Here is a 57,671-nt window from a genome sequence, read left to right on the forward strand (position 1 = left end):
ACCAGCTGCGATTTTCTGCCGACCGGGGTCGGTCGTGAATTGATGGCACGTCATTGAAGCGCCCCCGGCGTTCATTTATGGTGCCTTTGATTTTGCGCGTCTTGCCTCGGTGTCGAAGCAGCCTTGGTAGCCCGCGAGCACCATGGCTCTTCAATGGAACACCGAGATTATCTAGGTAGATACCTCTGTAGATAGTCGAATAGCTGATGCGAATAGGACTGCCTTCTAGTGACAAGCGACCGGCAATCTGCTCAGGCGACCAATGTAGCACCGTGATATATCGAATGACAGCGTCACGAGTCCCCGGTCGATCGAGGATCCGAGGACGCCTGCTAGCCAAGCGAACCCGCCGGTAGCGGTCCTGAGCGGTGGCTGCCGAATAGTTCCGCCAGCCGCCGTTACGTGCAATTTCACGGCTGACTGTACTCTTGGAACGACCTATCTCTTTGGCGATGGTATCAAGAGTGGGTCTGTACTAGAATTTCGGACAGAAACATAAGAGAATTGATTTATCCGAAAGGAGTCCTCAAAATGACCTATTCACGCAATCGCTACGACCAAGATTTTAAGAAAAATGCGGTACATTTGAGTTTTAACTCTTCCAAACCAGTTAAAATCATTGCCTCCGAACTTGGTGTTCCTGAAAGTGCCCTGTATCGTTGGCGGAAGCTATATACCGAAGATGGAAAGCAAACACCGTTTGCTTCTTTAGAAGCTGAGAACCGTGCCTTAAAACGTGAAAATGCCGAATTAGCATTGGAGCGTGATATGTTAAAAAAAGCCGCCGCCTACTTTGCCAGTCTCCAGAAGTAACCCCCAGCGATAAGTATGCTTTTATGTTGAGGGAAACCTCTGTTTCTGTGGTAAGGTGGGCGCGTTTGTTAGACGTATCAACGAGTGGTTATTATGCTTGGCGGAGAGCTTTGCCAAAGCGAAACGCCAAAGAAAGGCAATATCGTCAACGAATCAAACACTTTTTTGATCAAGGACAGGGCACTTACGGGCCCAAACGCATCTGCGGTTTATTGCGTAAAAATGGTAATAAAGCTTCCTATCACCGAGTTGCCCGTCTGATGGCTGATGCCGGTCTGTATTCAACGCTACGTTGTCGTCATCCGAAGAGTTTGACCGATAGCCGCCTTGCTCGTCAAGGTGATTATCCCAATCTAGTGAAACACCAATCTTTTAAGCCGTTTGAAGCCTTATCAAGTGACATTACACAGACGACAACATCAGAAGGAAAAGCTTACATTTGCCAAATAAGGGATTTGAACAGCAACCTAGTGTTAGCTCATCAAATATCCAATCATATGGACACGGATTTAGTCTTAGCGACACTTAAACAAGCCCACCAAAGGTGGGCTTTGCCAGAAACGTGTATTTTTCATAGTGACCGTGGTAGCCAATACACGGCCAAAGCAGTGACAAAGTTGGTCAACCAATATCATTGGCAACGTAGCTTCTCAGCATTGGGAAAACCGGGTGATAACGCTTGGAGCGAAAGCTTCTTTGCCATCATGAAGAAAGAGCTCATTTATCAGATACAATTTAAAGATATCAATGAACTGAGAGCGCAAGTCTTCGCTTACATCGAGACCTTTTACAACCGCGTAAGGGTACAAGCACGCTTAGACTATCTTGCACCAGTAGCATGGCTTTCCTTGTATGACCAAGCTTCACAAAAAGTCGCTTAGCAAACTGTCCGAAAAAGTGTTGACTTCCCAGTTTTGCCTGTAGAGATACCAAGCAGTATCGATTCACGGTCTTTTAAGGTAAGATGGGTGTACGGACTCATAGTCGAGTTCTCCTTGTAGTTGGTCTTGTGGTGATTCCATTTTACAAGGACTCAGGCTATGAGTCTTTTCTATTTGACTAATTTGTTGCACTTGAATTGTAAATCCGTCACCTCAAAAAAGATTTCTTTAGGCTGTTGATAGGTGTCTAAAGAAGTGTAGTTTGAAGCTTGCGTATAGCCAATTTTCCCCTCCGCTTCTTTTGCCTTGAAAACATCCCCATAATTGACCGACATCGCACGGGCACTCCCCCACCGATCCAAAAAATCCTGTTTCTTTTCATCGCCGTTGGCAGTGATCACCTTTGTCGGGTTTTGATCCGCAAGGGATAAGTCGTTAACATTATTCATGCTAAACAAAGCAGTTTCAACATAAAACTTTCCAGGAAATTCTTGATGAATTTTGTCATTGTCGTTAACTGCACCGGAAGTGGCAATGATTTTAGGACTGCCATCCTCTTCAATTAGGGCAAACGCTCCTGCGGCATCTCTTATTGACTCAACCCCATTTTGAGCTTCAAACCCCCGTAGAACAACGGTATTCCCATAGCTTGAGGTGGCTTTACCAGGCGAATCTATGCGCCCGCCCGATGACTTAAAAAACAGGCCAACTGGCGAATCAATATTGGCATCTATTCTGCCATTTTTAATTCTCTTTGAAAGCTCATCTGGGATGGTCGCCCCAATCCTGCTGTCACTGTAATTAACAGGGCTACCATCGGCATCTGTCGCCGACACCATCATCCTTGAACGACTTGCTGTATTCCACTTTTCACCTAAAACATATTTAGCGTTGCGCGCTAGAAGAAAGCCAAGTGGTATTTTCATTTCCATAGATTCGCTGAATTCAGTTTCAATTGCCGGATATCCATTTGAATTCTCAGTATAATATTGAAAACTGGATATGCTTCCCATTCTCAAATCAAATTTCCAAGCTAATTTATATTTAACGGAAATACTAACTTTAGAATTAGTGCCGAAGCCTCTTTTGAGTCGTATAGTCGATTTATTCACTACCTTAGCTGATAATGTCTCCGGATCACTAGATTTTACTTCGACAATCTCTCTCGCAACCTGGCCGACTTCAATAACAAGATTGCCGCTTACTCTCTCTTCTTTAAAAGTTGGCGATGGTTTTAATGACACTTCTACTTCTTCCCCCGCTTTACTCCCAACCTTTGTCGCTTTAAGTCGCTTGATAAAATCTTTCCATTGCGCCTCGGTTTTACTTCTCACGAGATTTGGATAAGATCGGGCCGCCTCTACTGGACGCGGGAATGCCACAGAAGTTATAACAAGGGCAATGACTAGCAATAGATTCAAAATTTTCTTCATTTGCTTTACTCCTTAAAAAATCAGCGTTATACCAAATTTTTTCGATGACTGGTATGACGCTGATTCTCATATTGCTAAGGTTCGACTTTTTTGGTGGCATTGCTGGCAGTTCCCTGATTGCCATCTTCTCCTTGATATTTCCTTGTCCAGTACACAAAAATTGCACCGGAAAGGCACAGTAACCCCAACATCAAGAATACCTGCGCTTGCGCGGCATCTGCCCCCAGTTCGGGCATCTCCTGCCTTATTTTGTCATTAGGTTCCTTGCGCTGAACAATCGGACTTTTGCCGGCATCGTTTTTGTCAGTCACATCAACTGGCTGGTTGCCAATGATACCCTCCACCTCAATACTTGCATTGGTTTCCGCAAGGCCTATATGCGGTGGCATATTCATAAAGAAAAACAAGGCCATCAAGAAGAAACTAAGCTGTCCTTTCTTCATCATGATCTTTACTGTACTTCGAATTTAAGGACTAATTTATAATTTGCTTTAACTGTCTCTTTGGTGAAGTCAAAACCCTTTTTGACACTTCCAGCCAAAGTAAACTGGATTTTCCCGTTTTGGCTTGTGATCGTACCAATCTCAGTAGGAAAAGAAGGTACTTTTTGTTTGTCAGTTGAACGCAAAGCAACCTTTTTGCCGTCTGAGTTTAAATTTAGATCCAAGCGACCCTCTAATTTATTAGCATTATCGCCATCAGTAAAATCATTAATGGAAACTTTGACGCCTTTGGCTGATAGATTCTGGATTTCATAATTCGGTGAAATAATACCTTCACTGACGTCGGTTTGACTAAACAAAACTTTTGAGGGAATTTTGACATCGACCCATGCTTTATGATCTTTTTTAGGCGTTGGTTTAGCCGGATCAGGTAGTTTGGTAGGATCAAATGGTTCAAACGTTCCTTCAGCCGAAATCGTTGCACTATCTGTTTTCTTCACTTCTAGCGTGTTAGTAGCAGCATGAGGATCATTTTGGCCATTTTCGTAAGCGTACACTTGGGTTGATCCAAGCAGTGATGCCCCTATAGCTAATACACCGCATAGTGTCAGAAGTTTTGTCTTTTTCATTTTTGTTCCTCCATTAGTTTGCTTTTATTGATAACTAGCAGACTAGTTATTCACTGATAATTGACCGACAACTGCGGTTTCACCGATTTTTGTTGAAGAATCGGCAAGTTCATAATAGGTAACGGTGCTTTGTGTCTTATAAACGCCTCTTTTAAGGTTGGCTTTCAATTCACCAGCCTCAACATATTGTTTGGGCTTAATTAAACCGGAATCGTAAATGACTTTGTTCTGTCCTTCTAATCGTGTTTGCACCCGAATACCGTACTGGTTGCTCGCAGGATTCAAGATATTGACCGTCCCGACTTCATTTGCGGCATTGAAAACCATATTCGTATCAAGCTTTAAATGAAATTTGCTTTTGTCGGCTTTTTCTTGCAGATATTCTTTGAGTTCTTCATCCGTCATATTCTTCACGAAGGAAGTGTCTTCAGCACCACCTCCATTTGCAACAACATTGGGAACGCTTCTATGCAAGTACACGTAGCTTCCAATGCTGACAATGCCAACTAATAAAAGTAGTAAGCATACCAGTTTCAATTTTTTGTTTTTTCGCATGCAAATTTTCAACCTTCCCAATTGAATTCCAAATCGAAACGGTGTTATAATGCACCCAATATTAGCGATTTCTAACAATGAAAGTTAGTATAATCTAATTTACCGCCTAGTTGAAGTTCACTTTTTGCCTAACGTTAGGCAAAGAAGGAGAGTTTATGGAAGAACTTTTAGAAAGCAATTTGCTTAGACACTTTCGGATTGTTCGCTTTTTACTTGGCCGAGAATGGGTGACAATTGGCGAACTCGCTCATACATTGCGTATTCCATCCAGAACGATTCGCCAAAGCATCGGGGAAATTAATCAATACATTAATCCCGCTAAAATTGAAAGTAGTCAGAAATTTGGTATCCGATTGACCTATGACGCTCAACTTAATTCTTTTTATATCTACGCATCGATCTATAAACAATCGGCGCACTTTTTAATTATCGAAAATATTTGTATCCATCGATATGCAACGCTGGCTGTTTTAGCCGAAAAACTTTTCATTAGTCAGTCAACCTTAAAAAGGAAGATAGCGGTCATCAATCAAACTTTGGAAAAATACGGTTTTTGGATTGATACCAAGTCAGTGGACATGGTCGGCGATGAGAGAAAGATTCGCTTTTTTTATTATTGCTATTTGCTTGAAAAATATGATGTCCTTGATCTTGTCGCGCCTGAGCAGGAACTTCGGGTCATAGATGAGCTTATTTCGGAGTTTTTCGCCCAGTTCCCGTCTTTACAGAGCCCCGATCGGCAGGTCTTTTCCTACTTGAATAAACTTCGGACGATGCTGTTCATCAGTTTTAAAAGGCTTAAAAAAGGGCGCCGCTTAGCTGGTCACAATCAAATCGACGAACAGTATTCCCTTTTACTTTCAGAAAAGTTAAGTAAAAAAATAGCGGTCTGCTATCACATTGACTGCACCAAAGACGTTCTTCATCAGTTATTCTTTTTATTCTTCAACCGAAGATATGCTTGGTCCGCTAATGATCTTCAAAAAAAAGCTGAACACGATGAAGCCATCGCAAAAGTCCGTCGTACTTTGCTGGCGTTTTTCGCGAAGATCGAAAAAAGTGAACAACTGGTTCTAATTAACAAAGATGAGCTTTTGTTGCTGCTTTACAACGCAACGAGCTACACCTGGACTTCAGCTAAAATCTTGCATAACCCTAGCGAAGACTTCTTTGTCAATCTAAATCATTACCATGAAGGATTTGCCCGCCGCATCAAAAAAGAATTGGTCGCTTGTTTAAACAGAGAACAGCTCGACATCTACCTGGATGATTCGGTGATCAATCAATTACTGTTTATGCTCGTTACCGCTTGGAAAGGCTTGATGGATCAGCTAGAAGCGAGCGCCCCACGAGTAAAGGCGGGGATTTTCTTTAACACTAGTTTTGAACACAGTCAGTTTTTGCTGAACGACATTTCATATCATCTAAAATCTCGGCTTGATATGACACTGATCACTGCCAAAACGATCAGCGAGTTGCGCCAACAATGTCAACATGTTGATATGCTGATTACTAATCTATCTATGCTGCCATCACCTGACTGCCATATTGTTTCGATCCAAGCAAACCTCACGCCAAAAGATTTCGAAAACATTCTCTCCGTCTATAGCGAGATTGTGAACGCCAACGTCACAGCCTCTTGACACAGTAAGGAAAGTGACTACGATTTATCAACGTAAAAAAGTCAGAGCACGGTCCGGATTTCGGAGCGCGCTCTGGCTTTTAACATGTCTTAACCTTCTCGTCATTATATCTGCTAATAAAACCAGACATCAACAACGCCTAGCTCAATCCAGCTTCTCAACTTCTCCAATCACCAATTCAAACGCCGCCAACATCCGTGGATAAAACAGCGAAGCACGTTGGTTGAGATCGTCTAAGGGAAACTCATCCGGGACGGTCAGCGTCCAGTCGGCTATTTTAGCCAATGTGCTTTCTGGGTTGCCAGTAAACGCTACAATTGGGATCGGCAAACTGCTGACCAATCTCGCCTTATCTAAGACACTCTGCGTTTCGCCAGACTTAGAAACGACTAGGAACAAGCCGAGATCTTCCAAATAGTTTTCCAAAAGCGCTGCCGAGTCTCCTGGCGTCGAGAAAAAGCAACGCTTACCAAGAATTTGAAACTTTTTAAACATATAATTTCCAATCACACCGGAAAACCCTGCCGCATAAACGTACAGGTAACGATCTTCAACGGCGGCGATACGCTGGGCAACGGTCTTGATGGTGCTTAGATCGTTGTGACTGGTCATCGCCGTCAACAACTGATCCTGCTGGTCGCTCGCCGCTGTTCCCATGCTATCGTGCCGCAACATCGTCATAAGCTTATATTGTAACTCGACAAAGCCGCGATACCCCATTTTGTGCGCCAACCGCATGACTGTTGTCGCCGATGTATAGTTTGCTTTCGCCACACCGCGAACGCCCATGTCCAATACACGATCAATATTGGCCACCATGTAGTGCAACACTTCCTGCTCGGTCTCAGAAAGGTTTTTCCCTGAAACTAACTTATCGAATTTCATTACACTCAAAAATCCCTTCTGAAAACGACACAGCCCTTATAAAAAAGCCGCCACCTTGATTACCAGTGGTCGACCTTCTACGTTAGCCAGCATAGGTTAATGTCGTCACGGCATCGCCATGCGTCACCGGCCCTGCTTTGATGGGTGAAAAGTCCTTCACCTTGTCCATGTTGGTAAAAATCACCACAATCGCAGCATCGCGATCCGATGCCTGAATAGCAGCAACATCAACCGTCGACAGCAAATCCCCCGCCTTTACCTGATCTCCGGCGGCAACCTTAGTCTCAAACGGCGTCCCATTCATCTCTACCGTATCAAGTCCCATGTGAACTAACACTTCAAGTCCCCCATCGGATGTAATCCCAATCGCATGTTTTGTCGGGAAAACCGAACTGATCGTCCCCGCAATCGGAGCATAAACTGCTTGTTCTTCTGGCGCAATCGCGTAACCCTCGCCCATCATCTTCTCTGAAAAGACGCCATCGTTAAGCGTATCAAGCGGCATTAATTGGCCTGTCACTGGCGCTGTAAAAACATCACTTTTTTCTTTTTTAAATAGCCCGAACATTCATTGCCATCCCCTTCTGGTTACCAGTCACCATGATCAATTTTTACAGATAACCGCGGTTATTGCAAACGTTTACTTTTAATTGAGGGGTAATTGCTTATTTTGGTGGCTTGGCACGATTTTCTAGTGACAACTATAGTTAACTTGGCACACACTTTAGAATCAACGTTATTGCGATGCTTAGATTCAGCATGCTATATTAGAAACACGGAAGGGAGCTCCGGCCTGTAACGGTACCCCTGACAAAACCGTTGAAGACGGTCGACATTCAGTTGAACAATCGATTAAGACCGTTAAACTCTGTCAAAAGTTTTAGTGACGGTCTTTTTGCTGCCTCAGATTTAAAATCGATATCATTGCGACGCCTTGATCCTGCATGCTATAATGAAGACACAAAAGGGAGCACCGGCCATAACCAGTACTCCCTTGACAAGGCCGCTTAAGACGGCTGGCATTCATTTACAGCCAAAAAGACCGTTAGACTTCAGCCAGAAATCTAGAGACGGTCTTTTTTGCTGTCTAGGATTGCTACCACAATCGTGACGATGAGCGCAATCAATGATAGTATGAAACCACCAAAGACCAGCATCAGCATCAAGGCGTCAGCAACGGACAACTAGGCACCTCCCTTCGTATAGATTTTGATCATCGCGCATAGGCGATCACCTCACAATACGTTGGATTTGCCAACCGTCATTCACTTTCTTGTCTCATCCATTATGCCATACCAAATAGCAAAACGCCTAGAGTCGCAAAGATTCTAGGCGTTTTTTAATTCGTTAAAATGGTGTTTATCTAAAACTACCTGCCATCAAGCTTCACCCTGTACCAGCACATTGCAATGTCTTGTGCGGACACGATTTTGATCCCAGTCAACAAAGTAAATAGACCCAACTGATCCGGTTTGAATCTCACCATTACGAATCACAAAAGTTTCGCTTGCGCCGAACATTGAAGCTCGAATGTGGGCATCCCCATTCAAAACAGTGCCATCGTCACCTTTATAGGCCGGGTTGTCCTGAATGCTATGCAGGAAATCAATATGCTTAGGACCAGGATACTTATAATTCGTATTTTCAGTGAGTTCTCGTGGTACCAACTTATCTAGCTGGCGGCTCATGTCGACTAATAGATACTCGTCGCCATTAAAGTCCCGATCATGCGTAAACTCTTCAAAGATCACCGAACAAGTTGTATGTGGCGATTGAACGACACAAATGCCATTTTGAACACCACTGGCCTTCACAAATTGTTTCACTTGATCAGTCACATTATGAAATGTCACCCGATGGCCATTTGAAGTTAGATCCAACACTTCACTTTTAACTGTCATGCTAACTGTGCCTCCTTGTATGCTGCCATTGCACCCATCATTTCCATCAATTTTGCCCGCCAATCAGGGGCATTAATAATACCGCTTGTGCCGCCAGTTCCATCAGCGCCCAATGCCAATACCTTCTTGACATCTGCGCCAGTGCTGACACCAGCTGCTTGCATGATCAAAATATCAGGATCGACACTGCGAACGGCATCATTGGTCGCTTTAATATAGTCATCATTGCTGATACTTCCGGTCCCAATTAAACTGGTTGGTTCGCAAATCATCATGGTTGGGTGCAGACTCGCAATCGCGCGACTTTCAGAAGGCGTATCGGAACAGACAACTGTCATTAAACCGACCGCTTTAGCACGGGTAATCGTCTTATCCAAAACACCGATTTCCAGCGGATTTTCAGCATGATTCAGCACAACCGCTTCAACATCCGCAGCTTTCAGGGCTTCAGGTAAAACATGGCCCATGCCACGGCCGGGAAGCAGCGGGTCCATGTGCTGTGCCGTGATGATCAAGTGGCTCGTTGCCGCCTTGATCCGTGGCAGATCAATCAGTTGCCCCGTAAATAAACAGTCAAGATGCTTTTCGGCAGCAATCTCATCCGCAATTTTTGCCAGCTTCACGGCATCATCACCATAAAGATACGACTTAGGATTCACAATGAAAAAAGGTTTCTTAACACTTGCCATTCCAACATCACCCTTTCTTGAAAAGATTGAAACTCACAGCGCACCGAGTACCGTTTTCTCTTCAATTTGATGCAACTTAGCCGTATTGAAAACATCAACATAGTGCTCATCCAATGCTTCAACTGCTTTCTGCTCGGCTTCGATCATCTTGAGAACACTTTCATAAGGCTCTGCTTGGGCTGCATGCAAGGCAGTATTAGCCAAGTCAGTGTAGATATTGACCTTAGTGATACCCAATGCCGCGGCCTTGCTTAAATTCTCATCACCAGATGACGACCCACCGTGGAGAACCAATGGCACCGCAACTGCTTGTCGCAATTCACTGAGCCGCTCAAAATTCAGATGTGGTGTTTTGGCACTTTTATATACCCCGTGGGAGGTGCCGATTGATACGGCTAAAGAATCAACATTGGTACGCTTAACAAACTCGACTGCCGCCTCAACCTCGGTATACTGATTGGCGTCATCCGCACTCAAACCAGTGCCGACATGGCCGATTTCTGCTTCAACAACGACCCCACGTTGATGTGCATAATCAACGACATCCTTCGTCACGGCAACGTTTTTATCGAACTTTTCAGCAGAGGCGTCAATCATCACCGACGTAAAGCCATGATCAATGCCATATTTGACCAAGTCTGGTGAGAACCCATGATCTAGATGCAGGACAATCGGAACTTTGGCATGAGCGCCATAGAATTTTCCTAGGATCAAAGCTTCATCAATATCAATATCGGCTTCATGCTTCTGTGCCCATGCCAACAATATCGGCACATTTTTCTTCTCAGCAGCTGCTACATGGGCGCGAGCTGACATTTCATCCCAAAAGTTGAAGTGTGGAATCGCAAAACCACCTTCGCGCGCCGTTAACAACAAGTTTTTTGAAGAAATGAGCATTATTTTTTCTCCTTTCCTGTTTCAATATCCTGCTTGATCTTGTCGTAAACTTTGTCGGCATTAATGCCAGTCAGCAATGGTACCCCATCAATGACTTTCTCTTTAATCGAATCTGGCACCAATGTTGTGGAAACCACGATGTCATAATCATCAATATGATTGACTTCCTCAGCCACTTTGCTTTGGTACAACGTCACGTCTTTTGTAAGTCCTTGATTGTCCAACCAAGTCTTAAGCTTGCCCATGACGACAGTTGAAGTTGCAACACCGGTACCGCAGATAACTAATAACTTTTGTGTCATGATTTTTCTCCTTTTTTGTAAGCACGAGCCGGCCTAACAATCAGGCTGCCTATCACGTTTTCTAGCTACAATGAACTTAGGCTGTAACTTTTTCTTGCTTTTCCCGGACTTTGTTAAGCCAGAATAGTAAACCCAAAGCAACGATGAACAACACGCCGACGCCGAGCCACTGGAACTTTTCACCCATCATGAGATAGATAAAGTTGGTCCACAATCCGCCATCACTCAAGGCTGAGATAGAGTTGTTGCCACCCATATTGAAACTGGCAGCCTTGGCTAGTTTGGTGATCAACGGCGCCGCCCAACTCGCAACATAGAGGCTAATCGCAATATCAACGGTCCCCGCCACCACGGTTCTGAAAATATCGCCTTTAAAAACGGCGGCAAACAATGCGATGAAGAATGGAATCGTTGCTAAATCACCAAACGGTAAGACCTTGTTTCCTGGCAAAACAATGGCCAGTAGTAACGTGATCGGCACTAACAGCAGTGCTGATGACAAAACGGAACCTTGCCCAATGGCCAAAGCACTATCCATCCCGATGTATAACTTGCGACCTGGGAAATGCTTTTTGATCATGTCATTGGCGCCTTCAGAGATGGGCGTTAAGCCTTCCATCAGCAGTGAAACCATGCGCGGCATCAACATCATGACCGCCGCCATGCTGACAGCCAGATTCAGAACCTTATTCAGTGGTTGTTGGGCAAGAAAGCCGATGATTAAACCGATAATGGCGCCGATGACTGTCGTATCACCAAACACACCTAAGCGTTTTTGAATTGTTTCAGCGTCCAGATGGATCTTATTGATGCCAGGAATCCGATCAAACAACCAGTTGAATGGCAACGCGAAGACGTAACCCGGGGCTGACAAACCATGAGGGAAGGAAATGCCTTCCAAGCCGTAATACTTACCGACAGTTGGCGCACTCAGATCAGCGAAGAAGTAAGTGAACATTGTCACCACAACCATCGTGGCAAGCCCCAGCCACATGTTGCCTGTCAGTGTGTACAAAATGGAACCGGCAAACGCGACGTGCCAATAATTCCAAATATCGACATCCAGCGTTTTGGTTAGGCCAAGAATCAACAAAATAATATTCGTACCAACGCCAACAGGAATGGCCATCGCGCCTAATGCTGTGCCATATGCGATCGCTGAAGCTGCTGGCCACCCAACATCAATGCTGCTGAGATGCAAACCATAATTACTGATCATTGACTTTGTTGCTGGTCCTAAACTGGTTGTCAGTAAATTAATCACCAAGTTCAGACCAATAAACCCAATCCCAATTGTCAGTGCGGATTTAAACGCTTTGCCTGGTTTGATTCGCAATGCGAGTCCAAAAAGAAACAATAGTATTGGCAAGAAGACACTCGCCCCTAAATTGACGATCCATTGAAGTACTTGCATTGAAGTTCTCCTCCTTTAAACGCGTTTACAGTCGCAGAAATTTCCAGATAAGCGCGCTTGTTCACGCTCTCTTTAAACAACTGCCTTGCTGCAAAATTTCCCACACGTGCCGTTACAAAACACCCTGTTCCGTCATGAAATGAATGAAGTCATCTGCTGTCTTAATTTTCCTAAAAGCTGTCATTTCTGCATCATCAGCAAACAATCCCATTAATTTCTGCAACATATCCAACTGTTGATGCGCCGTTTTGAGCGCCAGAACAAATAAATAATTAACAGACACAACGTCTGTGGCACTCGCCATTTGCCGAAATTCAACTGGGGTTTTTAAAGAAACAAAACCAATCTGATCATGGATAACCTGATCGGCATCCGTATGCGGAATCGCCACGCCAATACCATCATTTAATTGCAAGCCAGTGGGATAGGTTTGTTCCCGCGCAATAATGGCCTTTTCAAAAGTCGGCACGACAGCTCCCGCCTTTAATAATTGATCCGCAACCGATTTCAATGCTGTGTTGCGATCAGAAAACGTTTGATCAAAAATAATCACGCGATCCGAGAAGAAATGATTCACGCTTGTCTTCTCCATAACATTCACTCCATTTCGAACAATTGATTAGTTGATGCTTCGTCCGCCAACTGTTGCATGATCGGCCGAAGCTTAGCGCCATCGTCGCCGTGAGCAGCAATGGCTAGTACCACGAATTTATCGACAAGATGATCCTCACCTGAGTAAGCAGATCGCCAACGCATGGGTATCGCGGATTTGATCAGCAGCACCCCTGCCTCCGAGACCGCATCAGAGATCAGGTGCAATAAGACAACACCATAGCCGATATACGTTTCTCCTTCGTGCTCCCGTTCCATGATGCGTTGGCGAACCTCTGCTGCCGTCAACTCAGGGACATCTCGCTGAATGTTGGTCGCGATGACTTGAAAAAGATGAGTCTGATCAAATGGCGCGCTCATTTTGATCAACTGCACATTACTCGATTGCTTTAATGGCATGGCGAATCTTCTCCTTATCTAAATTTGACAACACAGCGCTCACTAATACCTTTGGGATTGCTAGTTTGTCATACTGCGAACCTTTTAGATCAATAGTTGAGACGATCAAATCCGTATTTTTAAGTGAGTTCAGATCAATATCGGTGAATAACCCTGTCGCAGTTTGGTCAATCTTTAATTCTCTAAATGTTTTTTCTAGTTTGACTCGGAGCAGTTCCGATGTGCCAATACCGCTGGCGCAAATGACCAACGTTTGAATCTTATGATCCTGCTGTTCCAAAAACCGGGCAAAATACATGACGATAAAACCAATCTCGTTTTCAGAAATTTCAGGTAAGGCAAATTTTTTAGTTGCTTGCTGTGTACCCTCAGCTAAAACCTCGAACAAACTGGCATATTCACGTTTAATATCAGTTAACAACCCATTTGTGACGGCAATATTGTTTTCCAATCGATTAATGAGCGGTGCCACATGACCGGCTAACTCCCGCCAAGTCGTTTGTTGAATATGCGCAGTTGGTAAGTGCTTATTGACATAGTTAATGAGAAAAGCCGAAACCTCATGAACTTTGGGACTGTATGAAAGCATTTTGACGTTAGGCGTTTCATTGTCAATTCTTGAAGAAATTAAATATTGAAAGAGATAATCCGTTTCTTCTGGTGGCAACTGTTTAGCCAAGTAATTTTCAGTGTTGCCAATAATAATTTCAGCCAATCGATAAAGATGCATATTCTGCAGCATCAACTTGCGAACTTCCACGCTATTCACAATCTTGAGCCGCTCAACTTTTCCTTGACGACGAACGCGTTGAATTAAGATATACAAGTGCGACAAAATATTCACATTATACGGATAAGCCAGTTTGCCGCCGGTCGCTTGTTCAATCACTTGTACCTGTCTTGTGATGAATTGCTGGTCGTAATCTGTAATGCCTTCAATCGCGCCGCCAGTGGTAATCGTGGACATGTTTTGCAAAACCGCACTGAGTTGTTCACGAATTCGTGTTTCTTCGCCTTCGATATGAACGGTATTACTGGTCCGTATAAGCACCAACTTTTTCTTGGCCAATCGTCGCTTGAGATACAGCAAATCATTATCAATCGTCGCATCGCTCACATATTGTTCCGTATACAAATCATCCAATGACATTTTTACTGGTGCTCGAAATAGCAGCTGTTCCAACACCTGATTTCTTCGTTCAAGACTACTTTGACTAGCACTGTCCATCTGCTCATTGGAGGAACTAAGATCAGGCAATGCACTCGGCAACAGCCTCGCACCTTTTCCACGAATCGTTTGAATCACAGGTTCATCCGATTGCTCATTGATTTGATCAATGTGGCGATAAATCGTTTTTGTTGACGTGCCTAGTGCTGCCGCAACCTCTGCTGCATTGACAAAACCGGCACTTCGAGACAAATAGTCCAACAAGGCTCGATCGAGATCCCCAACATGATTCACTATTGCAACACCTCCTCACACGTGCAACCGCTTACAAATATAGTATAGTGAAGCCCATTGCCAATCGACATAATCTGGTGTCCATAGGTTCGGACATTGGGTTTGTGGACATCTACCTGAAACTCGCGTCAAAAAGATTCGGTAGCCTCCGAAGCACTACAAGTATTAACTTCTATAGATAAAAAGGGTATCGTTTCGCCTTACGTTATTAGGTTAACCTCTGACATTCAAATAATGTGAATGCCACGCAAAAATAGCCGTCCCATTAATTGAAGAACGACTATATCAATTTGATGCTATTTGGATCTTCTTTTCAAAAACGATGCTTCACCATTCAGTTCAATTACCGCTGCAATCCTGGCAACTGCCAAACGCCATTAAGTCGTAACACATCGTCCGTAATGGCATTTTTCTCTGGCGTACCATAGTTATTAAGGATCTTTTTATCGTCCACGTACGCAACCTGTGTGAGAACAGGTGCCTTATCGTTCTTAGATGTATTGCTTGCAAGAACAATGTCCCCCGCCATTCGATACAGTAAAAATGCTCGGCGCATGTGGGTGGCACTCGTAATGAGTGTCGCACTTGTTGCCCCTCTATCGACTAGTTCGCGCACTGAAAACAGGGCATTTTCAACGGTATTCGTTGACAAATCCTCTAATTCGACTCGCTTTTTGGCGATGCCATGCGCGACCAGCCATTTCTGCATAACCGTTGCTTCAGTCAACTTATTCTCCGGAACGCCGCCAGCAACTAAAATCTTTGACTTGGGATACTTCTTAGCTGCTTTCAAAGCAATTTCAAGGCGCTTTTTCATCGTTGGTTGCATCTTACCATTTGGACTTAAAGCATAACCGAGAACAACAAAGTAGTGATGGCTATCTTTAGGCAAGTCATTTGGTATCTTGGTCTGAATGTCCAACTTGCCAATCTCATCAATTTGGCTAAACGCCTTCGTGAAAGTCGCGGTCTTCTCTGCGTTCTGTGCCTGAAGTTTGGCAATGTTATCGTCATACGTAGCCGTGTCACCTGTAACGCTACTAAAAGCAGCAAGTTTAAGCCGTGCGTCAAAGTTCGTAGGGTCCTTCTTCAAAATGTTCTGCCACATCTTTGCCGCAGCCGCATTATTATTTTGCATCCGATAAGTAGAGGCTAGATCCATTTGTAAATTCAAATTCTGCGGATCAATTTTGATTGCTTCTTTAAATAACTGCTCAATGACATCGAAATTACTCTTGATGGTGATACCCTTAAAAACCTTTTTCTCGTTCTTCTTGAGTTGGCCACCATTCCAATAGTAGTAAATAGCCGCATCCTCTAAATCGCTGACACGCTGTTCTGTTGGCATTGTCTTTTGAACCGTTTCAGTAACCTCTTGGGCCTGCTTCTTAGTCATCGTGATTGCTTGACTATTGACTGGGTTCACTAACGCCACCGACAGTAATATTGAAACTACACCTATCCAAATTTTTCTCACTCTAAGTCCCCCTTGTATGATATGGATTCATTTATAATTGTAACCGATTACATAAGTTTTGAGAACCCCGTTAACTATTATTAATTCTAAAACAAAATATTCTATTAACGATATCAACTGAATAGATACTTTTGTACATAATAGTTTTTTACAAAAAAAGCGCCTGCCCGAAAGCAAGCGCACCTTAAAATTCAACTGATTTTAACAACTCAAATACGCTCATAAACGAGTAACCATCAAGAAATCTCTTTCCAAACATCAACACGGTACAACTATTAATTACGCATTGTGACCGAACTTTATCGCAAGCGCAATTGAAGCTAACATCGACGATTCATTAGCAATGCCCTTTCCAGCAATATCAAAAGCCGTCCCATGATCAACTGATGTTCGAATAATTGGCAGTCCGAGCGTAACATTAACACCTTCATCAAAAGCCAATAGTTTCATTGGAATGTGTCCTTGATCATGATACATTGCAACAACAATATCAAACTTGCCCTGTGAAGCCTTCAAGAAAACGGTATCTGGCGGCAGAGCGCCCTGCACGTCAATCCCTTGTGACTGCTTCTCCTTTACGGCAGGATTGATTTCCTTAATTTCCTCATCGCCGAATAAGCCATCTTCACCAGCATGCGGATTTAAACCTGCAACAGCAATTCTAGGCTTGCTTATACCAAGACGCTTTATCGCACTGTTAGCTAAATCAATACATTCTTCAACTCGAGCCTTTGTCACAAGGTCACATGCCTTACGCAACGGCACATGTGTCGAAACGTGTACAACCGCGAGTTTTTTGCTCCATAGCATCATCGTGTATTTTTTAGTGCCAGTGAACTCAGCAAAGATTTCAGTATGACCATCAAAATTATGCCCGCCTTTGTGAAGCGCATCTTTATTTAATGGCGCTGTCACAACAGGACCAATTTTCTTCTTCATTGCTAAATCAATTGCCACTTTTAAGAACTGAAATGCTGCGTCGCCTGAAATAGGGCTTACTTCGCCAATTGGAATCTTATCTAACGGAATATCCATGACATTATAGATATTAATTTTTCCGGCTTCAAACTGATCGACATCTTTGATGAAATTCAAAGGCGTCTTAATCTTTAAGAGATCGGCATAGTACGTCATGATTTCCTTAGATCCAAAAATAATACTTTCATTCAAATATTGCTCGTTTTTCATTAAGGCCTTGAGTGAAATCTCCGGTCCAATTCCAGACGGGTCTCCAATTGTAATCCCAATAAAATGTGTCATTTTTATCCTTCCTCGTTAAGTATTTTCAGGCTTTGGAAAAGTGTGTCCTCGCTGCCAAATGCACCTGCTTTAGTCACGATTCTTAGACCGCTTGCAACCCCGCCGACTAATTTACTTAGCACAACGCCTGGCATTATCTCTGATTGAATTTCAGAGCCGCTCGCATTCAATGATCGAATCATTTCGATCGCTGTATCACCACCTGTTAAGAATAGCCCGCTAATACTTTCGTTCTTGACGATTCCAGAAGCAATTGCGGCAAGATTCTCTCGGACAATCCGACTAATTTCTGATCTATCAACTGTGCCCATTTTTTTAAAAGCGTCAATTGTTTTTTGATAGTCTTCTTTTCGTCGAGTTACAGTAAGAACAGTATTTTTACCTTCTTTCAGTTTTGATCGAACCATCGCCTGGTATTTTGTAATTAGTGCTTTCCTATCAGGTTTCAACATATCGTTTATCTGAACCGTTATGATTGCTGTACCAGCATCTACAGCATATGCCATCTGTTTTAAACTGGTTTCGCTAATAGATCCAACGACTGCTAAACTCGGTTTTGCAATCCTGCTTTTTTGGAATAGTGCACCAGCTAATCCAGCTGAGCCCACATACAATATGCGCTTCTTCAAAGATTGCGCAAATTTTGCAATCACTGTTAAATCTTCATCAGTAATAGCATCAAAAACCAGAACCTTTGACGACCTTGGCGATAAATCGTTAGTATCGGTTTTTGCAAGGGCAACCTCTGATCCAAATTCCTTTTTCAGCATCTTAACAATATCGTCAGTCCATAAGGGGTTTAACGGATCGTTCGCAATGTCCGTCTGCATTAACGGCTTTCCATTCAACATCTGAACACCATTAACAGTCGTCCTACCCGCCGTCGGTAATGCTGGGGCAACAACGATCAAATCCGGCTGATACTTATCCGCTACAGCATGGATTTCCTCTGCAATATTGCCTCGAATTGTGGAGTCAACTTTCTTATAGACTAGATCAAACTGATTTTGTTCCATGATTTTGCTTGTTAGTGTCGCAACCTTTTCAAATGCTGCTGTTGCCGGAATAGTCCGCGACTCTGTATCCAGAACAATGGCATGATCGATGGTATCACCAGTGGGAAATAGCATCACTTCAGTCTGGAAACCATTTTTCTTAAGTTGTACGCCAGTGTCGTTAGCACCGGTAAAATCATCGGCGATAATAAGATGCTTACCCTTGTTCATTTTCGATCACCTCCATTTCCTTTTCTGCAACTGACTCGCTATGCCTTTCTGGATGGATTTTCTTCTCATGCCGATCCAGCAAGCTCACAAGCAAAGGACATAGAAGCGCGGTGACAATAATTGCTGCTGCAACTTGGGCTGTCGCCTGAGCAGCGACTTGTCTAAATGCGGGATCAATTGCAGCAACAGCTGCAGGTGTCCCAATCGCGTTACCAGCAGTGGCTCCCACGGCCGCTCCAACTTGAGGAAATTTCATTTTCAGCAATTTATAAACATAATACCCTGCTAATCCAGTAACAACTGTACAGAAGATTCCTAAAATAATACCACTAATGCCAGCGTCAACAAGTTGGCTAAGGTTCAAAGCAGCACCTAACGGAAATGCAAAGAATGGTATGAGTAAGGTTGTCCCAGGTGCCAAGAACTTACGAATTTCGGAGTCGGCATTACCAAGAATAAACCCAATTAGGATTGGCATGATAGCTGCAATTAATGCCGTTATCGGAATCTTTGCCAAGCCGGTTGCTCCGAAGGCAATCATGGTAAAGAAGGGACCATCACTTAAAGCAATAATCGATGTCGCCCCAACATCTGTTGCATCCCCATACTCACCAGCAAGTGCGGCATACAGGCCGCCATTCTTGTTGGTCATCGAAGACACAATTGCTAACGGGCTCAACCCCAAGACACCCGCAAGTCCGAAGAAATGATTAACCAGAACACCCAAGACGGCACCAATGCCAACTTTGGTTATGAGCAAAACAACACCCTTATAGACTGAAACACCTGCCTCTTTAATACTGATCTGTGCACCGCTACAAAATAAGAACGCTGCCAGCAATGCCATGGCTCCGGTTTTAAAGAGTGCCTCTGTAAAGCCGCCAAGTTCAAAAAACTGAGGGAAAAATGTATTTGTTAATGCTCCTAAGAGCAGCGGAACGACCATCATTCCGCCCGGCAGTTTCTTAACCGTTTTTAAAATGTGCATCTTGCTACCTCCTTCTTGCATTAAATACAATGTAAAGCGCTTGCAAAAAATGCTCAAACGGAATATGTTCAAAATGTGCTCTCTTTTGAAACGCTCGATAAATTCCCTAAGTAATTTTTAAAAAGCGTTTCAATCTAAAACGCTCAGGAGGCTTAAGATGCTTAAAATACTTGCAATTGCACCGTATCAAAACCTGAAAACAAAAATTGATGAAATAGCTGAGGATTTTAAAACACTTTACGTTGAGTCTTACGTTGGTGATCTGAGTGTGGGATTGGCTATCGCTCAAAAAAAAGCATCTAAATTTGATGTTGTTATCTCTCGCGGTGGTACAGCAAAACTACTTGCGAAATATATAGACAGACCGCTAGTTGAAATTGATCTGTCACTCCTGGATATCTTAAGAGTCATTCGCCTTGTAGAAGTATATAAATATAACTATGCGTTTATCGGTTTCTCAAATGTCACTGAGAAAATCAAACTTCTAGGTCAGATTCTTAGCAAAGAATTGCAAGTTATCACGATCTCATCTTCTGCAGAATTACCGGAAATCATTGCAGGCCTTAAGAAACAAGGGTACAGCATGATTATTGGTGATAATATCACTTTTAATGAAGCTCGAAAGAACAATTTGAACTCTATTTTGATTGAATCAGGTGATGAAAGTATTCAGAACGCATTAGTGGCGGCACGTTACCTGGGAACAGAACTTCAGAAAAGGACTGAACAATATCGTCTAATTGACAAGACTCTGATGGCATTTGATGAAACCATTATGGTTATAAGTAAACAAGGCAGTCTAATTTATCAACACAACAAAAATTTCTCCAAAAAAAGAAGCCAAGCCATTCTCCGCGAACTAAAAGGAAAGCTCGCCAACTCGCCAACAGATACGCTGACACTATTTTCACGATCAGAAGGCCAACTATATAGAATCAATGCAAAACTACGAAATGCACTCTGGTTTGTATTAGTCAGTCCGCTTCAAATATCTTCTTCCCAAACGGCGTCAATAAGTAATTTTCTCCCCGCACCAAAACAGGATGTCAGCTCAGTCAATATTGGCAACTTATCTAAGGACATACAAAAAGCCGCGAAAGCCAAAAGTAATGTGCTCCTGATCGGTGAAAAGGGGACGGCGAAACTCGCTGCGGCTGAACACATGGCATCACTGATCAAGCTTAGACACTATTGGAAAATCGACTTTACCAGAATGACCTCAAAATCTGATTACTGGCGATTGTTCAATGACGATACTTCACCTCTACTGGATCATCATTCATTGTTTATTATTGACGGTGTTGAAACATTGAATGATGATCAACTTAAGGCGCTGCATAGCTTTTACGCGATGTCGGAGACGACTGGTAATATCTATATATTGATTTGTGAATCAAATGACAAAGAAATTCAAATAATCGACCTTTTTCACTCTGCTTTTCAAATTACCACCGTTGCGCTGCGCCAGAGAAAGTCAGATTTAGGATCACTGATAAGTCTGTACCTCTATCAATTCTCTAAGCAACATCGAAAAAGTGTGGTCGGTATTAATCAAGACGGCATGCACATTCTTGATTCATATTCATGGCCTGGGAACTTATCACAACTAAAACGCGTTCTAGAACAATTTGTTATCAACGCGAATGGTCCCTTTATTTCTAGTGAATCCGTCAAGCAAATGATCTTTAGCGAAGAAAATCGCTATATTGAAAAGCAACGTGACAAGGGTACCTTCAATCCACTCTCGTTATTTGAAGGTAAAACATTAGACGAAATACAACAGCAAATTATAACTATTCTGTTAAAACACAATGGCGGAAACAAGACTCAAACTGCTAAGCAACTTGGTATCAGCAGAAGTACGCTATGGCGACTCTTAAAATAGTGTGACAGCTTTGTTAATGTAATTTTGCTTTTAACACTGGTATGAACATGCCAACCATGAATCTCATTTACGTTAACAAACAAATAGTGTCAACAATTTCCACTCTGGAAATCATTGACACTATTTTTCGTTTTCTCAGTTTGAGAGCTATAGCGTAGTAAAGATTATCACTTCACCTTTGAGGAACTTTGTGAATACGATATCCACATACTTAAACAGCTTTTTCTCCAAGCAACTTACGCCCAAGCGCACCTGCTGGATGGAAAACAGCAAAATCCTTTGGCCCAAAGTTTCTAATCGATGAAAGTGCGCAAGCAATCGCATCACCAACCATCAAAACAGCAGTTGAACTATTTGTTGGTGCTAAGTTCATATCGTCTGCTTCTGATTCAACAGGAATCAAAAGCACCTGATCACACGCTTCTGCCAATGATGAGTTTGAGTTGCCAGTAAAAGCAATCGTGTGAACATTCATAATTTTTAGTGATCGAATAGGCGCAAGAATTTCTTTAGTCTCGCCACTATTCGAAATTAAGATGACAACATCGTTAGAAGAAATCATTCCAAGGTCACCATGTACACTCTCTGTCGCATGAACAAAAAATGCTGGCGTTCCTGTACTTGCAAATGTGGCTGCTAGCTTTTTACCGATATGCCCTGACTTCCCCACACCCATAAACACGACTTTTCCATGGAGATCAAGCAAGGTTTGGAGAATCTCAGTATAAGAATTGTCAATATTCTGTTCTATTTCAGACATGGCATGAATTTCTCTTCGCATGTATTTGTGAATTAATTCTGTATATTTTTTCGTCATTCTAGAGCATCTCCCTTCACTATTCGATTTTTAGATCGTTGTATCATCAAAGGCAACAAACTTTCCTTTCACTTTTTGTTTTTCGACTGACAAGTCTCTAAAAATTTAATTGTGAATTTATACACAACTCCGTATCCTCATTTGTTTTCATTAATTTTCAATGTAACGAAGTTGCAGAAATTGTGGGCTCAAAAACAATGAAGACAACCATCGACTCTTGTAGAGCCGTTATACAAGCGCTTACATTATAGTCGTACCAAGGAACAGGTGGTGTTGTAAATGATCGAAAAAGTGATAAATCCAAAGTTGATTCAATTAGCGATCAAAGCGGTCGATTGGAAGGATGCTATCCATCAAGCCGCACAGCCGCTAATTGATAACAATGATGTCACTGAACATTATGTCGAAGGAATCATCCGCTCAGTCAAGGAATATGGTCCTTACTTTGTTATCGCACCGCATGTTGCTCTAGCTCATGCACCTAGCAAAGACGGTGCGAAAAAGCTTGCAATGGGCATAACGACACTTGTACCAGGCGTTAATTTCAGTAATCCGGATAATGATCCGGTTAAATACATTTTCACTTTAAGTGCAACGGACAGTACATCCCATCTTAAGGCTATGCAGGAATTGGTTCAGTTACTGTCTGATGACGCCTTTTATCAAGTGCTTGATGGCGCTAAGGTTCCGCAAGACATCATGAATTATGTTAATAAAGCAGTTACAACTATTTAATTAAGGAGTGGTCAAAATGATTCAGGCTTTAGTTGCTTGCCGTGCAGGCGTTGGTTCCAGTTTAATGTTGAAAATCAAGTTGAATGAGGTTATTGCAGAACACGATTTACCAGTTGAAGTTCAACATGCTTCACTTGATGGTCTTTCAAGTTTTGATGGCCCGATTGTTGTCACCTTGAGTGATGTAGCAGATGACTTAAAAGAAGAAGGCATTCAGAAGGAAATCGTAGGGATCCGCAACATTTTAGACAAGAAAGAAATATTTGAAAAGATTACCAAGGCTCTGGCTGATTTAAACGCTAAACAAAAGTGAGAAAACGCGTGACGTAATGGGGGGATTAAAAGATGCATTTTCTAGTTAGCTTACTATCAACGCCAGCAATCTTGCTGGCAGTCGTATCATTCATCGGACTTTGTGCCCAACACAAACACCCAACTGAGATCTTTACAGGAACAGCAAAAACCGCAATTGGGTTTCTGATCTTCGGTGTTGGTGCAGCAACAATGACCGGTGCGTTGCAGAACTTCAACACAATGTTCACGAAGGGCTTTCATCTTGTTGGCGTTATAGCCTCACCTGAAGCTGCAACTGCACTGGCGCAAAACAAATACGGTTTTATCGTTTCGATGACGCTCATCTCCGGATTTGTCATGAACCTAGTGTTTGCCAGAATTACACCTTTTAAAAATGTGTTCTTTACAGGTGGTCACAGCCTGTTCTTCGCATGTGTTTTAGCATTAGTGCTCAAAGCAAACGGGATCGGCAATACTTGGGCCATTATTATTGGCGGTACACTTCTCGGCTTTATGTCGGCTTTCTTACCGCAACTCTGCCAGCCCTTTATGCGGAAGATCACTGGTGGCGACTTCCAAGCTATTGGCCACTTTAACATGATCGGCTATGCATTATCCGGTTTACTTGGCGGTATTTTCAAAAAACATGCCGACGAAACAACCGAAAACATTAAGTTCCCTAAGTGGCTTTCTTTCTTTAAGGACTTTTTGATGGGTGTTGCGTTTGTCATGTTAATTCTCTTCTATGTTGCTGCGATTGCGGCCGGTAAAACAGAAGTCCAAAAAATCGCAGGCACCGTAGATTGGTTAGTCTTCCCTCTGATCCAAGCATTGACCTTTACTGCCGGCATTTCCGTCCTGATGACTGGTGTTCGGATGTTCTTAGCTGAAATCACAGCTGCATTCGTTGCTATCTCCGATAAGTTTATTCCAGGATCCCGTCCAGCACTGGATGTGCCAACAATTTTCCCGTTCGCACCAACAGCTGTTTTAGTCGGCTTCCTTAGTTCATATGCTGCTGGATTAATCGCAATTGTCATTATGGTCATATTCCACTTCCCCATGGTCATTATTCCTGCAGCCCATATTTGCTTCTTCTCAGGCGGCACTGCTGGCATCTTTGGAAATTCAACAGGCGGCTGGCGTGGCGCAATTCTCGGATCATTTGTTGTCGGGCTACTGTTAGCCTTCCTGCCTGTCCTACTGTATCCAACACTTTCCGGTTTGGGCATTACCACTTCAACTTTCCCAAATGTCGACTATAACGTTGTTGGATCATTGTTGAACGGTTTCCTGCATCTTTTCCATTAAGCAAATGCTTGTCGTCTTAAGAAAGGAAGTTTCATTTATGCCACTTATGTCCGGTATCTTTGTCGCAATGGTGACACCGTTCACAGATGATCAAGAAATTGATTACAAACGTACCGCCAAACTACTTGATCATCTCATGGCATCAGATATTGCGGGTGTTTTCATCTTAGGTACAAATGGCGAAGCTTATCTACTCTCCGCAGAGGAAAAAATTGTCTTTAGTTCCTTTGTCATTAATTATGTCGATCATCATATCAAAGTGCTGGTTGGTACTGGTTTAAATGGTACGGCTGAAACGATTGATCTCAGTAAGCGCGTTGCTGCATTGGAGCCAGATGCCTTGTCACTTGTTAGTCCGTACTTTGTGGCGCCTTCACAAGATGAATTGATCAAACACTACGAAGCAGTCGCTAATGCTGTTAAAGTGCCCATCATGCTTTATAACATGCCTGGAAAAACCGGTATCAATATCGAACCAGAATCGATTGCTGAATTATCTGCACACCCAAATATCATTGGCGTTAAGGATAGTTCAGGCAAGCTTCAAAATCTCCAAGGTTATTTAGACAAACGGCGTAACAAAGACTTCTCCGTTCTAGTTGGTTCGGATTCAAAGATTCTCCCATTTCTAAAAATGGGTGGTGATGGGGCCATCGCAGCAACCGCGAACCTACTCACGAAGAATGATGTCAACATTTACACGGCATATCAAAATGGTGATTTGGAAACGGCTGAGAAATGTCAGCAAAATATTGAACCTCTTCGAAGTGTTTTGCACGGCGCGACAACTCCTGTTGCTCTAAAAGCCGCCGTCACTGCGTCTGGCATTAATGTCGGTCCAGCTCGGCTCCCTGCTAGAATGCCAGCACCGAGTGACAAACTCAGTCAAGATATTGCCAATATGGTTGAGAACTACAAGGCACAGGCAATTATCTAGAGGAGATAGAGCGTGAGCTGATATGGAGCATAAGCAGCGTTGAGCGTGATGACCGTACTTTGTTTGGTTATTGTGGCCAATGCCCTTATGTGCAGGTCTCTACACCAGTAAACACGTTTATAGGAGGATAACCTTGAAAAAATTTGATTTAACAAAACGGATATTAGACAGCGGTGCTTTAGCAGTCGTCCGTGCTACCCCTAGTCGCGTCGTCGAGATTGCTGAAAGCATCGTCAAGGGCGGCATTGACGTCATGGAAGTGAGTTACACCAATGCAGATGCTCCCGAGGCAATTGATGCCGTTCATAAAACTTTAGGTGACCAGATTCTTGTCGGCGCGGGGACTGTTTTGAACGCGCCAACAGCAAAAGACGCTATCGCTCATGGTGTTGGTTTTATTTATTCGCCGATGTTTGATACTGATGTAGCGAGTCTTTGTAATGAATATCAAATTCCATACGCTCCGGGCTGCACAACTGTAACAGAAGCAGTAACCGCAATGCGCGCTGGTGCAACATTCATTAAGTTTTTCCCGTATGGCGGATTACTTGGTTCGGAAGTCATCAAGACGATTAAAACGCCTATTCCGTATATGCCGCTCCTTGAATCAGGCGGTGTCACCGTTGAAAACGTTGTTGACTGGTTCAAGGCTGGTGTTGAAGTTGTCGGCGTTGGCGGGGCTCTAACAAAGGGCAGTACAAACCAAATCACCGCGAATGCTTCCGAACTCATAAAAAAGATCGATTCGTTTCGTCATCACGGGTGAATAGGGTGTCTCAAAAAGCCAGGTCAACAGGACCCGGCTTTTTGCCCAATATCTTTTCTCGTATTTAACGAATCGTTCCTATCTTTCAAATGGGACCGAAGATTGAAGGGAGCAATCATGCTAGACATTAAACAACTACAGATTATCGATACAATTATTCAACATCCGATCTTAACTAAAAGTAGATTGAGATCTCAACTAAAGCTTACCAGTAGACAAATTGACTATGCCATTGAAAAGCTAAATCAAAACCTCTCAGATCATGAACAGTCGCTGATTGACACAGATGGTGCCTATATCATGGTTCCCAATGATGCCTACAATTACTTGCTTACGCTCCGTGCTTCAAAAAACTTGACCTCTCTTAATCGGTACGCCCTAAGTACTGAGGAACGTCAGCTTTTTCTGGAATTATTATTGGCCTGCCGCGATGACTATTTATCTCTAGTTCATCTTCAGCAATACTTGCAGGTAAGCCAATCAACGATTTCAAAAGACTTGAAGTCACTTGAAAAAGCGTTGCTGAAATCACAACTTCACATCCACTATGATCGACAATCTGGCTACAAATTGGAGGGTCAGGAAAATCGAATTCGTTCTTTTATGATCAAAACCATTTCTGGCGAGCTTTTCAAGAATGAATCCGATCTTTTAAACACCTGTGCAAATTTAATCCAGCAAGTTGATGTCCCATCATTTTTAAAAAAAGTGGCTCAAACTGCACAGTTTCATCACATTAACTTCGTGGAAAATCGAATGCTGGAATTTGGTTACATTTTTATCTTTATGGTCAGTCGGCTCCGAATGAAACCAGATTACTTGCCGGCGAAGGCTCGTAAGATGAATATTGAATCAACTAACGAATACGCGTTTTCTCAAGATTTGCTAGTCCAAAATGGCATCAATCAAAGAACGGCAATTGATTATCTAACGACCATTACTTTGAGTCTCAGCATTGGCGGACTTGACGATCTTAAACTGGATCAAGAGATCTTTACCATCACCAATCAGCTGGTTCAAAGATTCTCGGATGTTTCTGGCATAGCTTTTAATGATGTGCATCAAGTCACGCAGCAGATATTCACTCACTTCAGATCCATGTATTACCGACTGCAATTCGATTATCCCATTATTAATCCGCTCACAGATCAAGTGATCGAAGAGTACGGTGAAATCTTTAGGCTGGTAGCTCAAGCATTGCGCTCCTTTGAGAACCGTCTTGGGAAAGTGCCTGATGCTGAAATCGCCTTTTTGACCATTCATCTTATTAGCTTTATTTACTCAGCTGACAGTAGGAAAACCGACTTGGTCACTGCTGCCATTGTGTGTCCGAACGGGATCGGTAGTTCAGCCTTGGCCTATCTGCAACTCACGAATCTTTTTCCAAACATTAAATTCTTGAAACCATTTCGGTATGTTGACCTGGACCAACATCTAGATGAAATTGATATGATCTTTTCAACTTTTTATCGAAGCGAATTGTTCACAAAGAAAAAACCTTGCTTCATTATCAACCCGATTATGACAAGTGAAGAGAAATATAATCTGATCCAAAGAGTTAACAGCGAGATGTCTTCGACTTTCTATGCCATTCCAACGCTGGGTTCCATCATGACTGTTATTGGCCGTGACATTGATAATCCGGAACTGCTTGCAAAGATTCGCCGCAGTCTAAATGATAAGTTGTTCCGAGCAAAGACCACCAATCGTGAAAAGGAATTGTCGTTGGTAGATGTCTTAAAACCTGATTATATTCAACTTAATATTAAGGCCAGGACACCGGAACAGGCGATTAGCATTGCAGCCTCGCCCCTTGTTACTGACAAAGCAGTGACTCAAGGTTATGTAGACGCCATCATCCAAAAACATGGTCGAAATTCGTTTGACTCTTATATCATTGCACCCCAAGTCGCGTTGCCCCATGCTAATCCAAACCAAGGTGCAAAGAGGGTTGCCATCAGTTTCGGTGTGCTCAATCAGCCGATTGCTTTCGATGAATCAAATAGCCGCTTTGTCAAATATATTTTTGTACTCAGTGCGGTGAATACAACTGATCATTTGTCTGTTTTACAGGATCTAATGAATTTATTGGAGAAACCTAGTTTTCTGAGAATACTTGCTGAACCAGCTCAAAAACCAGAGAATATTCTTCGCTTTTTAAGAGAGCACGCGCACAATGAATCATAAAGTTGTTCTACCTCTTTTCAGTTTACAAAGTAGTTCACCGCGTTCGCACCCTTGTCCAACAAAAGATCCGCAGTTCAATCGTCTGAAGTGACCAGACGATTGAACTGCGGATCTTCATTATTTTGTGAAAGTTTTTGGGACTAATCAGAATGCGATCAATTCATCACTCAGCCGTCACCAAATCCGTCGCATCCACCAATCGCTTGGTAATCGCCCACAATTTAGCCACATCCTCTGGCCGAGTCAAGCCGGTTGCTTTGTCGATAATGGAGCTGTAGATGTGCGGAATGATTTGCTTCACGCCGGCGTCTAACGCGATCTGGAGAATAGCTTCAAAGTTGTCCAGATCAATGCCGCCGGTTGGTTCCAAGTTGAAGCCTTCAGCTGCGCAAGCCTTGGCAACTGCACGGAACTCTTCTTCGTGCTTCAGGCCGCCCATTGGGAAGAACTTGAAGCTGGTGCCGCCCATGTCTTGCAACAGTGCGATAGCGGTGGCTACGGGCACTTCAGCGGCAGCTTTTTGGCTGCTCTTAGGACCAGTGGCAACGTTGACAATGCCGACTTTGCCGGTTGGGGAAACTAAGCCATTGATCACGGTGTCGTTTTGGCCTAACAAAGCACGGCTGGTGCCAACGCCAGTGAAGACTTGGTTGACATGTTGCGGCTGCAATACCTTAGACACGCGGCTGACCATCGCACTCTGGTTGGGATCACCAGCGCCAAGGCCGACGGAGAGTCCGTTTTGGGTTACAGCTTGATACTTTTTCATATCTTCAATCGCAGCTTCATCAGTATCGTAGTTTTTGGTCAAAACGCCCACCACGACATGGCCTTCAGCGGCTTGGTAGATATCTTCGGCGTTTTGGATGGAACCAGCCAAAACGTTCAGAGCAACACGGTTTTTGTAATAGTTTGGTGTTAAGTTCATGATAGTGATCCTTTCTATGCGAGAATTTCTTTGAGACGAGTGACAATCAAATCCATTTCGGCCTGATCTACCGCACGGATATCGAATTCAATGATGCCTTCATTGGCGCGATATTCACGGGTATAGATCGCCGGGTCGCCGGCTTTGAGTGCTGCCGTCACCTGCTTGGCATTCTTTGGGCTGGTGGCTTCGACAGTCACCGCCGCGCGGAAAATTGGGCGACCAGCGCCATCTTGGACTTCTTTCACATTCAAATGCGGCACCTCATTCAAGGCGGCGACAAACGGATGCAGCCGAGCTTTCATGGCGTCACCGGATTCTGGTCCATTGTCGAGATAATGAATCAAAGCAGTGGTGAAGCCAAGAATGTTTTCTTTGCCGATCTTCATAGCGCGACCGATGCCGAGGCTTTGCAGTTTGGTCCAGCCGATATACGGTTCTTTGCCGAAGACCAAACCGGATGCCGGGCCTTCAATGGCTTTGGCCCCAGAGAAAAGCACGACATCAACGCCCAAGTCGACATATTTTTTCAGGTCCTCTTCAGCTGCCGCATCCAGAATTAAAGGCAGATCATGTTTGTGAGCGACTTCGAGGGCTTCTGGAATCGTCAGCATGCTCTTTTGCACGGCGTGGTGACTCTTCACATAGAAGATCGCCGCCGTCTGCTCGGTGATCATCATCTCAATGTGTTCCGGGGTGCACATGTTGGCATACCCAGCTTCGACCACCTGACCGCCGCCAAGCTCAATCATGACTTCTTCAGGCGTCCCATAGTCAACATTCTGACCTTTTGGCAGAATGATCTCGCGCTTGGTAAAGCGTGGCGAAAACGGATGGTAAGCATGGTACTTGCTGCCTTGACCGATGATGCCGGCAACAGCTTCGGCAATCCCGGCGGAAGCCGAATTGACCACAACAGCGCCTTCTGTGCCTAACTTTTTGGCAATATAGGCGCCAGTTTTATCAACCAGATCCTTGATTTCAAAGAAATGGGTGTCACCGAACTGTTGCGCCGCAATGGCAACCTCGGGCACTTTGGAAACGCCGAGAATCGTCATTTTACCGCTCGCATTAATCACATGTTTTAAATCGTAAGTCTTGTAGTAGTCACTCATACGTGTTGTTCCTCCAAATCATAAACTGTCCCGCCGACAATCGTGCGAATTGGTGTAATCAGCTGGTGACCGGTTTCAGTGTTGCCGTTGGAATCTGTCAGTGTCTTTTCACCATCCGTCACATTATAGATCGTGATGTCAGCGTCTTTACCCGGACGCAGCCGGCCTTTGTTCAGCAAGTGGAAATTATCTGCTGGAGCAAAGGTGACCATGCGAATCACTTCAGGCAATGTGTAGCCAACTTGCAGCATTTTCTCCATCGTGGTTGCCATATCGTATACTGGACCATTTTCGCGGTTGCGGTGGTAGATGTCCGTGCTGAGTGACTTAGGATCAAGCCCATGGTCACGGGCAATGCGCATGGTTTTGAAATTAAAGGAATCTGTGCCGTGGCCGACATCGAAAATCACACCGCGATCATAGGCGTCGTAAATGAACTCTTTGATTTCGCCATGTTCATCAACCATGCCATTTGGCTTGCCATTGTAAGCATGCGTCAACACGTCACCTTTACCCATGGCCTGCATAATGTCTTTAAGTTCCGGCGGATTAGCGCCCACATGAACCATGACTGGTAAGTTGCCCAGCAAAGCAGCGTAAGATTTAGCTGCCAATAATGGTTTGATGCCATTATCAATCACAACGGAATGGCTTTCGCGCGCCTTAATCCCGACAATGAAATCAGGCAAGTCGTGCACAGCATCAAACAGTGCCTCTTTATTGACCTTGCTGATGTCCCCCAATTCATCCTGCGCCAAAATACCGGTTCGACCAATATTGATCAGCGCGTAGACATTGGTTTTCTTATCGCGGGTAATGTTGTAAAAATCGCGAATGTTATCGGCCCCGGTTGATCCGGCATCAATCACCGTTGTCACACCCGTCTTATAGCCATCTTCATCGGGATCATCATAATATAGCGTCAACTTTTCATAACAATGGGCATGATCATCAATCCAACCTGCACTCACATAAGCTTCATGATGCAGGTCGATTTCTTGTTTGCCGCTTGCCCCTTCAAGTTTGGGGGCAAGTGCCGCAATCTGGCTGCCATTGATTCCAATTTCAATCGGTTGTTCGCGTTCGGTTTTGCCATTCTTGATTAAGACATCAAACACTGCTGATTACCTGCCTTTCAAATCTGTGTAGAAAATGATTTTTCGAAACGTGTTCACTGGCGCAGCTCGGCTATGCGAAGGACAGTCAAGGCAACTGGTCCAAAGCCCAGACCAGTTGTCTTGACTGCCGCTTCGCTACGCCGAGCTAACCGCGCCTGTTCACACTCTTTTTGAAACGTGTTCGCCAGCCCAGAAACCTTCGTGTAAGGACCTCTAACCTAAATGGCTAAAGCCCAGCCATTTAGGTTAGAGGCCACTTACACTCCGGTTTCTAACCGGGCTGATTCACACTCTATAATTTTACTGGGAAGAAGAAGCCCATAACCATGGCGCCGATGATGGCACCGCCGGGGATTGGCTTTTTCCATGCGTAGAAGAGGGCTGCGCCGACTGTACTGCCGATCCCGATTGGAATGCTGGCGGTGACCGCACTCAGAATGATCAGCGGACCAAGGAAACGCCCGGTTTGGTTCCCGGCACCCATCATGACATCCGCACCGAATGTGGCATTACTTTGATTAATCGTAAATTTCCGCACGAGGTAAATGATGACCCCGATAATGAGTCCTAATACCCCGCCGGTCAAAAGGGCAAGTCCAAAGTTGGAAACTAAGGATTTGGCACCAACCGAGAGTAAAATCGCTGGAATCCCAATGCCGACACCAGTTAAAATCGAACCGCCAAGATCGAGAATTCCGACCAGTGAGCCTTCCAAAATACGGGCGAACAGGAAACTGGCACCAAAGGCCGCAGCTGCACCGTATGAGCCGCCAGTCATCCCCGCCTTCAACATCGCAACAATCGCGACTTCGTTGAAAGCACCGACACCATAATTGTAATACATTGACGTGCCGGCAAAGACGCCAGCCGACATCAAGGCGACGATGACAACGAAGCCCCAGTCTGCGTGCCAAAAGTCATGATCATTTGCAACTGCCTTCAATTCTTCATCCGCAGACACATCATTTGCTGTGGTTTGTTTATCAGCCATTCGTTAACACCCCTACTTTCCGCCTAACATTTGATGAACGTTCGACAACCAACCTGGTGCATTCAGGTTAAAGGACTTCAACAAGTTAAGATCAAACCCACGGAAGAAACCGGATAGAACAAACAACAGAATCGCTGCTGCCAAAATAGATTTCGTAATCCGAGTCCAACCGAGTTCGTCGACCCCTTTACCAATCAAAATGCCCAACACAACACCTGGCACCGCGTTACCCATGATCATCGCCGAAAGCCCGCCGAAGACGGTTCCGAATAACCCAGAACGACGACCAGCATCAATGGCAGCCAGCCAGAACAGAATCGGCATCACCAGATTGATCAGCTGATTGGCAGCTGGGACTAACACTTTAACTGCAGTCACCTGTAAAGATTCAGGGATGGAACTGGAGGTGACATTCAAGAAAGCAACAACGACAACCCCGATAATGGCACCGGCAATCCCCATTTTCTTAGGATTGTGCACAGTCTGCTCAACATTGCGATTCTTCACCAACAAGCCTGCTGCTGCCCAGTTAGGAATCACACGGTGAGTGATATCCTGCGTGAAGGCACCGGCTCCCACCGTTGATGCCCATGCATTGAAGAAGAAACCAAGGCCGAAGCTAAAATGCGAAGCCGGATCACCTTCTGCTGCATTCATTTCGCCTAATGTTCGGAAAGCCCCCAAGGCTTGGGTTTTCGGCGCGGTAAACATCCGGGCGGCCCCAACCCCAGCCGCAAAGCCGACCAATCCACCAATGATGATTGACTGGAATAAAATCGTTAGTATTGGCAACTCATTTCACATCCTTTAACATATTTTTCAAGTTCGGTAATGAGAGTGCGTCTGGTGACGGTGCTGTGACATCTTCGAAGGTCAAAGCACCAAGATCAATCGCGGTAATAGCAACCGTCACCGCCAAAGTAACTGCATAAGTGGTCCTAGTCCGTTTGAAAAAGAAGAAAAGAAACTTTTCTGTGTAACTGGATTTGATCAACTTCAGCGGCTCAACCTTTTCTGGGACGATCCGTAAAATAGCTTCATCGCCATTGTCGATCAGCTGCTTTTGAATGTCGCTGAAGGCAGCAGCGAAAGCTTGTTGCTTGGTCTCGCCTTTACCAGACACTGTGAGAACCTGACGTTTGGTTTCATTCACGACCGTCATCTGAATCACTCCTTAAGCTTCTGGATACTTTTTGTTCCATGCCTCGACAAGGGCTTTGCCTAAAGCTTCTTGATCCATGAAACCGAAACCAAGCACTTTATTGCCATCTTCAATCGCGGTGATCCCTTCTTGAACCGAACGCATACCATGACGTTCTGGCCAGCCAAACTGGGTGTGAGCCGTGATCGCACCGGCACCGCCTGAACCGCAGAAGCTAATCCCCATATCGGCTTTTTCTTTATCCATCACTTGGCCCAAGCGCATATCCGCGCCCATGCCCGGCACAACAACCGCTGTACCGCCAGCTGCTTCAACACCTTTAGCAACGTTCTGACCTTTACCCATCCGATCTGCAATAACAACTTTAACCATGGTGAAATCCTCCTATTATGAGAGCGCGAGCAGGAACGCTTAGCTCGGCGTAGCGAAGTGGCAGTCACGTCAAATGGTCCGATCTTTGGGCTATCTGACGTAACTGTCCTTCACATAGCTGGGTTGCGACTGCGAGCGCGTTTTTTTATTCAAAGTAAGTGACCTTCTACAACAATTTTTTAAATCTTATTCTGCGCTGCTTCAAAATGAATCGATAAAACGTACTTCTCTGCGACTTCCAAATGCCCGATATGCTGCACAACTTGATCTGCCAAATCCAACGACTTTTGCGAAACTTCGGCGAACATTGTCGGATCGACCGCTGGCAATTGCTCGCCTGACTTCGATCGGCCTAGCATTTCAATAAGATGATTCGTGAGAACTTGCAGCTGAAGATCAGTAAAATGAATCTCCGCTGCAGCGGCTAGCTTAATCACATAATTGACAAGTGCTGTTGCTGCTTGGGCATCACTGCTTTGTTCGATCATCGCTTTGACTTCTGTGGGTAATTCAACGTTCGCGTCCAGTGGTGTCATCCCCTTCCTGTGATACTTCATGACTTAAGCTCAAATACTCTAGGATCGCATGCACTTCTGCACGATTGATGGCAAGGCCGTGATCCGAAAAGACATGCTCAACTGTCCCCACCAGCTTAGGATCATCCTGATTTGGTTTTCCCTGATACTGCTTATCAAACATAATGCGTTGGACCGCGAGGAAAACGTGCATCATGAACGCATCGCCGTAATATGGATCAATTGTTGTTGGCAATTGCTGCTTGAGTTCCGAATAGATACTGAACATAGTCAAAATCGTCTGCTGCGTCTGTTGTTCAAGATTGGGCTTCGGTCTAATCGGCACTACTGGTTGCTGTGACTTAATCTGGGCAAGCGGTACTTGTAATTTTTTAGCAACCGCTCCTCGAATCGCAGCGATGTCAGCGGCATTCGGCAACGGTCGCACTTCAATCACCTGAACCTCCGAATTCTTGAGCGGAAACACACTGATGACCAATTCAGGATGTTCGCGGGCAATCAACGCCCGCGCATCATCAATGGAAGCAAAGCCGACCAGTTCAATATTCGGAATCGCTGAAGCAATGCGCTGCTGAATCAGATTGGTGATTCCAATGCCAGTTGCACAAACATACGCGACTCGAACCGTGCGCATCTGGCTATCGCGATTGAGCGACACCATGAAATGCAACGCAATGAAGGAAACAAACGCCTCACTTAAAACTTCCTGATCACCTGCCAACTCTTTATTGACGGTTTTTTCAATGGCTTCAAACAAGGCCGGATACTCTTGCTTAATATCTTGCGTAAACGGGCTGTACTCAAGCAGCTGACTTTTCTTACCCAAGGACTGACTAAGATGCAAGTACAGATTTTCCTGCAGCTGACTGTCGTGACTAAAATCATGATCAACCAACGCCCCAACCGCCAAGATGATGCGATGTGTCATCGCGACCAAGTTATGATCTTGCGGGGCCACTTTTTCGTTAACGCTTTGACCGAGATAATAGTCGTAATCGTCCGTGAGCGCTGGCAAGTTGTAAAAATCCAACGTCCTCATGATCAGTTTGTCCGAATACTGCTGATCCGTTTGGGACTGTTCAACCCGATGATAGCTGTTGACTAGTTGATTAAACCCTTGGCGAATCACGCCGATGGTCAACCGAATGATCGTGGCAATCAGTGTACTAGGATCAGGCATGTCGCCTTCCTGTTTACCTAAACGAATGGCCTCTTTCAAGATGGTATTGAACGCGTGATCAAAAGTTGCTTCACCGGTCAAAACTAAAGCTCTTTTCGGTTCGGTTTTAGTGTTCAAGCTGTCAACCAGCTCGGCCATGAGCGTTTTACGATTCAACTGCTGGGTGATGAGCTGTTCCAGCAAACGGCGGATAGCCAACTCGGTACCATTCAGCTTGTAGCCATAATAGTTTTTGCTGATCAGCTTGACGTTGAATTGCTCCAAGTAAACCGCGAGTTTCTTCAGATCATTGTTCACCGTTGTCTGACTCACATTCACCCGCGCCTGCAACTGCTGTTGGGTGGTGTAATCGCCGGTTTGTGAAAGAATCAAGATCATGCGGAGAATTCGTTCATTCGGGGCTAAATAGTTATCAGCTAACTGATCATCGATTTTCTCCCGCAAAGCCGTTCGTGCAGCTTCACTAGCCTCGATCCAGATTCCTTTGCGCGGTGCACTTTTCAAAACTGAATCTTTCGCCGCCAGCCAATCTCGAATATCTGTTAAGTCGTACTTCACTGTCCGAACACTGACTGCAACTGACTCAGCCAACTGCTTAGCTGTCACCGCCCCTTCAGCACTAATCAGCTGCAAAACAATCTGCCGCTGTCGGTTACTTAATGACATCTCACATCACCCCCCACACTTAATTTCTAATTCTACTGTAAAGCGCTTTCTAAGACGAAACAACAGGCAATGTTTGCACGATTAATCGTGCAACGATATGTGATATTGTAAACAAAAAGACAATTGGTCTGTTCCGATTGTCAACAATATTGTGTTAAGCTATTCAGGAAGCCAATGATTGAAGTGCTTATATGGCGCGTTTATTTATGTACATAACAGCATTTATAAGTTGTATCATTCCTTAAATTTCAAAAAAACGTCAATTTAGACATTTCACACTTTGCATCAGTCATTCGTGCAAAAAACCGTTTCTTATTTTTAAAAATAACGCCTATTTTTTGGCTGGTAATCTGCTGCAAAAATAGACTGTTTTGAATGAAAGTTCGTTTGCTGCCTCCGATAGATCAAGTCGTGCGAAACACAAAAAGCCATGAAACCCCGAGTCAAGCTCGGCACTTCATGGCTTTTTTGAAATTAAATTCGCACCTATCCCATCACGATTTTGTTCATCCGATCAGTGATCAAATTCCAGCTGTTTTATCCAGCTGATGGCCTTCTTCATTGAAGACGCGAATCGCATCATTGGCTGCTGCATTGGTCATGAGCTGTTGGAAAATATCGTAACTGATGGTGACATTTTCTGCCCCAGCTTTGATGGCAGCCATCACTTGTGAAGCCGTCTTGAAGCTGGCGCCCATGATCTTAATGTGCGTGTCAGTACTCTTGTAGAATGAATGTGTCTCGGCGATCACGCTGTATGGGTCAATGTCCAACTGCTCCATACGATTGACGTATGGGGCAATGTAATCACAGTCAACGACGCAGGCCATGAAGCCCTGGCGAACAGAATAAACGGCCGTGCCTAGCAGACACTCATCGGGCTTTTCAGCGCGAATCGCTGATACTGCCCGATAGCCTGGTTCAAATAATGGAATCTTAAAGGCCATGCGCGTGTCATCATTATCCGGAAAGCGCTTGCGTAATTCGTGATAGTCAGCTAACAATTCTTCCTCAGTATCGCCAACCAATTGCACGAACAAAACGCCTGGCTTCAAGTCGCGAATCTTACCTAATTGTTCGAAGCGTGGATGGCCTTCCTTCAGCAACAGCTTGGGATTGGTGGTAACCCCTTCGAACTGATTAAAACTCAACATTTCTTTGACTTGATCGAGGTTCGCTGTATCAATAAACATGGATTATTCCCCCTAATTAAAAGCGTTCAATGGCGATGAAACCTGCACATAAGAACCTTGGTCGCAATGATCAAAGGGCGGTCATCGCGGCCAAGGCCACTTATGCTCCGGTTTCTTACCGCGCCGGTTCACGCTCTTATTATTTTAATTGTAGTCCCGACATCTAATTCTGGATACGTCTTTTCTTCCAAATAAAGCGATCCTGCGAGCTCAGGTGTTGTCGAACCATCGAAAACAATCGCTGTATGACCAAGGTTGCCCAGATTGGTGTTCACCTCATTGCCAACCGCCGTGATCTTATAAGATTGATCGTCGAACGTCATCACATCTCCGACTTCGATTGGTTCCAAAATTTTATTGACATTAATAATGAAGCAAGACGATCGTAATGCATCAGGGGCTTCATCTCCAAAAAGAATGGCCATATTGATATCCTTGAACCCCCGTGCTTCCGAACCAACTTCAAGAATTTTTGTCTCGTATTTTACTGTTTCTGCTAATGACGACACCTTACTCACCTCTCCAATAAACTAACTTATTTCGCGTACAAGCCAAAACTTGCTAACCAAGCAACAACAACACGTGGTACCCCGTTTAGAAAACGGGAATACAAGACAGAGACAACGCCGACTTCAACAGTCTTGGAATCAGCTTCTTCAAGTCCTAAACCAACTGGAATGAAGTCAGCCGCGTTTTGCGTGTTAATCGCAAACAATGCAGGCAGCGCATATTGTGGCTGGATGTTACCACGACCGATTTCAACCCCGATCAACGTCCCAATAACCTGAGCAATAACAGCCCCGGGGCCAAGGATTGGTGAAAGGAACGGTAGGGAACAGATAAAGCCGATGACGATAAGTCCAAAGACATTACCAGCAAGTGGCGTCATGAGTTTAGCAAACCAACTGCCCAAGCCAGATCCCTGAATAATACCAATCAGTAAAGCTACAAAGGCCATAAATGGAATAACGGTATTCAGCATTGTCTGAACAGAATCTTTAGCTGCCTGATTAAAGGTAGCAATCACTTTCCCAGCGCCAATCCCGATGCGCGCAATAAAGTTGGGCTTTTTCATCTGCGCCGTGATCGTTTTGTTCGTATCAAACTTGGCTTCGCGAGCTTCAGCTGCTTCTTGATCTTTAGCTGCTGTCGTTTTTGCTTCTGTTGCCGTAGCTTGAGAAGCTGCCGATTCTGCCAATGCAGCATGCTGTTTGCCAGCTTCGCCACGTTGGTCAAAAGGTACACCGTTTAATGATTGATCCGGCACCGCATCATCAGGCAATGCCGTGATTTGATTCACATCAACGTTTGAAACGTACAACTTAGGCACAATATATTTCGCCAGTGGACCGGATTTCCCGGTTGGTAAAACGTTGATCGTTAAAATATTTTTCTTTGGATAGATCCCGCAACGCAATGTGCCGCCACAGTCAATGATTGCAACAGCTGTCTCATCTTCAGGGATCGATGTCTTGAAACCATCGACTGCTTCCATCCCAGTTAACTCAACAATCTTGTCAACGATGGCAGGTCGATTGCCGCCAGTCACGTAGATAAACTTATGCTTTTGTTCTGTAGGTGTAATGGTCAAGGGGCCGCCATAGCCGCCTGAACCTTTCACAACTTGAATACTATGCCATTTTTGATCAGCCATGATAGTAAATGCCTCCTTTATTCAGACAATTAGGCTTCTTGACCATTACGCGCCGACAGATCAACTGTCTTGCTGAGCGTAATGCCAGTTTGTTTAGAAACATATGCGGTTGTGAAGTCGGTGACCCAACCGCCGATAAAGTTCATCACAATCCCGACTAACATGTAGCGAATTGCGAGATCCATTTGATTTAACCCAAGTTTTTGGACACCTTGGGCAATGCCCAACCAGACGAACAATTCACCTGGATTAATATGCGGGAACACGCCATTGCTGGTATGGCAGAACTGTGCTTGTGCAGCATAGTAACTTGGCTTGTAGTATTCCGGCAAGAAGCGGGCAAGCGTGAAGCACATTGGATTACCTAACATGAATGCTGCTAAGAATGGCAATACCAGATAACGCATCAACACATTTCGGCTCGCTTTCTGGGCAAACCGTTCGATTCGTTCTTCCCCAATAAAAGCAATAATCGTGTTCATCAATACCAACAATAGCAAGACAACTGGTACAATGCTGGTCATCCAGCTAATGAATGTCTTGCCACCTGTTTGGAACAGCTTCATGAAGCCGGCTGCAAAATCAGAAACATATTGCATGGTCTCATCTCCTAAATTTAAATTGTATTCTTCTTAAAGACATTGGTTAGCATATGCGGAATCGCTTTCATTTTTATGCCGATCTCATTAAAGATCGGCAGTGAAAACATGCTGACACGACTCGTATCAAAGTCTTCAAAACTGAGATTATTCGTTTTATAGTTCACATAATTGCGATACGCATTCAGAAAACATTCGCGTTCTGTTCGACTCAGCTTCTGCAGTGCCGTGTAATCAGCGCCAACTTCAGCGACCAGTTCACCGTCAAATTGATTCACGTCTCGGAATCGGCTGAAAACCGTGAGGCCCTTCATCACCCGAATTTCTTGAATACGATCATCATGGTCTAAACCGATCAGCATCAAACTGCCTTGGCGAAAACGCCGAGGATTTTTCCCGATCAGCACCCGACCATCTTGCCGTACCTCGTGATAATTGTGAGCAAAATTACGAATCTGAAAATAGCCCATTAGTGCCTGCAGTAAAAACGCCGCTGCAATAAAGATACCAAGTATCAAAACGTTCATTTAAAGTCCCTCCGTGACAACGGTTAAGGGATCTTGACTGCCTGAAATCTTGCGCAGATTATTCATCGCCGCTTCATTCACTGCTAGTAAAAACAGCAGATCATAGAGCATCGATAAATCCTCCAAGGCTTTTTTCCCTAAAACACGTGGAATCCCAATAACAAAAATATAACTAACTGCTTTGCCACCAACTGGAATGGCATGTTTCAGTACACTTAGATGCAGGAACAAGCGATTCTCGTCAATATCCGCAATGGCATGGGGGATCGCGACACCGTTATCGAGCACAAACTTGGTGGTCGATTCGTGCTTAATCAATCGGTCAATAAATCCCGGGTCAACCAAACCTGCATCACTATCTGGCTTGAGTGCTGCTCGTAAGACAGCTTCATACGACATACTTGCTCGATTCTCGAAAACCTGTGGGCGCCAGATGATTCTGCCAGCATCAATTTCGTGTTGAACCGCTGAAACTCGCACTTTGGTTTCAAGCACGCGATCCCGGAAGATATCACCAATCATGACGACCGGAATTCGCAATTTATGAGCCAACGGCCGATCTGTGAAAACCATGATCAACTCATCTTGATGTTTTAGAATATCTTCCTCATCCTGATAAGCAGTGATTGTCACCTGCGACTCGAACATCGTGTTAAGCTGATTTTGCAAATACTGCAGCACGCTTTGCCCCATGTTTGAATAAAAACCAACTCGTGGTTGATCTGGTACATTGACATCGGCATGCTGCAACGCCATTTCGAAGTAAACCGTCAGATAATTGATCTCAACATCCGCAATATGAATCCCCATTTTTTCTTCCAACTTGTCAATCATCAAGATCGCCATATCGGCAGCTAATTGAAATCGTTGTAACATTTTGTCCGTCAAATAATCAGACGGAGAAATGTGGAAAATACCGCGATTAATCAAGAAAATTAAATGATACTTAGTCGTCTCATAAAATTGGTCATAGTCAATCTTGGCATCAACCAAAGCTCGAACTTCACTGGCAATTTGGTCGAACATTGCTTTGTTTTCGTGAACCTTTACCTTCAACTTAGCTGGTGACAATAACTTGTTCGCATACAAGTTGAAGGGAAAGGCAAGGAAATCATATTCTTCTTGGCTAAATGACACATGGCAGCGATCTTCAATATCACCAACAATGTTAATGAAAAGTGGTGAATCGTCCATCAAGTTCGTATAATACGGACTAATACCACTGAATACATAATGATGCTTTTTCAGGAAGACGATGATTTGCATGATCTTCTCAAAAATTTGTGTTGTGCTCGTCTTTATCTTTGCTGAATTCAGCCGACTGACGACTGATGCAACCAAAGTTTTATCCGTAAAAATTCGCGACTGCACATAATCAAAGAGGTGATTGTAAATCAACATGGTTAAGTCAACAGTTGACCCCACTTGTAACTTAACCCCGCGACTTGTCGCCCCTTCAATTTGGAGATCATAATTTTTCAACCAAGCGCGACAAGCTTCTAAATCTTTTAATAAAGTGCCGCGACTGACCGTCAATTGATCAGCGATTTCATCCATAGGAATGAATTGCCGTTCTTTGATAAGACGAAAAAGAATTTCCGCCTGCCGCTTCTGCTTGTCGTTATTATCAATATTTTGTTTGAAGACACCTGATTGAATTAAAGAAAATTGGCGATAATCCAAGATGTGCAAGAAGTACCCATTTTTATTAATGCGAATTTCTGCAGCATCCCCAAGTGATTCTCCTAGCTCATGAATGTACTTCTGCATCGTACGCGTTGAAACGTTTTCGCTTTCGGCCAACTCGTCTAAATCAGATGTGCCATTTGCTAGGAGATAGCGTAGAAGTCGATAATCCAAACTATTCAATCAGGTTACCTCCCCAAGCTTATGAATTAACCTCTGGACTTACCCCCCGCAACATTGGTTGTCACACCTGTAATATAACTAGCACGATTGGACAAGAAGTAGTTGACCAAATCACCCACTTCACTCAATTTGCCACTACGGCCTAATGGTGTAGTAGACGTTGAACTGTAGCCGGCACGGATTGCATCAACGGTGGTATCACGCGTATAAGCCAAAGCTTCTTCATAACTCGGTGTCCGTAAGCCTGTTGCTTCCATGATGCCAGGTGCAACCCCCACAACCCGGATATTGTACTTGCCTAACTCTTTAGCCCAAGAACGGGTGAAACCGTTGATGGCGCCTTTACTTGCTGAATAAACACTCTGACCAACAGAACCTTCAAGGCCAGCCTCAGAAGACATATTGACGACAACCCCATGTCCCTGTTTGACCATCCGACGAACGACTGCTTGTGAAACCAAGAAGACACTTTTAACGTTAACACTGAAGATTTGTTCAAATGTCTTAACGTCCAATTCATATTTACCATGTGGATCTTTAGGATCAACCAATACCCGCGGCTTGTTGATACCTGCATTATTCACGACGCCCCAGATTTCTCCATTGATCTTCTCGGCGGTGGCGGCAAGATTTTCAACTTCGTCAGGATCAGTCACATCAGTATGCACATACTTCAAGTTAGGGTCCTTAAAGTCGCCTTCCTTGAGATCGCCGTTAACAACGGTAGCGCCATTATTAATCAATTCCTTGACGATCGCAGCGCCAATTCCTGATGAACCTCCAGTTACAACAATTGTCTTGCCATCTAAACCTAACCAATCAGACATATTCAATCTCTCCCTTTCATCTTTCTGCTCTATGGTAGCGTTTACGAGAGAAAGACTTAAGACAGTCATTTTCCGACGTCGGGGAAAAAACGTGCACGATGGTTAACGAAAACAACTGGATATCGTTAAATAGTCAACTATCACTTGAAAGTGAAACTAGTGAAGGATCATGTAAAAAGAGCCGGTTAGCGGTGCTTGACCACTTAACCAGCTCTTATTTTTGAAAACAGGGATCTCGCTTGCTTTTAATATCACGCCTTAGCCGCATGCCCCACCGACTTAGCATTATCCTGCCCATAATAAGCATCCTTACCATGTTTTCGATAATAATGCTTGTCCAACAAATACTGTGGCAAGTGCACGTCTTGATGTGTCAGCGTTAATGCGTGATAATCCATTTCTGCGACAACTTCCAAGACTTTGGCGTTATAAACTGCCTTAGCTGGGGTCGCTCCCCAGCTGAATGGACCATGTTGGCTGACCAGAACTGCAGGAACTGCGTTATGATCAATACCGCGATCCTTAAAGGTTTTGACGATGACTTTACCTGTGTTTTCCTCGTAAGCATCTTCAATTTCTTGTTGCGTCAACGCTTCGGAGATGGGCACATCCCCATAAAACGTGTCAGCGGCGGTTGTATTCAGGTTGGGGATATCCATGTGTGCCGAAGCGAACGCAACTGCCCATGGTGAATGGGTATGGACAATCCCACCGATGTCAGGGAACTCATTATAGAGGACGGTGTGTGTCGGCGTGTCGCTTGAAGGGTTCAGTTGCCCTTCTACAACTTCGCCTTGCAGGTTGACGACAACCATGTCATCCGGCGTTAAGTCTTCGTAATCAACGCCAGATGGTTTAATGACGAACAATCCCTTTTCCCGATCAATGCCGGAAACATTGCCCCAAGTAAAAGTAACCAGATCTAATTTTGGCAACTGCATATTTGCTTCGTAGACTTCTTGTTTTAATTGTTCAAGCATGAAAGTTCACTCCTGTTCATTTATTGAATATCGTTATTTGTCAATCACTGACTGACTGCGTTGTTTTCCCAATAAATGGTCTATATCAATAAACCCAAATTTAAAACTTAATGTACACAATGACCTGAAAACGCTTTTAACGCCGCCAACTCTGATATAATGGGTTGTAACCATGTGAAGTTAGAAAGGAAGTTTACCCATGCTTAAAGCTATTGCCCTTGATATGGATAACACGTTACTTAATAGTCAAAAAGAAATTAGTGTCACGAATCAAGATGTGCTCCGCTATCTTAGCCGCAAAGGTATACGTGTCATTCTCTGTTCTGGTCGGCCATTTGCCACTTTGAAGCCATTTTTGGATCAGCTTCATTTAACTAAAAATGATGATGTCTGCATTTGTTTCAACGGCGGCTTAGTCCGATTAGTACGGGATCACACCGTCATCAAATCTTCAACGCTGACTAAATCACAAATCCAGCCAGTTTATGATCTCGTTAAGGAAAAAGGTTTCCACTTAGATGTGGTTGCTGAAGATCAGGTGTATTCGTTAACTGAATTTGGTAAATCCAGCTATGAGTCCATGATTCCTAAACAAATGCCATTTACCGATACGACATTTGCTAAGGTGCCAGCCAAATTATCGATTTTTAAAGTGGTCATCGCTGGCGATCCAGAAATGGTTGATGCGGCTTCAGAAGCTGCGCAATCACTTGAGGGCGTCACCGTGACAAGATCACGACGTACCTTACTGGAAATCATGCCGCCTAATGTGAATAAGAAGAACGGTTTGAAAGCAGCCCTCAACTTTTATCGCATTCCGCGCGAGCAATTAGCCGCATTTGGCGATGAAGAAAACGATCAAGATATGCTTGACTACGCTGGTATTGGCATCGCCATGGGTAACGCGATTCCTGAAATCAAGAAAATCGCTGATATTACGACGCAATCCAATGATGAAGATGGCGTTGCAAAATTCTTGATTGATTACTTCCAGATCAGTCCAACTGCAATCCACCCATAACTCGTCTAAAGCCACCTTCCATGAGGCGGCTTTTTTCGTGGGCGGCGTTTGTTCATCCGTTCGCCTGTTGTGATCAATAGCTTTACACGACTACTAAACTACCGGTTCCTGCTCCAACCCAACCCGTTCAAAAAGATCATCAAAAAACTGTTTCGCCTTTTTCACTTCTGCCAGCGGATCATCGGCCTTTTCCGTCCACATCTCAATGGTGAAGGCCCCGCCATAATTCAGGCGTTTCAACGTACGCAGACAGCCTTCGAAATCAACGGTGCCATCGCCAAACGGTACATCTCGGAACTGACCTTTACTTTCGGCGGTGACTGGCAAGGTGTCTTTTAAATGAACCGAAACAATATTATCAATGCCTCGTTCTAACTCTTGACCGACATTGTTTTCCGGCCAAGCAGTTAGATTGCCGACGTCAGGATAAGCTTGCAGCCATGGACTGCGAATTTGCGTTTTGATGTCCTTAATTTTGGTCAAGGCGTTTAGAAAAGGATCATCCATTGTTTCAATATCAAGCATGACTTCTTTAGCCGCAGCATAAGCGACGCCGCGTTTTAAGTTCTCAATGAAGTATTCTCGCGAGGTCACCGTCTTTGGTTCGTAATAAACATCATAGCCAGCAAGCTGAATGTTACGAATGCCGAGATCACCGGCTAAATCGATTGCCTTATAAAGCATTTCAAGGCTTTTTTCTCGAATTGCCGGATCAGCCGAGCCAAGTGGGTAGCGACGATGGCCACTGAGCATTAAGGTGTGCAGTCTCACACCGGTTTGCCAACTTGCATCCCGTACTTCTGCTCGCTGTGCTTTCGTCCAATCAAGTCGGGCTAAGCGTTCATTGCTTTCATCAATCGACAATTCCAAAAAGTTGAACCCTAAATCGTGAGCCTGTTGCAACCTCTGCTGCCATGAATCAGTTTTTGGGAGTACCTTTTCGTAGATTCCTAGTGAATTCAATGTTGTGCCTCCTTAAACGCGTTTGCTGCCCAAGAAACCTGCACACACGTTTTGTATTCGCTTTCATAAATACATAATTGCTATTAAAAAGACGGTGGCCTTAGCAAGCCCGCGCTCCAACCTTTTTTCAGGCTGGACACCGGCTAAGCTAATGGTCACCGCCAGCTTGCTTACTGTCCTATATCACGTTTAATTCGATACCTGAATCACATCAATGCCTTGCCGGCGCAAGTCGCGGACGACCTTTTCATTCGCAAAGTTATCTGTGATCAAAATATCAACGCCGGTTAAATCTGCAACATGGTAATTGCTTGTGACGCCAACTTTTCGATAATCGGCCACGCAGATCACTTTTTGCTTGGTTCTGGAGATCATCGTGCTGTTGATCTGCGCTTCGTAAATATTTTGGGTTGTCACGCCACCTGCGACGCTAATGCCGTCACAGCCAATCAACGTATAATCTGACTGCATCGTTTCCAGAATCTGCATCGCAACTGTGCCGACCAACGACTCTTTTGGATAGCGAATTTCGCCGCCGGTCAGAATGATGGAGGTTTCTGGATGACGCACGCACTCAGTTGCCTTGATATTGTTTGTGATAATCGTCAGCGGCATGATCGCTAACTGATTGATTGCCCGCCAACACAATGAGCTGGAGTTGACGAAAAGCGTACTATTTTTAACAATATAAGCTGGAACCGCCGCCGCAATCGTATCTTTGATTAATTCGATGCCTGAACGCGATCCGTGATTACTGGCGGTCACCACATTGGTTCTTTCAACCAAACCATGATGCCACTTCACCTGTCCCATGTCTGACAAAGCTTTCAAGTCACGGCGAAGCGTCGTGATCGAAACATTGAATCGTTGGGCCAAGCCCTCAACAGCAACTGGCTCAGACTGGTCCACCGCTGACAAGATCTTTTCCCGGCGTGCCTGCACATTGGCCATTGAATTTTTCACTGTCATCACCTCTCAGCAACGAATTGCCTGCTTGCTTACTTGCCCCAGATGCGGATGATTTCGTTTTGGAAATCCGTTGCTGCTTTTGCAGGATCTGGTGCCTGCGTGATTGCCCGACCAGCGATGAAGGTATAAACGTTCACGCCTTCAAACAGTTTCAAGGTATCCACACTCAAACCGCCAGTCACGGAAACTCGGAAGCCCATATCAACCAGCATCTTAACCTTAGCTAAATCCTTCTCGCCCCATGAGCCGCCGGAAAGCAAAGCATCACGACTCTGATGATAAATCGCCTGCGTCACACCAATATCCAGCCACGACTGGGCATCTTCTTTGGTCCAATTACCATACAATTCAATTTGGATCTCTTTAACTTCTTTTTGAGCTGCTTGAATGGTCGGAATCGTTGCCGCACAGATACAAGTCATCCAGTCTGCACCAGCATCGCCCATGTTACGAGCAACGGTTGTCCCTGCATCAGCACATTTCGTATCCGCAATCACGATTTTATCAGGAAAAAGGGCTCGCAATGCGCGAACGGCAATCGTGCCTTCCTGCAAAATCAAGATCGTCCCGGCTTCAACAATATCCACAATGTTCCCAACTGCGCGAACATCTGCCAAAGCACTTTCCAACGTATTATTATCCAATGCCACTTGCAAATTTGGTTTAGCCAAAATGTTTCCCTCCTATTATGCGGCAATCACACGATCTGGTCATGTGGCGCACGCCTTTCCTTAACGTCAAAAGCAGACCGGCCCGTGCCGGCGTCCGATCTGCTTAATGACTCGCTTTATTTCACAAGATCCGTATCTTCACGAACATGCTGTTCTACTTCTTTATCACTCATAACGTTCTTGACGCCAATCACTTGCACGCCTTTACTCTGAGCGTCCTTGAACATGTCGACAAAGTTGGTTGTTGTGAACACCATGTCGTATTGTTTAGCCGTACTCTTGCCTTCTGCCAAGTTGGTATGCTCAATTTGCGTAATCGGAATATTCAACCGTTTAAATGCTTTTTGAACACTGCGCATCATCATTAAACTGGTACCTGAACCATTTGCACACGATACTAAGATCTTCATGGGAAATTTCCTCCTTGTAAGTCAAAGCCTTATTTAGTAGCCTTTTTCTTTGCCATATTTTCTTTATATTGCTCGTAATCCGTTACCATCAAGAAGTAGTTCTTCGGATCGTGACGATATTCGAGTTGTGGGATCAAGACAAGGATCAGAACAACAACCACGATGCCAGCGATGCCGAGAATCTTCATCAAGACTGTGAAGAATGGCCATACAGTGTCCCAGTCGAACATCCCCAGATAGCCGCCAAACTTCGACAAACCAATCCAAGTTGAAATCAATGCTGCGCCGAACACTTGAATCAAACCACTGAAGAACGGTAAGATCATGGCCGCTTTGGCACCAGCTCGCCGGTTTGCGAAGACCCCGAATGCGGCATTATCAAAGAACAATGGGATAAACCCAGCGATAATGATAGTTGGTGAATGGAAAATCAGTAAAGCACCAATGGCTAGGAACTGACCTAATGCACCAAACAGGAAGCCGATGGTAACTGCGTTTGGTTCGCCAAATGCGAAGGTTGCGGCCACATCGATACCAGGTACGGAACCTGGCAGTAGACGATCGGAAATCCCAGTGAAACTTTCAGTCAGTTCCCCAACGAAGGTTCGTACCCCAAGTTGCAGGATGGTCAAGTTAACCGCGAACCCAAGGGAAGTGGTCATAATATAGAACAGGAAACTAGCATTTGGTGCTAAACCTGAGGCGCCTTTTGTTGCTGCGAAAACCCCAACGAAGTATGGCTTGCCAAGAATTAACATGATGATGCCGAAGAAGAACAGCATCAGAATGCCGGTCGCAACCATGTTTTCGTTAAAGATCTTGAGGAAACCAGGCAATTCAATATCCTCAAGACGACGTGCCTTTTTCTTCGCTTTTACTTCACGGGCCTTAAACTTGTCAGCCAGCCAAGAAACAAAGGCAATCCCAAACATTTGTTGATGGGCAACGGCAAACCCGCCGCCATCGGTCAAATCCTGCGTGTAACGAACGGTCATGTTTGAACCGACTGCCCAGTACAGGCCTAAAACAACACCCATGACCAGCAGCACTTCAATCCGACCCATCTTCGGGAAACAGAACAGTAGAATCCAGAAAGCCGTTGCAGCTTGTTGCACTTGGACATTACCAGTTGTGAAGACTGCCCGCAACTTCGTCCATTTCTGGAACCGAACTAGCAAAATGTTGAAGACGAACGCGAACAGCAGCAACAGCATGACATCGCCGAATGTTCGACCAAACGTCTTTTCCAAACCTTCAGTAACCGCGTTTTGCCCAAAATACGGATCAATAACGGTAGCGGTTAAATTAAAGCGATCTTTCAAGCCGGTCAGGATCGGTCGGAAGCTGTTAACCAAGCCGCCAGACCCAACCATCAAGATCATGTAGCCAATAACCGCCTTTAGAAACCCAGCGATTGATTCATATAATGGCTTGCGTTCCAAAATATATCCGAGTAAAACGATAAACCCAATCATGTAGGCTGGTTGCGTCAGAATATTCGACGCAAAGTAGTCCCATATTTTAACTAGAAAATCTAGAATTTGCTGCATGATTTCTTACCTTTCCCCTTCAACTCCCCGCATCGATGAGTGCTTTAAAATCATCAACACTATTGACGGCCAACAGTTTATCGATCAGACCTTCCGTCATTAACATGTCGGAAAGGTCGCCAATGTTTTGCAAGTGTTGCTTCGGATCTTTTGCAGCTAAGGTAAAGAACAGCTGTGCCTGCTTATCAGGGTCGTCTGAATCGAAAATGACAGGCTCAGGGAATTTCGCAAACCCGATCGCCGTCCCCAAAACATTCTCACTTTCAGCCATCGCATGCGGCATGGCCACGCCAGGCACGATCACGATGTATGGCCCGTTCTTCTCAACGTTAGCAATAATTTCGTTAATATACCCCGGCAGGATATACTTGTGTTCGATCAGCTTTCCCGCGGCTTGTTGCAAGGCGTCACGCCAATCCTTAGCAGGTTCTGGTCGAATATCAACGAGATCTTTCTCCAAAAAGTCTTTCAGTAACATAGTTGATTCACCTCTCTTAAACGCGTTCGCAGTCGCAGAAACCTCCACATAAGGACCTCAGTCGCAATGGCCAAAGCCCGGCCATCACGCCTAAGGCCGCTTATGCTCCGGTTTCTAAGCGCTCCTGCTCACGCTCTCTATAGGAATGCAGGGAACGGTGTGTCGTTTGGAATTGAGAAAGCATCGTGGAAACCGCGATCATACATGAATTCCATCCGGTCTTTGTCATCTGGGAAGGTGAATTCACCGCCAACTTGCCAAATGAAAGGCTTAAACTTGTATTGCAAACGATCCTTGCGCATTTGCCAGAGCGCTTCAATTTCCTTAGGGTCAGCCATAAAGTTGGTCCAGATATCATAATGAACAGGAATAATGACTTTGGTGTTCAAAGATTCAGCCATGCGCAAAATATCGATGGAAGTTACCTTGTCCGTGATACCGCGTGGATTTTCACCATAAGCACCCAATGCAACGTCAATCTTATTTTCATTACCATGCTTAGCAAATAGATTGGAGTAATGAGAGTCAGCAGCATGATAAAGATTGCCGCCGGTGGTTTCAAACAGATAGTTAACCGCAATCTTGTTCATATCTTGCGGCATCTTGCCTGCCAACTTCACATTAGGATCGTCTTCGGTGATTAAAGCTGTCCGATCAAATCCTTCAAGTACTTTGACCTTTGTCTTGCCGATAGTAACCACATCGCCAGGTTTAACAACAACCGTCTTTTCTGCCGGAACACCCCAGCCTTGCCAAATCTCACAAACCTTTTCTGGGCCATAGAACTTCGCATCCGGACAATTCTTATTAACAGCAGCAGCCGTATTCACATCCAAATGATCACTATGAATATGACTCACAAACAAAGCATCAACATCTTTAATGGCAAATGGATCAATCACAAACGGTTGATTGCGCAGATTCGGTTGCATCTTTTGAACGCCGCTCATCCGCATCATCTGATGACCCTTGCGCATCATGCCATTACCATGTGATTGTTTACCAGTGCCACACCACATATCAACCAAAATGTTGGTATCTTCAGCCGTCTTCAACCAAATACCGGTACAGCCCAGCCACCACATTGAAAATGTACCAGGCTTCACCTTTTTGTCAGCGATCTCCTCGTTCAACCAAGTCCCCCACTCTGGGAATGTGCTAAGAATCCATTTTTCCCGAGTGATGTTATTGATATTTTTGTCTGCCATGATATTTCCTCCTTAGGCTTTGTTTCTGCTTTCAATTAACATGGTAGACGATTCTGGATACGCTTACAATACCTGTATACGCTTCATTTAGGTAATATACGCCATTTTATGAACTTTATACGGACTTTTGCGAATCTTTAGCTTATACCTTTACGATTTAAATCATTTCTACGCGATGCAAAAATTCATAAAAAGCATTGTTATTCTCATTTCATGAAAATGGCATCGGATATTGTCGTCCCTTGTAAAGAAATCAAATAATTGAATTTCGTCTGTTCACTGTCGAACATTTAAACCTTATTTTAGACAACCTGTGATTTCTTAGCAGAACATAACAATAGACCAACGTCTTTCGGTTGGTCTAAATACGCGATGCGCGCCTTGAAGGCGAATAGTATTGAAGAAATTTTCCGAGCGATCATGTGAAGAACAATGTCACTGCGAAATTTACATTTCGATTGAGATGTCTAGATCATGAACCTTCTCCTCTTTTTCCTCTTCTTTTCGTTTTGGTTTCAGGATTGAAAGAATGACACCTGTTGTGGCTGCAGCTATTAGCAGTGCAGCTAGATAGAGAAATGGATTGCTGGCGACTGGAAGGGTGAAAATTCCTCCTGATAGAAGCGGCACCGTGACACCCCATGAAAGAATTAATCCATGCCCCAACCCAGAACCAATCATTGCCGCCGGTACAACGCGCAGTGGATCATCAAAAGCAAATGGTAGCGCCCCCTCGGTTACCTGACACATTGACATGATGATAGCAGCTTTTGCGTTTTCACGATCCGCTTTCGAATATTTCTTAGGGCTAAAGATTAGAACAGACATAGCAATGCCGAGAGGTGGTGCCATGGCAGCAACATTTTTACCTGCTGCTGGGCCCCATACCCCTGCACTGGCAAATGCGGTCACAATAGCAAATGCCATTTTGTTAACTGGGCCGCCCATATCAAATCCCGTCATACAACCGAGCATAAACCCTAATACGAATCTTGATGCATGGTTCATGCCCATAAAGAATCCAACGGCAGCTTGCGTAAGTGCCGCTAGCGGCGGTCCAACAACATACATAATCAAACCAACTTCAACCAACCCGCCTACTAAGGGAATCACTACCAAGGGCACCATTGATTTAATACTCTTTGGCAGGTTCAAATTATTAAAGAAGATCGTAATCATCCCAGCAACAAGCCCCGCTAAAATCCCTCCAAGGAAGCTAGCATTCACCACGGTTGACAAGAAACCGCCCATCAGTCCCGGCGCAATTGCTGCTTTTCCCGCGATTGAATACCCGATGCCAGCAGCCAGAACGGCAACCATAATCGAGAAACCACCGTTACCAGCTTGAAGCAGATAATAACCTATGGAACCTTTCACTTCAGTCTGACCAATAATTCTGGCAATGGCCGTACAGAACCCAGACATAATGATGACAGGGATCATAAAGGACAGGCCACTCAGAAAATGACGTTTTAAAGATTGTCCTTTGAAAAGGTCCTTAAATTCTTTCTTCATCATGTTCCTCCTCATATTACTAGCACCACACCTGTTTAAGCAGCTATTTCCCTATAAATTGATAGAGCTACTTAGCTGCCGCCGCAAGTTTCTTTTGGATTGTCTGAAGCAAACTTTCTGGTGTTTGAATCGCCATATTTGTTGGGATTGTTACCGTTGGCATGCCCTTAAATCTTTCCTTTCCAGTAACAGCAACATCTGCGGCAATAATTGCTACGTCAGCATCTTGAATGTCTGCATCTGTTAACCCATTCTCAACCCCAGCGCTCCCTTGCGTTTCAACATGTCCTTCCATACCGAGTTTCTTTGCAGCACTAATCAGCTTTTCACGTGCCATATAGGTATGAGCAATACCCACTGTACAAGCAGTTATTCCGACAAATTTCATGATTAAAATCCTCCTGATTTTTCTAATATTTTTTTGAACTGGTCTGCATCATTTTCGTGTAACAATTTTTCTTGTACTTCTCTATGCGTTAATGCCGCGGATAAATGTGAAAGCAGCTTCAAGTGCAAAACGTCCCTACCCGTTGTTGGTACCACTAATAAAAACACAAGACGAATTGGTTGATCATCTAGGCTTTCCCAAGCCAGTGCATGTCTTGTTTTTAATACAGCAATAGCAACTTTATTTGCGGCATCTGACTCACCGTGAGGAATCGCAATGCCATTTTCCATGCCTGTAGCACCAATTTTTTCCCGTTTTAACACATCTTGATAAAACAAACGTTCATCAGACACAGTGCCATTTTGTTTTAACATATGACATAACTCTTGCAGGGCTTCATCCTTCGTTTGTGCTTTGGACGCAAGATTAATATTATTTCCGATGACGTCCGTCACCTGTACAGCTGGCTTTTCCATTTCCTCACCTCAACTATAAAGCGCTTTCATTTGTCGACAATCAAACTGCTTAAACTACCCTTGATACTGATTTTTAAAGGGTGTCGAAACGAATACCGATTGCCGACAATTTTTTCAACCTGATCTTTTTGCTGAATGATCAACAAAATCTGATGATTCTTCATCAAGTAACTAAAATAGAAAACCAAGTACACGATAAGATCGATTACAGCTAAAACCACATGATTACTTACGCATAACGCCAATGCCGAAACCATGATCAAAACACGGGTGTAACTAACCCAAGTATTCCAAGTGAACCTGATGTGACGGCCTTGACTTTCAACCTTATACCAGTAGAAGAAACTACGCTTGCGGTTGATAGCCACCCACCTCTTTTCTCAAAGAATTAATAACCTGTGCCGTGAATGTAGCTTGGTTTTGGGTACGCTGCCGCATCAATAATGCAACATTAAATGTTGGAACTGGAATGTTATAAGCCATCGCCGAGTTGATAGCAGCAACACACGCAGAACTAGAATGAATCACAGTATCGACGTCATCTAACTTGGCATTCTTGGAGAACGCATCATACATTAGATCCATCAGCCAGCCACGAATAACTGCAGATTTACTCCAATTATAAGCAACATCCTTTAAGTTATATTCAAATGGACTGGCATGAAGTAGGTCAAAGCCTTCACCTAAAACTTCCAATTCAGCATGAAGAATCGCATTATGAATGACTTTGAGGTAATGGCCGCTCCCAGATTTTCCGGTGTAGAGCAAGCCATCTTGAGCCGAGATATCCCTAAGCATCGGCTCAATGAGCCTAAATGCTTTCAGATCGCCACCAACCATGAAACTAGCACCGTGACGTGCTCCATATGTGCCACCTGATGTACCGATATCCATCAAGAATATGCCTTGTTCAGCGAAGATGGCGGCGTTTTTAATCGAGTCTGTATAATTTGAATTCCCACCGTCAATCACGATATCTCCCGTGGATAAAACCGGTACCAAACTTCTAAGAACCGAATTTGTTATCCTTCCAGCAGGGAGCATAACCCACACAACCTTTTGAGCGTGATCAGTTTCTAATGCCCTAAAGTTTGAGATAGTTGTAATACCTTCTTGTTCGGCTTTTTGAACCACGTCATCATTGACATCATAGCCAATAACCTGATGTCCAGCATCTTTCATGTTAAGTGCTAGATTAAGTCCCATTTTGCCAAGTCCTATTAAATATAACTTCATGACAATCCTCCACTTTTTAACTTGTACCTAATCAGATACTGTCCGCTTCTGAAAAAAGTCGATCAGCTGATGCCAAATGGCCTTTGGATTATTGGCCTTTGCTAGTAAACTCAAGGCATCATCTGAGGAAACTAACTGATTAAACCGATGATATACCGCATCCAGATTAGTATTCTTAATAGCATGTTGATTTAAACCAATGAAAAAAACGAACTTTGCTTCTCCGTCACCCCAAGTTACCCCATGTGTTGCTACTAACAAGGTAATACCCGATTTCTTGATATATTCACTTTGCGCATGCGGCATAGCAACCTGATCCTGACGAATGAGCGTTGATGCAACTTCTTCTCGTGCAATAGCAGATTCAGCCACTCCGATTTTTGCAAGGTCACGATCAACTAATAATTGGCCTATCATCTTAATCGCATCATCACGTTCAAGATGCTTTGAACTAACAAGAATACGGGTAGGTGACATTAGACTGAGAAAACTATTTTGATTTCTCGTTCGTCTATCTTCTATATTCGTAATCTCTTTAGCGACCAGTCGTTCTTCTTTGGGCTCAAAAAGCGGTTTGATAACCACTACTTTTTGCCCTGGCAACTCAAGTGGAATCGTACTGATGATCATATCCTCGACAAATTTTGCCTTGAATGCATTAGGAACAGACAGTACTCGAGTAATGTTGATCTTATCAGCAAAGGACGCCTTGAGTCTCTGTGTCAGTAAACGAGCTGTGCCAAGTCCAGTACTGCAAATAACCGCCACATTGATCTTGTTATTGCTTACCGTTGCCTTCGTCGTTCGTTCCATAAATGACTGAAAGTGTAGCGCCAGATAGGCGATTTCATTTTTATCAACAGTAACAAGATAGCGATCATCTAGCTTACGGCTAAGATCAAATGCTAATTCAAAAGCTTGGGGATACAAACGCATTATCTCTGATGTATACGGATTACTTGCCTGTAAACCAACCTGAAAGCGATGCATCGCAGGCCCCAAATGAATAGTCAGATCATTAATTAACTGATCATCGTAGATTTGAATATTTGTCTTTAGGAAATCTGCAATGTTCAACAGCCTACGATTTACAACCTGTCCCTTAAAATCGTCCGGTGTCAGCTTTGATTGCTTGGCAGCAAGAATATGGATATTCAGATATTCTTGTTCGCTTTTTGGGACTTGAATATTGAAGGCTTCTTCCAGCAAACGAGTGAGTATGCTTGTCTCAGGACTTAGGGCTTGTGAAGCGCTAGACCATGTTGGCAAATATTCTGCATTTTGAATGCGCACAGTTGAAATACAGATGTGAATCAAAAGTGATTGATATTGATACTCCGTGAACTCAATTTTGGTCACTCGCTGTAATTCACTTAATACTGCTTGCGCTGTACGCAGCGTCTCCGATCCGATCAGATTATCAAAATCTTGAGGCAGGTGAACAACTAGACGATTGGCTTTAATCGACTCACGCCAGTAATTGCTAATAATACGACTTGCGTAGTTTCGCTTATCCTGCTCATTACCGACAATTGCAATGCCATTGACAGTTGATGATACTGATAAGCCAAATTTTGAAACTTCTCGTTTAATTGCCCTCAGATCACGTTCTAGCGTACTACGGCTGACAAAATAATCATCAGCCAGATTATCCATTTTGACGAAACTGTTTTGCATAATGAGATTTAAGGTGATGATGCTACGTCGCCCATGAACATCTAAACCGTCATAGTTACTAGGAATATGAAATATTTCTGCAATCTGTTCTGTATCACCTTCAAAATAGATGCCCTGGTTTCTCTTCCTTACAAGTTGTACTTTCGACCCCAGTAGCCGCCGATCAATTTCATCAAGATAAGCGGCTATTTTTTTGCGAGAAACTTTCAGATTAGCAACTAGATCTGAATAATGTGTCATCTGGTGCGTATAAATAAAAGCAATTGTCTTTCGGATATCCTCCTCATAATCATCTTGATGACTCACTTAGGATCCCTCCCAACTACAAACAGAGTATAGAATGCGCTTACATTTTTGGGTAGTTCATTATTGGAACTATTAATAGTTTCCCCCATTGCGGCGACTTGAAAGCTCGTTTAGCCAACTCTACCACGATTGTCACCTTTAGAATTTAAAGTACTTAATATTATGACAACCAAGACAACGTTTTTATGGTGTCCTGACTTATAGCGACATCCTTCCAACCCAAAAACCATTCTCAGGCATATTGA

At 44.1% G+C, this 57,671-nt stretch carries 60 protein-coding genes and 1 pseudogene (1 of these 61 only partly in view); 10 read left to right on the top strand and 51 right to left on the bottom strand.

What is annotated here, in order from left to right; all coding sequences use genetic code 11:
• Positions 1 to 466 (bottom strand): annotated as a pseudogene (locus tag AC07KQ_RS13075) (IS30 family transposase) (its annotated part extends 464 nt beyond the left edge of the window); the annotation flags it as partial.
• Positions 467 to 531: 65 nt separating this feature from the next.
• Here AC07KQ_RS13075 and AC07KQ_RS13080 point away from each other — a divergent pair.
• Positions 532 to 1,694, top strand: a protein-coding gene (locus tag AC07KQ_RS13080) for an IS3-like element ISL1 family transposase (protein WP_121496551.1) whose coding sequence is annotated in 2 segments (ribosomal slippage) — positions 532 to 772 and positions 772 to 1,694 — 1,164 coding nt in all. Because the reading frame shifts where the segments join, the coding sequence is not laid out codon by codon here.
• Between the two features lie 170 nt (positions 1,695 to 1,864).
• Here the strand turns inward: AC07KQ_RS13080 and AC07KQ_RS13085 are convergent.
• The 4 genes from AC07KQ_RS13085 to AC07KQ_RS13100 all read right to left on the bottom strand — a co-directional run bounded on the left by AC07KQ_RS13085 (position 1,865) and on the right by AC07KQ_RS13100 (position 4,754).
• On the bottom strand, positions 1,865 to 3,127 hold the full coding sequence (locus AC07KQ_RS13085; RefSeq protein ID WP_480156570.1) for a hypothetical protein: 1,263 nt from the start codon (positions 3,125 to 3,127) through the stop codon (positions 1,865 to 1,867).
• A 74-nt stretch (positions 3,128 to 3,201) separates the two neighbouring features.
• Complete coding sequence (locus AC07KQ_RS13090; protein ID WP_013246119.1) at positions 3,202 to 3,573, bottom strand: hypothetical protein; 372 nt, start codon at positions 3,571 to 3,573, stop codon at positions 3,202 to 3,204.
• Positions 3,574 to 3,578: 5 nt separating this feature from the next.
• Entirely contained in the window at positions 3,579 to 4,199 is a 621-nt protein-coding gene (locus AC07KQ_RS13095) for a hypothetical protein (RefSeq protein ID WP_003576685.1), read from the bottom strand.
• Between the two features lie 42 nt (positions 4,200 to 4,241).
• Positions 4,242 to 4,754, bottom strand: coding sequence for a hypothetical protein (locus AC07KQ_RS13100; RefSeq protein WP_013246120.1), 513 nt, complete (start codon positions 4,752 to 4,754; stop codon positions 4,242 to 4,244).
• A 155-nt stretch (positions 4,755 to 4,909) separates the two neighbouring features.
• On the opposite strand from AC07KQ_RS13100, the gene AC07KQ_RS13105 reads away from it, so the two are divergent.
• The gene (locus AC07KQ_RS13105; protein WP_013246121.1) at positions 4,910 to 6,397 is read left to right on the top strand and encodes an AcpB/EbpR/MafR family transcriptional regulator; all 1,488 of its coding nucleotides are present in this window, start codon (positions 4,910 to 4,912) and stop codon (positions 6,395 to 6,397) included.
• 144 nt (positions 6,398 to 6,541) lie between these two features.
• Here the strand turns inward: AC07KQ_RS13105 and AC07KQ_RS13110 are convergent, their stop codons facing one another.
• The 15 genes from AC07KQ_RS13110 to AC07KQ_RS13180 all read right to left on the bottom strand — a co-directional run bounded on the left by AC07KQ_RS13110 (position 6,542) and on the right by AC07KQ_RS13180 (position 19,909).
• Positions 6,542 to 7,282, bottom strand: a complete 741-nt coding sequence (locus AC07KQ_RS13110) for a MurR/RpiR family transcriptional regulator (protein WP_003576689.1) — start codon at positions 7,280 to 7,282, stop codon at positions 6,542 to 6,544.
• An 82-nt stretch (positions 7,283 to 7,364) separates the two neighbouring features.
• Positions 7,365 to 7,850 carry a PTS sugar transporter subunit IIA gene (locus tag AC07KQ_RS13115; protein WP_274990916.1) on the bottom strand — a complete coding sequence of 162 codons (486 nt, stop codon included), beginning with the start codon at positions 7,848 to 7,850 and terminating at the stop codon, positions 7,365 to 7,367.
• Positions 7,851 to 8,346: 496 nt separating this feature from the next.
• Complete coding sequence (locus AC07KQ_RS13120) at positions 8,347 to 8,466, bottom strand: putative holin-like toxin (protein ID WP_003579883.1); 120 nt, start codon at positions 8,464 to 8,466, stop codon at positions 8,347 to 8,349.
• A gap of 195 nt (positions 8,467 to 8,661) precedes the next feature.
• Positions 8,662 to 9,183 (bottom strand): YjbQ family protein, encoded by a 522-nt coding sequence (locus AC07KQ_RS13125; protein WP_003576695.1) that lies wholly within the window; start codon positions 9,181 to 9,183, stop codon positions 8,662 to 8,664.
• The gene (locus AC07KQ_RS13130; RefSeq protein ID WP_003579880.1) at positions 9,180 to 9,872 is read right to left on the bottom strand and encodes a triose-phosphate isomerase; all 693 of its coding nucleotides are present in this window, start codon (positions 9,870 to 9,872) and stop codon (positions 9,180 to 9,182) included. The genes AC07KQ_RS13125 and AC07KQ_RS13130 overlap by 4 nt, the downstream gene beginning before the upstream one ends.
• Positions 9,873 to 9,905: 33 nt before the next feature.
• Positions 9,906 to 10,769 (bottom strand): class II fructose-bisphosphate aldolase, encoded by an 864-nt coding sequence (locus tag AC07KQ_RS13135; protein ID WP_013246123.1) that lies wholly within the window; start codon positions 10,767 to 10,769, stop codon positions 9,906 to 9,908.
• The gene (locus AC07KQ_RS13140; protein WP_003567994.1) at positions 10,769 to 11,071 is read right to left on the bottom strand and encodes a PTS sugar transporter subunit IIB; all 303 of its coding nucleotides are present in this window, start codon (positions 11,069 to 11,071) and stop codon (positions 10,769 to 10,771) included. Before AC07KQ_RS13140 ends, AC07KQ_RS13135 begins: the two co-directional genes overlap by 1 nt.
• A 76-nt stretch (positions 11,072 to 11,147) precedes the next feature.
• Positions 11,148 to 12,485, bottom strand: a complete 1,338-nt coding sequence (locus tag AC07KQ_RS13145) for a PTS galactitol transporter subunit IIC (protein WP_003567995.1) — start codon at positions 12,483 to 12,485, stop codon at positions 11,148 to 11,150.
• 112 nt (positions 12,486 to 12,597) lie between these two features.
• Positions 12,598 to 13,077 (bottom strand): PTS sugar transporter subunit IIA, encoded by a 480-nt coding sequence (locus tag AC07KQ_RS13150; RefSeq protein ID WP_003567996.1) that lies wholly within the window; start codon positions 13,075 to 13,077, stop codon positions 12,598 to 12,600.
• A 5-nt stretch (positions 13,078 to 13,082) separates the two neighbouring features.
• The gene (locus AC07KQ_RS13155) at positions 13,083 to 13,496 is read right to left on the bottom strand and encodes a PTS sugar transporter subunit IIA (RefSeq protein ID WP_003567997.1); all 414 of its coding nucleotides are present in this window, start codon (positions 13,494 to 13,496) and stop codon (positions 13,083 to 13,085) included.
• On the bottom strand, positions 13,474 to 14,958 hold the full coding sequence (locus AC07KQ_RS13160) for a BglG family transcription antiterminator (protein WP_003567998.1): 1,485 nt from the start codon (positions 14,956 to 14,958) through the stop codon (positions 13,474 to 13,476). Before AC07KQ_RS13160 ends, AC07KQ_RS13155 begins: the two co-directional genes overlap by 23 nt.
• A gap of 343 nt (positions 14,959 to 15,301) precedes the next feature.
• Complete coding sequence (locus tag AC07KQ_RS13165) at positions 15,302 to 16,384, bottom strand: ElyC/SanA/YdcF family protein (protein WP_003567999.1); 1,083 nt, start codon at positions 16,382 to 16,384, stop codon at positions 15,302 to 15,304.
• Between the two features lie 330 nt (positions 16,385 to 16,714).
• Positions 16,715 to 17,695: a 4-hydroxythreonine-4-phosphate dehydrogenase PdxA gene (gene pdxA, locus AC07KQ_RS13170; RefSeq protein ID WP_003568000.1), complete on the bottom strand. Its 981-nt coding sequence runs from the start codon at positions 17,693 to 17,695 to the stop codon at positions 16,715 to 16,717.
• Positions 17,696 to 17,697: 2 nt separating this feature from the next.
• Complete coding sequence (locus AC07KQ_RS13175) at positions 17,698 to 18,921, bottom strand: four-carbon acid sugar kinase family protein (protein ID WP_003568001.1); 1,224 nt, start codon at positions 18,919 to 18,921, stop codon at positions 17,698 to 17,700.
• Complete coding sequence (locus AC07KQ_RS13180; RefSeq protein WP_003568002.1) at positions 18,908 to 19,909, bottom strand: 2-keto-3-deoxygluconate permease; 1,002 nt, start codon at positions 19,907 to 19,909, stop codon at positions 18,908 to 18,910. Before AC07KQ_RS13180 ends, AC07KQ_RS13175 begins: the two co-directional genes overlap by 14 nt.
• A gap of 157 nt (positions 19,910 to 20,066) precedes the next feature.
• On the opposite strand from AC07KQ_RS13180, the gene AC07KQ_RS13185 reads away from it, so the two are divergent.
• On the top strand, positions 20,067 to 21,794 hold the full coding sequence (locus AC07KQ_RS13185; RefSeq protein ID WP_003568003.1) for a sigma-54-dependent transcriptional regulator: 1,728 nt from the start codon (positions 20,067 to 20,069) through the stop codon (positions 21,792 to 21,794).
• A 211-nt stretch (positions 21,795 to 22,005) separates the two neighbouring features.
• Here the strand turns inward: AC07KQ_RS13185 and AC07KQ_RS13190 are convergent, their stop codons facing one another.
• Positions 22,006 to 22,611: a KpsF/GutQ family sugar-phosphate isomerase gene (locus AC07KQ_RS13190; protein ID WP_003568004.1), complete on the bottom strand. Its 606-nt coding sequence runs from the start codon at positions 22,609 to 22,611 to the stop codon at positions 22,006 to 22,008.
• A 279-nt stretch (positions 22,612 to 22,890) separates the two neighbouring features.
• Between AC07KQ_RS13190 and AC07KQ_RS13195 the strand changes: the two genes are divergently transcribed.
• The 6 genes from AC07KQ_RS13195 to AC07KQ_RS13220 all read left to right on the top strand — a co-directional run bounded on the left by AC07KQ_RS13195 (position 22,891) and on the right by AC07KQ_RS13220 (position 28,841).
• A complete protein-coding gene (locus AC07KQ_RS13195) occupies positions 22,891 to 23,346 on the top strand; it encodes a PTS sugar transporter subunit IIA (RefSeq protein ID WP_003568005.1) in 456 nt (151 codons plus the stop codon).
• A 16-nt stretch (positions 23,347 to 23,362) separates the two neighbouring features.
• Entirely contained in the window at positions 23,363 to 23,659 is a 297-nt protein-coding gene (locus AC07KQ_RS13200) for a PTS sugar transporter subunit IIB (RefSeq protein ID WP_003568006.1), read from the top strand.
• Between the two features lie 32 nt (positions 23,660 to 23,691).
• Positions 23,692 to 24,951, top strand: coding sequence for a PTS ascorbate transporter subunit IIC (locus tag AC07KQ_RS13205; RefSeq protein ID WP_003568007.1), 1,260 nt, complete (start codon positions 23,692 to 23,694; stop codon positions 24,949 to 24,951).
• A 37-nt stretch (positions 24,952 to 24,988) separates the two neighbouring features.
• Positions 24,989 to 25,888, top strand: a complete 900-nt coding sequence (dapA, locus tag AC07KQ_RS13210) for a 4-hydroxy-tetrahydrodipicolinate synthase (protein WP_274990919.1) — start codon at positions 24,989 to 24,991, stop codon at positions 25,886 to 25,888.
• A 133-nt stretch (positions 25,889 to 26,021) separates the two neighbouring features.
• On the top strand, positions 26,022 to 26,654 hold the full coding sequence (locus AC07KQ_RS13215) for a beta/alpha barrel domain-containing protein (protein ID WP_480156571.1): 633 nt from the start codon (positions 26,022 to 26,024) through the stop codon (positions 26,652 to 26,654).
• A gap of 117 nt (positions 26,655 to 26,771) precedes the next feature.
• Positions 26,772 to 28,841 carry a BglG family transcription antiterminator gene (locus AC07KQ_RS13220; RefSeq protein WP_003568010.1) on the top strand — a complete coding sequence of 690 codons (2,070 nt, stop codon included), beginning with the start codon at positions 26,772 to 26,774 and terminating at the stop codon, positions 28,839 to 28,841.
• A 163-nt stretch (positions 28,842 to 29,004) separates the two neighbouring features.
• On the opposite strand, the gene dagF is transcribed toward AC07KQ_RS13220, so the two are convergent.
• The 17 genes from dagF to AC07KQ_RS13305 all read right to left on the bottom strand — a co-directional run bounded on the left by dagF (position 29,005) and on the right by AC07KQ_RS13305 (position 44,558).
• On the bottom strand, positions 29,005 to 29,769 hold the full coding sequence (gene dagF / locus AC07KQ_RS13225; protein WP_003568011.1) for a 2-dehydro-3-deoxy-phosphogluconate aldolase: 765 nt from the start codon (positions 29,767 to 29,769) through the stop codon (positions 29,005 to 29,007).
• A gap of 14 nt (positions 29,770 to 29,783) precedes the next feature.
• Positions 29,784 to 30,884, bottom strand: coding sequence for a DgaE family pyridoxal phosphate-dependent ammonia lyase (locus AC07KQ_RS13230; protein WP_003568012.1), 1,101 nt, complete (start codon positions 30,882 to 30,884; stop codon positions 29,784 to 29,786).
• Positions 30,881 to 32,002, bottom strand: a complete 1,122-nt coding sequence (locus AC07KQ_RS13235) for an amidohydrolase/deacetylase family metallohydrolase (RefSeq protein WP_003568013.1) — start codon at positions 32,000 to 32,002, stop codon at positions 30,881 to 30,883. The genes AC07KQ_RS13230 and AC07KQ_RS13235 overlap by 4 nt, the downstream gene beginning before the upstream one ends.
• A 292-nt stretch (positions 32,003 to 32,294) precedes the next feature.
• Positions 32,295 to 32,993, bottom strand: coding sequence for a DUF4310 family protein (locus AC07KQ_RS13240; protein ID WP_003568014.1), 699 nt, complete (start codon positions 32,991 to 32,993; stop codon positions 32,295 to 32,297).
• A gap of 12 nt (positions 32,994 to 33,005) precedes the next feature.
• Positions 33,006 to 33,785, bottom strand: a complete 780-nt coding sequence (locus AC07KQ_RS13245) for a DUF4311 domain-containing protein (RefSeq protein ID WP_003571780.1) — start codon at positions 33,783 to 33,785, stop codon at positions 33,006 to 33,008.
• 1 nt (position 33,786) lies between these two features.
• Positions 33,787 to 34,155 carry a DUF4312 family protein gene (locus AC07KQ_RS13250; RefSeq protein ID WP_003568016.1) on the bottom strand — a complete coding sequence of 123 codons (369 nt, stop codon included), beginning with the start codon at positions 34,153 to 34,155 and terminating at the stop codon, positions 33,787 to 33,789.
• A gap of 12 nt (positions 34,156 to 34,167) precedes the next feature.
• Complete coding sequence (locus AC07KQ_RS13255) at positions 34,168 to 34,527, bottom strand: SFCGS family glycine-rich protein (RefSeq protein ID WP_003568017.1); 360 nt, start codon at positions 34,525 to 34,527, stop codon at positions 34,168 to 34,170.
• A gap of 179 nt (positions 34,528 to 34,706) precedes the next feature.
• Positions 34,707 to 35,063, bottom strand: coding sequence for a transcriptional regulator (locus AC07KQ_RS13260; protein WP_003568018.1), 357 nt, complete (start codon positions 35,061 to 35,063; stop codon positions 34,707 to 34,709).
• Positions 35,038 to 36,909, bottom strand: a complete 1,872-nt coding sequence (locus AC07KQ_RS13265) for a BglG family transcription antiterminator (RefSeq protein ID WP_274990920.1) — start codon at positions 36,907 to 36,909, stop codon at positions 35,038 to 35,040. The genes AC07KQ_RS13260 and AC07KQ_RS13265 overlap by 26 nt, the downstream gene beginning before the upstream one ends.
• Before the next feature lie 521 nt (positions 36,910 to 37,430).
• Positions 37,431 to 38,102 (bottom strand): transaldolase family protein, encoded by a 672-nt coding sequence (locus tag AC07KQ_RS13270; protein ID WP_003568020.1) that lies wholly within the window; start codon positions 38,100 to 38,102, stop codon positions 37,431 to 37,433.
• 128 nt (positions 38,103 to 38,230) lie between these two features.
• Positions 38,231 to 38,611 (bottom strand): PTS glucitol/sorbitol transporter subunit IIA, encoded by a 381-nt coding sequence (locus AC07KQ_RS13275; RefSeq protein WP_003568021.1) that lies wholly within the window; start codon positions 38,609 to 38,611, stop codon positions 38,231 to 38,233.
• A gap of 26 nt (positions 38,612 to 38,637) precedes the next feature.
• Positions 38,638 to 39,756, bottom strand: coding sequence for a PTS glucitol/sorbitol transporter subunit IIB (srlE, locus tag AC07KQ_RS13280; RefSeq protein ID WP_003571783.1), 1,119 nt, complete (start codon positions 39,754 to 39,756; stop codon positions 38,638 to 38,640).
• Positions 39,757 to 39,785: 29 nt separating this feature from the next.
• Positions 39,786 to 40,355, bottom strand: coding sequence for a PTS glucitol/sorbitol transporter subunit IIC (srlA, locus tag AC07KQ_RS13285; RefSeq protein ID WP_003568023.1), 570 nt, complete (start codon positions 40,353 to 40,355; stop codon positions 39,786 to 39,788).
• 17 nt (positions 40,356 to 40,372) lie between these two features.
• Complete coding sequence (locus tag AC07KQ_RS13290; protein WP_003568024.1) at positions 40,373 to 40,882, bottom strand: transcriptional regulator GutM; 510 nt, start codon at positions 40,880 to 40,882, stop codon at positions 40,373 to 40,375.
• Positions 40,883 to 42,751 carry a BglG family transcription antiterminator gene (locus AC07KQ_RS13295; protein WP_003568025.1) on the bottom strand — a complete coding sequence of 623 codons (1,869 nt, stop codon included), beginning with the start codon at positions 42,749 to 42,751 and terminating at the stop codon, positions 40,883 to 40,885.
• 26 nt (positions 42,752 to 42,777) lie between these two features.
• Positions 42,778 to 43,578, bottom strand: coding sequence for an SDR family oxidoreductase (locus tag AC07KQ_RS13300; protein ID WP_003568026.1), 801 nt, complete (start codon positions 43,576 to 43,578; stop codon positions 42,778 to 42,780).
• A gap of 251 nt (positions 43,579 to 43,829) precedes the next feature.
• Positions 43,830 to 44,558 (bottom strand): L-ribulose-5-phosphate 4-epimerase, encoded by a 729-nt coding sequence (locus AC07KQ_RS13305; RefSeq protein ID WP_003568027.1) that lies wholly within the window; start codon positions 44,556 to 44,558, stop codon positions 43,830 to 43,832.
• 199 nt (positions 44,559 to 44,757) lie between these two features.
• Here AC07KQ_RS13305 and AC07KQ_RS13310 point away from each other — a divergent pair, with 199 nt between their 5' ends.
• Positions 44,758 to 45,579, top strand: coding sequence for a Cof-type HAD-IIB family hydrolase (locus AC07KQ_RS13310; RefSeq protein WP_003568028.1), 822 nt, complete (start codon positions 44,758 to 44,760; stop codon positions 45,577 to 45,579).
• Positions 45,580 to 45,672: 93 nt separating this feature from the next.
• Here AC07KQ_RS13310 and AC07KQ_RS13315 read toward each other — a convergent pair whose 3' ends face one another.
• From AC07KQ_RS13315 to AC07KQ_RS13375, 13 genes are all read right to left on the bottom strand, one after another.
• Positions 45,673 to 46,542, bottom strand: coding sequence for an L-ribulose-5-phosphate 3-epimerase (locus tag AC07KQ_RS13315; protein WP_013246124.1), 870 nt, complete (start codon positions 46,540 to 46,542; stop codon positions 45,673 to 45,675).
• 189 nt (positions 46,543 to 46,731) lie between these two features.
• The gene (locus tag AC07KQ_RS13320; RefSeq protein ID WP_003568030.1) at positions 46,732 to 47,511 is read right to left on the bottom strand and encodes a DeoR/GlpR family DNA-binding transcription regulator; all 780 of its coding nucleotides are present in this window, start codon (positions 47,509 to 47,511) and stop codon (positions 46,732 to 46,734) included.
• A 29-nt stretch (positions 47,512 to 47,540) separates the two neighbouring features.
• A complete protein-coding gene (locus AC07KQ_RS13325; RefSeq protein WP_003568031.1) occupies positions 47,541 to 48,182 on the bottom strand; it encodes a 3-keto-L-gulonate-6-phosphate decarboxylase UlaD in 642 nt (213 codons plus the stop codon).
• Between the two features lie 116 nt (positions 48,183 to 48,298).
• Entirely contained in the window at positions 48,299 to 48,592 is a 294-nt protein-coding gene (locus tag AC07KQ_RS13330; RefSeq protein ID WP_003568032.1) for a PTS sugar transporter subunit IIB, read from the bottom strand.
• Positions 48,593 to 48,621: 29 nt separating this feature from the next.
• Positions 48,622 to 50,142, bottom strand: a complete 1,521-nt coding sequence (locus AC07KQ_RS13335) for a PTS ascorbate transporter subunit IIC (protein ID WP_003568034.1) — start codon at positions 50,140 to 50,142, stop codon at positions 48,622 to 48,624.
• Positions 50,143 to 50,161: 19 nt separating this feature from the next.
• On the bottom strand, positions 50,162 to 50,620 hold the full coding sequence (locus AC07KQ_RS13340; RefSeq protein ID WP_003568036.1) for a PTS sugar transporter subunit IIA: 459 nt from the start codon (positions 50,618 to 50,620) through the stop codon (positions 50,162 to 50,164).
• A 137-nt stretch (positions 50,621 to 50,757) separates the two neighbouring features.
• Positions 50,758 to 51,828: an L-ascorbate 6-phosphate lactonase gene (ulaG, locus tag AC07KQ_RS13345; RefSeq protein WP_003571790.1), complete on the bottom strand. Its 1,071-nt coding sequence runs from the start codon at positions 51,826 to 51,828 to the stop codon at positions 50,758 to 50,760.
• A gap of 447 nt (positions 51,829 to 52,275) precedes the next feature.
• Positions 52,276 to 53,343: a PTS fructose transporter subunit IIC gene (locus tag AC07KQ_RS13350; protein ID WP_003568040.1), complete on the bottom strand. Its 1,068-nt coding sequence runs from the start codon at positions 53,341 to 53,343 to the stop codon at positions 52,276 to 52,278.
• A gap of 67 nt (positions 53,344 to 53,410) precedes the next feature.
• Entirely contained in the window at positions 53,411 to 53,731 is a 321-nt protein-coding gene (locus AC07KQ_RS13355) for a PTS fructose transporter subunit IIB (RefSeq protein ID WP_003568042.1), read from the bottom strand.
• 2 nt (positions 53,732 to 53,733) lie between these two features.
• On the bottom strand, positions 53,734 to 54,207 hold the full coding sequence (locus AC07KQ_RS13360) for a PTS sugar transporter subunit IIA (protein ID WP_003658829.1): 474 nt from the start codon (positions 54,205 to 54,207) through the stop codon (positions 53,734 to 53,736).
• 26 nt (positions 54,208 to 54,233) lie between these two features.
• Positions 54,234 to 54,575 (bottom strand): hypothetical protein, encoded by a 342-nt coding sequence (locus tag AC07KQ_RS13365; RefSeq protein ID WP_003568045.1) that lies wholly within the window; start codon positions 54,573 to 54,575, stop codon positions 54,234 to 54,236.
• A complete protein-coding gene (gene gnd, locus AC07KQ_RS13370; RefSeq protein WP_003568047.1) occupies positions 54,553 to 55,443 on the bottom strand; it encodes a phosphogluconate dehydrogenase (NAD(+)-dependent, decarboxylating) in 891 nt (296 codons plus the stop codon). The genes AC07KQ_RS13365 and gnd overlap by 23 nt, the downstream gene beginning before the upstream one ends.
• Before the next feature lie 27 nt (positions 55,444 to 55,470).
• A complete protein-coding gene (locus tag AC07KQ_RS13375) occupies positions 55,471 to 57,426 on the bottom strand; it encodes a BglG family transcription antiterminator (protein ID WP_003571793.1) in 1,956 nt (651 codons plus the stop codon).
• Positions 57,427 to 57,671 lie beyond the last annotated feature (245 nt).

This window comes from Lacticaseibacillus sp. YLM2-1 (assembly GCF_056583465.1).

Coding starts and splice junctions, on each gene's coding strand:
- gnd (WP_003568047.1), bottom strand. CDS start 55,443: ATGAAGTTATATTTAATAGGACTTGGCAAAATGGGACTTAATCTAGCA.
- AC07KQ_RS13190 (WP_003568004.1), bottom strand. CDS start 22,611: ATGACGAAAAAATATACAGAATTAATTCACAAATACATGCGAAGAGAA.
- AC07KQ_RS13205 (WP_003568007.1), top strand. CDS start 23,692: ATGCATTTTCTAGTTAGCTTACTATCAACGCCAGCAATCTTGCTGGCA.
- AC07KQ_RS13330 (WP_003568032.1), bottom strand. CDS start 48,592: ATGAAGATCTTAGTATCGTGTGCAAATGGTTCAGGTACCAGTTTAATG.
- pdxA (WP_003568000.1), bottom strand. CDS start 17,695: ATGACACATTTTATTGGGATTACAATTGGAGACCCGTCTGGAATTGGA.
- AC07KQ_RS13155 (WP_003567997.1), bottom strand. CDS start 13,496: ATGCCATTAAAGCAATCGAGTAATGTGCAGTTGATCAAAATGAGCGCG.
- AC07KQ_RS13175 (WP_003568001.1), bottom strand. CDS start 18,921: ATGAACAAGGGTAAGCATCTTATTATCGCCGATGATTTTACCGGTGCT.
- AC07KQ_RS13150 (WP_003567996.1), bottom strand. CDS start 13,077: ATGGAGAAGACAAGCGTGAATCATTTCTTCTCGGATCGCGTGATTATT.
- AC07KQ_RS13270 (WP_003568020.1), bottom strand. CDS start 38,102: ATGTTTATTGATACAGCGAACCTCGATCAAGTCAAAGAAATGTTGAGT.
- AC07KQ_RS13360 (WP_003658829.1), bottom strand. CDS start 54,207: ATGGAAAAGCCAGCTGTACAGGTGACGGACGTCATCGGAAATAATATT.
- AC07KQ_RS13090 (WP_013246119.1), bottom strand. CDS start 3,573: ATGATGAAGAAAGGACAGCTTAGTTTCTTCTTGATGGCCTTGTTTTTC.
- AC07KQ_RS13310 (WP_003568028.1), top strand. CDS start 44,758: ATGCTTAAAGCTATTGCCCTTGATATGGATAACACGTTACTTAATAGT.
- AC07KQ_RS13240 (WP_003568014.1), bottom strand. CDS start 32,993: ATGGCTGATAAACAAACCACAGCAAATGATGTGTCTGCGGATGAAGAA.
- AC07KQ_RS13185 (WP_003568003.1), top strand. CDS start 20,067: ATGCTTAAAATACTTGCAATTGCACCGTATCAAAACCTGAAAACAAAA.
- srlA (WP_003568023.1), bottom strand. CDS start 40,355: ATGCAATATGTTTCTGATTTTGCAGCCGGCTTCATGAAGCTGTTCCAA.
- AC07KQ_RS13255 (WP_003568017.1), bottom strand. CDS start 34,527: ATGGTTAAAGTTGTTATTGCAGATCGGATGGGTAAAGGTCAGAACGTT.
- AC07KQ_RS13095 (WP_003576685.1), bottom strand. CDS start 4,199: ATGAAAAAGACAAAACTTCTGACACTATGCGGTGTATTAGCTATAGGG.
- AC07KQ_RS13085 (WP_480156570.1), bottom strand. CDS start 3,127: ATGAAGAAAATTTTGAATCTATTGCTAGTCATTGCCCTTGTTATAACT.
- AC07KQ_RS13180 (WP_003568002.1), bottom strand. CDS start 19,909: ATGCACATTTTAAAAACGGTTAAGAAACTGCCGGGCGGAATGATGGTC.
- AC07KQ_RS13260 (WP_003568018.1), bottom strand. CDS start 35,063: ATGACACCACTGGACGCGAACGTTGAATTACCCACAGAAGTCAAAGCG.
- AC07KQ_RS13115 (WP_274990916.1), bottom strand. CDS start 7,850: ATGTTCGGGCTATTTAAAAAAGAAAAAAGTGATGTTTTTACAGCGCCA.
- AC07KQ_RS13145 (WP_003567995.1), bottom strand. CDS start 12,485: ATGCAAGTACTTCAATGGATCGTCAATTTAGGGGCGAGTGTCTTCTTG.
- AC07KQ_RS13220 (WP_003568010.1), top strand. CDS start 26,772: ATGCTAGACATTAAACAACTACAGATTATCGATACAATTATTCAACAT.
- AC07KQ_RS13300 (WP_003568026.1), bottom strand. CDS start 43,578: ATGTCTGATTGGTTAGGTTTAGATGGCAAGACAATTGTTGTAACTGGA.
- dapA (WP_274990919.1), top strand. CDS start 24,989: ATGCCACTTATGTCCGGTATCTTTGTCGCAATGGTGACACCGTTCACA.
- AC07KQ_RS13355 (WP_003568042.1), bottom strand. CDS start 53,731: ATGAAATTTGTCGGAATAACTGCTTGTACAGTGGGTATTGCTCATACC.
- srlE (WP_003571783.1), bottom strand. CDS start 39,756: ATGGCTGATCAAAAATGGCATAGTATTCAAGTTGTGAAAGGTTCAGGC.
- dagF (WP_003568011.1), bottom strand. CDS start 29,769: ATGAACTTAACACCAAACTATTACAAAAACCGTGTTGCTCTGAACGTT.
- AC07KQ_RS13250 (WP_003568016.1), bottom strand. CDS start 34,155: ATGACGGTCGTGAATGAAACCAAACGTCAGGTTCTCACAGTGTCTGGT.
- AC07KQ_RS13110 (WP_003576689.1), bottom strand. CDS start 7,282: ATGAAATTCGATAAGTTAGTTTCAGGGAAAAACCTTTCTGAGACCGAG.
- AC07KQ_RS13135 (WP_013246123.1), bottom strand. CDS start 10,769: ATGCTCATTTCTTCAAAAAACTTGTTGTTAACGGCGCGCGAAGGTGGT.
- AC07KQ_RS13140 (WP_003567994.1), bottom strand. CDS start 11,071: ATGACACAAAAGTTATTAGTTATCTGCGGTACCGGTGTTGCAACTTCA.
- AC07KQ_RS13200 (WP_003568006.1), top strand. CDS start 23,363: ATGATTCAGGCTTTAGTTGCTTGCCGTGCAGGCGTTGGTTCCAGTTTA.
- AC07KQ_RS13130 (WP_003579880.1), bottom strand. CDS start 9,872: ATGGCAAGTGTTAAGAAACCTTTTTTCATTGTGAATCCTAAGTCGTAT.
- AC07KQ_RS13320 (WP_003568030.1), bottom strand. CDS start 47,511: ATGACAGTGAAAAATTCAATGGCCAATGTGCAGGCACGCCGGGAAAAG.
- AC07KQ_RS13195 (WP_003568005.1), top strand. CDS start 22,891: ATGATCGAAAAAGTGATAAATCCAAAGTTGATTCAATTAGCGATCAAA.
- AC07KQ_RS13290 (WP_003568024.1), bottom strand. CDS start 40,882: ATGAACGTTTTGATACTTGGTATCTTTATTGCAGCGGCGTTTTTACTG.
- AC07KQ_RS13350 (WP_003568040.1), bottom strand. CDS start 53,343: ATGAAGAAAGAATTTAAGGACCTTTTCAAAGGACAATCTTTAAAACGT.
- AC07KQ_RS13305 (WP_003568027.1), bottom strand. CDS start 44,558: ATGCTTGAACAATTAAAACAAGAAGTCTACGAAGCAAATATGCAGTTG.
- AC07KQ_RS13105 (WP_013246121.1), top strand. CDS start 4,910: ATGGAAGAACTTTTAGAAAGCAATTTGCTTAGACACTTTCGGATTGTT.
- AC07KQ_RS13230 (WP_003568012.1), bottom strand. CDS start 30,884: ATGAGTGACTACTACAAGACTTACGATTTAAAACATGTGATTAATGCG.
- AC07KQ_RS13265 (WP_274990920.1), bottom strand. CDS start 36,909: ATGTCATTAAGTAACCGACAGCGGCAGATTGTTTTGCAGCTGATTAGT.
- AC07KQ_RS13335 (WP_003568034.1), bottom strand. CDS start 50,142: ATGCAGCAAATTCTAGATTTTCTAGTTAAAATATGGGACTACTTTGCG.
- ulaG (WP_003571790.1), bottom strand. CDS start 51,828: ATGGCAGACAAAAATATCAATAACATCACTCGGGAAAAATGGATTCTT.
- AC07KQ_RS13100 (WP_013246120.1), bottom strand. CDS start 4,754: ATGCGAAAAAACAAAAAATTGAAACTGGTATGCTTACTACTTTTATTA.
- AC07KQ_RS13125 (WP_003576695.1), bottom strand. CDS start 9,183: ATGACAGTTAAAAGTGAAGTGTTGGATCTAACTTCAAATGGCCATCGG.
- AC07KQ_RS13340 (WP_003568036.1), bottom strand. CDS start 50,620: ATGTTACTGAAAGACTTTTTGGAGAAAGATCTCGTTGATATTCGACCA.